The 57533-nt window shown below is 60.6% G+C and carries 48 protein-coding genes (1 of these 48 running past the window's edge); 17 read left to right on the plus strand and 31 right to left on the minus strand.

Annotated elements, in window-relative coordinates; translation table 11 throughout:
- The coding region (locus B2A78_RS26110) for a hypothetical protein (protein WP_168175445.1) at positions 1-249 on the plus strand (249 nt) is incomplete at its 5' end.
- A gap of 93 nt (positions 250-342) precedes the next feature.
- Here the strand turns inward: B2A78_RS26110 and B2A78_RS15425 are convergent.
- The 4 genes from B2A78_RS15425 to B2A78_RS15440 all read right to left on the minus strand — a co-directional run bounded on the left by B2A78_RS15425 (position 343) and on the right by B2A78_RS15440 (position 5713).
- Positions 343-978 (minus strand): NAD(P)H-dependent oxidoreductase, encoded by a 636-nt coding sequence (locus B2A78_RS15425; RefSeq protein WP_077730904.1) that lies wholly within the window; start codon positions 976-978, stop codon positions 343-345.
- A 46-nt stretch (positions 979-1024) separates the two neighbouring features.
- The gene (locus B2A78_RS15430) at positions 1025-2350 is read right to left on the minus strand and encodes an amidohydrolase family protein (protein ID WP_168175446.1); all 1326 of its coding nucleotides are present in this window, start codon (positions 2348-2350) and stop codon (positions 1025-1027) included.
- Between the two features lie 338 nt (positions 2351-2688).
- Positions 2689-3663 carry a nitrate- and nitrite sensing domain-containing protein gene (locus B2A78_RS15435; RefSeq protein WP_077730906.1) on the minus strand — a complete coding sequence of 325 codons (975 nt, stop codon included), beginning with the start codon at positions 3661-3663 and terminating at the stop codon, positions 2689-2691.
- Between the two features lie 25 nt (positions 3664-3688).
- On the minus strand, positions 3689-5713 hold the full coding sequence (locus B2A78_RS15440) for a methyl-accepting chemotaxis protein (protein ID WP_077730907.1): 2025 nt from the start codon (positions 5711-5713) through the stop codon (positions 3689-3691).
- A 521-nt stretch (positions 5714-6234) separates the two neighbouring features.
- Between B2A78_RS15440 and B2A78_RS15445 the strand changes: the two genes are divergently transcribed.
- On the plus strand, positions 6235-7416 hold the full coding sequence (locus B2A78_RS15445) for a hypothetical protein (RefSeq protein ID WP_077730908.1): 1182 nt from the start codon (positions 6235-6237) through the stop codon (positions 7414-7416).
- Between the two features lie 124 nt (positions 7417-7540).
- Here B2A78_RS15445 and B2A78_RS15450 read toward each other — a convergent pair whose 3' ends face one another.
- Positions 7541-7912 (minus strand): DUF393 domain-containing protein, encoded by a 372-nt coding sequence (locus B2A78_RS15450; RefSeq protein WP_077730909.1) that lies wholly within the window; start codon positions 7910-7912, stop codon positions 7541-7543.
- Positions 7913-8456: 544 nt separating this feature from the next.
- Here B2A78_RS15450 and B2A78_RS15455 point away from each other — a divergent pair.
- Positions 8457-9371, plus strand: coding sequence for a dihydrodipicolinate synthase family protein (locus B2A78_RS15455; protein WP_077730910.1), 915 nt, complete (start codon positions 8457-8459; stop codon positions 9369-9371).
- Positions 9372-9539: 168 nt separating this feature from the next.
- Here the strand turns inward: B2A78_RS15455 and B2A78_RS15460 are convergent, their stop codons facing one another.
- The 10 genes from B2A78_RS15460 to B2A78_RS15505 all read right to left on the minus strand — a co-directional run bounded on the left by B2A78_RS15460 (position 9540) and on the right by B2A78_RS15505 (position 19797).
- Positions 9540-11078: a cytochrome B6 gene (locus B2A78_RS15460; protein WP_077730911.1), complete on the minus strand. Its 1539-nt coding sequence runs from the start codon at positions 11076-11078 to the stop codon at positions 9540-9542.
- A gap of 305 nt (positions 11079-11383) precedes the next feature.
- Positions 11384-12751, minus strand: a complete 1368-nt coding sequence (locus B2A78_RS15465) for an NAD(P)/FAD-dependent oxidoreductase (RefSeq protein WP_077730912.1) — start codon at positions 12749-12751, stop codon at positions 11384-11386.
- The gene (gene kynU / locus B2A78_RS15470; RefSeq protein ID WP_077730913.1) at positions 12741-14012 is read right to left on the minus strand and encodes a kynureninase; all 1272 of its coding nucleotides are present in this window, start codon (positions 14010-14012) and stop codon (positions 12741-12743) included. The genes B2A78_RS15465 and kynU overlap by 11 nt, the downstream gene beginning before the upstream one ends.
- Positions 14009-14827, minus strand: a complete 819-nt coding sequence (locus tag B2A78_RS15475) for a cyclase family protein (RefSeq protein ID WP_168175447.1) — start codon at positions 14825-14827, stop codon at positions 14009-14011. Before B2A78_RS15475 ends, kynU begins: the two co-directional genes overlap by 4 nt.
- A complete protein-coding gene (locus tag B2A78_RS15480) occupies positions 14824-15834 on the minus strand; it encodes an amidohydrolase family protein (RefSeq protein ID WP_077730915.1) in 1011 nt (336 codons plus the stop codon). The genes B2A78_RS15475 and B2A78_RS15480 overlap by 4 nt, the downstream gene beginning before the upstream one ends.
- Positions 15835-15868: 34 nt before the next feature.
- Entirely contained in the window at positions 15869-16267 is a 399-nt protein-coding gene (locus tag B2A78_RS15485; RefSeq protein ID WP_077730916.1) for an endonuclease domain-containing protein, read from the minus strand.
- Between the two features lie 130 nt (positions 16268-16397).
- Positions 16398-16910, minus strand: a complete 513-nt coding sequence (locus B2A78_RS15490) for a 3-hydroxyanthranilate 3,4-dioxygenase (RefSeq protein ID WP_143735189.1) — start codon at positions 16908-16910, stop codon at positions 16398-16400.
- A gap of 15 nt (positions 16911-16925) precedes the next feature.
- Complete coding sequence (locus B2A78_RS15495; protein ID WP_077730918.1) at positions 16926-17345, minus strand: RidA family protein; 420 nt, start codon at positions 17343-17345, stop codon at positions 16926-16928.
- 5 nt (positions 17346-17350) lie between these two features.
- On the minus strand, positions 17351-18799 hold the full coding sequence (locus B2A78_RS15500; protein WP_077730919.1) for an aldehyde dehydrogenase: 1449 nt from the start codon (positions 18797-18799) through the stop codon (positions 17351-17353).
- Between the two features lie 2 nt (positions 18800-18801).
- Positions 18802-19797, minus strand: coding sequence for an SDR family oxidoreductase (locus B2A78_RS15505; protein ID WP_205780797.1), 996 nt, complete (start codon positions 19795-19797; stop codon positions 18802-18804).
- A gap of 123 nt (positions 19798-19920) precedes the next feature.
- On the opposite strand from B2A78_RS15505, the gene B2A78_RS15510 reads away from it, so the two are divergent.
- From B2A78_RS15510 to B2A78_RS15520, 3 genes are all read left to right on the plus strand, one after another.
- Entirely contained in the window at positions 19921-22830 is a 2910-nt protein-coding gene (locus B2A78_RS15510) for an FAD-binding and (Fe-S)-binding domain-containing protein (protein ID WP_077730920.1), read from the plus strand.
- A gap of 578 nt (positions 22831-23408) precedes the next feature.
- Positions 23409-24083: a carbonic anhydrase gene (locus B2A78_RS15515; protein WP_077730921.1), complete on the plus strand. Its 675-nt coding sequence runs from the start codon at positions 23409-23411 to the stop codon at positions 24081-24083.
- Between the two features lie 189 nt (positions 24084-24272).
- Complete coding sequence (locus tag B2A78_RS15520) at positions 24273-25973, plus strand: SulP family inorganic anion transporter (RefSeq protein ID WP_077730922.1); 1701 nt, start codon at positions 24273-24275, stop codon at positions 25971-25973.
- Positions 25974-26200: 227 nt separating this feature from the next.
- Here B2A78_RS15520 and B2A78_RS15525 read toward each other — a convergent pair whose 3' ends face one another.
- The gene (locus B2A78_RS15525) at positions 26201-27289 is read right to left on the minus strand and encodes a saccharopine dehydrogenase C-terminal domain-containing protein (protein ID WP_077730923.1); all 1089 of its coding nucleotides are present in this window, start codon (positions 27287-27289) and stop codon (positions 26201-26203) included.
- 15 nt (positions 27290-27304) lie between these two features.
- The gene (locus B2A78_RS15530; RefSeq protein ID WP_077730924.1) at positions 27305-28480 is read right to left on the minus strand and encodes a hypothetical protein; all 1176 of its coding nucleotides are present in this window, start codon (positions 28478-28480) and stop codon (positions 27305-27307) included.
- 341 nt (positions 28481-28821) lie between these two features.
- On the opposite strand from B2A78_RS15530, the gene B2A78_RS15535 reads away from it, so the two are divergent.
- Complete coding sequence (locus B2A78_RS15535) at positions 28822-30393, plus strand: aldehyde dehydrogenase family protein (RefSeq protein ID WP_077730925.1); 1572 nt, start codon at positions 28822-28824, stop codon at positions 30391-30393.
- 137 nt (positions 30394-30530) lie between these two features.
- Here B2A78_RS15535 and B2A78_RS15540 read toward each other — a convergent pair whose 3' ends face one another.
- The gene (locus B2A78_RS15540) at positions 30531-31352 is read right to left on the minus strand and encodes a cyclase family protein (protein WP_077730926.1); all 822 of its coding nucleotides are present in this window, start codon (positions 31350-31352) and stop codon (positions 30531-30533) included.
- Between the two features lie 354 nt (positions 31353-31706).
- Here B2A78_RS15540 and B2A78_RS15545 point away from each other — a divergent pair, with 354 nt between their 5' ends.
- Positions 31707-32942, plus strand: a complete 1236-nt coding sequence (locus B2A78_RS15545) for a GNAT family N-acetyltransferase (RefSeq protein WP_077730927.1) — start codon at positions 31707-31709, stop codon at positions 32940-32942.
- 505 nt (positions 32943-33447) lie between these two features.
- Here B2A78_RS15545 and B2A78_RS15550 read toward each other — a convergent pair.
- The 5 genes from B2A78_RS15550 to B2A78_RS15575 form a co-directional block, all read right to left on the minus strand.
- The gene (locus B2A78_RS15550) at positions 33448-33885 is read right to left on the minus strand and encodes a nucleoside deaminase (protein WP_077730981.1); all 438 of its coding nucleotides are present in this window, start codon (positions 33883-33885) and stop codon (positions 33448-33450) included.
- Between the two features lie 155 nt (positions 33886-34040).
- Positions 34041-34934, minus strand: a complete 894-nt coding sequence (locus B2A78_RS15555; RefSeq protein WP_240502553.1) for a methane monooxygenase/ammonia monooxygenase subunit C — start codon at positions 34932-34934, stop codon at positions 34041-34043.
- A gap of 68 nt (positions 34935-35002) precedes the next feature.
- The gene (locus tag B2A78_RS26680) at positions 35003-37414 is read right to left on the minus strand and encodes a PAS domain S-box protein (RefSeq protein ID WP_077730928.1); all 2412 of its coding nucleotides are present in this window, start codon (positions 37412-37414) and stop codon (positions 35003-35005) included.
- Positions 37415-37580: 166 nt separating this feature from the next.
- Complete coding sequence (locus B2A78_RS15565; protein WP_077730929.1) at positions 37581-37982, minus strand: ATP-binding protein; 402 nt, start codon at positions 37980-37982, stop codon at positions 37581-37583.
- Between the two features lie 394 nt (positions 37983-38376).
- Positions 38377-38778 (minus strand): hypothetical protein, encoded by a 402-nt coding sequence (locus B2A78_RS15575; protein WP_077730931.1) that lies wholly within the window; start codon positions 38776-38778, stop codon positions 38377-38379.
- Between the two features lie 760 nt (positions 38779-39538).
- Here B2A78_RS15575 and B2A78_RS15580 point away from each other — a divergent pair.
- Positions 39539-40168, plus strand: a complete 630-nt coding sequence (locus B2A78_RS15580; protein WP_168175448.1) for a ribonuclease H family protein — start codon at positions 39539-39541, stop codon at positions 40166-40168.
- Positions 40169-40215: 47 nt separating this feature from the next.
- Here B2A78_RS15580 and B2A78_RS15585 read toward each other — a convergent pair whose 3' ends face one another.
- Positions 40216-40911 carry an SDR family oxidoreductase gene (locus tag B2A78_RS15585; protein ID WP_077730933.1) on the minus strand — a complete coding sequence of 232 codons (696 nt, stop codon included), beginning with the start codon at positions 40909-40911 and terminating at the stop codon, positions 40216-40218.
- Between the two features lie 427 nt (positions 40912-41338).
- Between B2A78_RS15585 and B2A78_RS15590 the strand changes: the two genes are divergently transcribed.
- Entirely contained in the window at positions 41339-41569 is a 231-nt protein-coding gene (locus B2A78_RS15590; RefSeq protein ID WP_205780798.1) for a hypothetical protein, read from the plus strand.
- A 197-nt stretch (positions 41570-41766) separates the two neighbouring features.
- Here B2A78_RS15590 and B2A78_RS15595 read toward each other — a convergent pair whose 3' ends face one another.
- Genes B2A78_RS15595 through B2A78_RS15620 form a run of 6 tightly spaced genes read right to left on the minus strand, consistent with a single transcriptional unit; the run spans position 41767 to position 45668 of the window.
- On the minus strand, positions 41767-42750 hold the full coding sequence (locus B2A78_RS15595) for a ribose-phosphate pyrophosphokinase (protein WP_077730934.1): 984 nt from the start codon (positions 42748-42750) through the stop codon (positions 41767-41769).
- The gene (locus B2A78_RS26685; protein WP_077730935.1) at positions 42747-43412 is read right to left on the minus strand and encodes an alpha/beta family hydrolase; all 666 of its coding nucleotides are present in this window, start codon (positions 43410-43412) and stop codon (positions 42747-42749) included. The genes B2A78_RS15595 and B2A78_RS26685 overlap by 4 nt, the downstream gene beginning before the upstream one ends.
- A gap of 32 nt (positions 43413-43444) precedes the next feature.
- Complete coding sequence (locus B2A78_RS26690) at positions 43445-44101, minus strand: phosphoribosyltransferase (protein WP_077730936.1); 657 nt, start codon at positions 44099-44101, stop codon at positions 43445-43447.
- A gap of 55 nt (positions 44102-44156) precedes the next feature.
- The gene (locus B2A78_RS15610) at positions 44157-44354 is read right to left on the minus strand and encodes a hypothetical protein (protein WP_077730937.1); all 198 of its coding nucleotides are present in this window, start codon (positions 44352-44354) and stop codon (positions 44157-44159) included.
- 24 nt (positions 44355-44378) lie between these two features.
- Positions 44379-44894, minus strand: coding sequence for a type 1 glutamine amidotransferase domain-containing protein (locus tag B2A78_RS15615; RefSeq protein WP_077730938.1), 516 nt, complete (start codon positions 44892-44894; stop codon positions 44379-44381).
- Between the two features lie 15 nt (positions 44895-44909).
- Positions 44910-45668 carry a BON domain-containing protein gene (locus B2A78_RS15620; RefSeq protein ID WP_077730939.1) on the minus strand — a complete coding sequence of 253 codons (759 nt, stop codon included), beginning with the start codon at positions 45666-45668 and terminating at the stop codon, positions 44910-44912.
- A 249-nt stretch (positions 45669-45917) separates the two neighbouring features.
- Here B2A78_RS15620 and B2A78_RS15625 point away from each other — a divergent pair, with 249 nt between their 5' ends.
- From B2A78_RS15625 to B2A78_RS15635, 3 genes are all read left to right on the plus strand, one after another.
- Positions 45918-46550, plus strand: a complete 633-nt coding sequence (locus B2A78_RS15625; RefSeq protein WP_205780799.1) for a hypothetical protein — start codon at positions 45918-45920, stop codon at positions 46548-46550.
- Between the two features lie 27 nt (positions 46551-46577).
- Entirely contained in the window at positions 46578-47483 is a 906-nt protein-coding gene (locus B2A78_RS15630) for an alpha/beta hydrolase (protein ID WP_077730940.1), read from the plus strand.
- Positions 47484-47668: 185 nt separating this feature from the next.
- On the plus strand, positions 47669-50542 hold the full coding sequence (locus B2A78_RS15635; protein WP_077730941.1) for a discoidin domain-containing protein: 2874 nt from the start codon (positions 47669-47671) through the stop codon (positions 50540-50542).
- A 117-nt stretch (positions 50543-50659) separates the two neighbouring features.
- Here the strand turns inward: B2A78_RS15635 and B2A78_RS15640 are convergent, their stop codons facing one another.
- Positions 50660-52246, minus strand: coding sequence for a glucan biosynthesis protein D (locus B2A78_RS15640; RefSeq protein WP_077730942.1), 1587 nt, complete (start codon positions 52244-52246; stop codon positions 50660-50662).
- A 681-nt stretch (positions 52247-52927) separates the two neighbouring features.
- Between B2A78_RS15640 and B2A78_RS15645 the strand changes: the two genes are divergently transcribed.
- The 4 genes from B2A78_RS15645 to B2A78_RS15660 all read left to right on the plus strand — a co-directional run.
- Positions 52928-54427, plus strand: a complete 1500-nt coding sequence (locus B2A78_RS15645) for a DUF4118 domain-containing protein (RefSeq protein ID WP_240502554.1) — start codon at positions 52928-52930, stop codon at positions 54425-54427.
- Positions 54424-55128 (plus strand): response regulator, encoded by a 705-nt coding sequence (locus tag B2A78_RS15650; RefSeq protein ID WP_077730944.1) that lies wholly within the window; start codon positions 54424-54426, stop codon positions 55126-55128. Before B2A78_RS15645 ends, B2A78_RS15650 begins: the two co-directional genes overlap by 4 nt.
- Before the next feature lie 229 nt (positions 55129-55357).
- On the plus strand, positions 55358-56785 hold the full coding sequence (nhaD, locus tag B2A78_RS15655; protein WP_077730945.1) for a sodium:proton antiporter NhaD: 1428 nt from the start codon (positions 55358-55360) through the stop codon (positions 56783-56785).
- 274 nt (positions 56786-57059) lie between these two features.
- Positions 57060-57533: the 5' portion of a potassium transporter TrkG gene (locus B2A78_RS15660; RefSeq protein WP_077730946.1), read on the plus strand. The gene runs 984 nt beyond the window's last position; the window shows 474 of its 1458 coding nt (coding positions 1-474); the start codon lies at positions 57060-57062; its stop codon lies beyond the right edge, outside the window.

Consider the following 57533-nt stretch of genomic DNA (forward strand, 5'->3'; position numbering starts at 1 on the left):
CCCGCTGCGACGGCCTTCGGTTACTGGAAGGACTGGACCGCCTATGCGGCGGCGGGCACTTGGAGCGGCACGCTCGACTGCGCCGGCCGCCGGTTTGCCCTGGCGATCGCCGGCGCCGAGCTGCAGCGGGTGTTTGTGGGCACCGTCCCCGATTCCGCCGCGCCGTACACCCGCCGGGGCATCTACCTCGAAGCCATGGCAACGGAGACGCAGTTCTACCTGGTATTCCGCCCGCTCGATTCGCCGTAGGCGTATGCTGAAATACGGCGCGTAGCGGCATGAAGACAGCCAAGGCGTTGTTGTTCCACGACCGCTCGGCCTTTCTCGCTCTGTGGCCGAACCTTACCCGATTCGGCTCAGATCGTGCCGACGCTCCTCCGGCTCGGGCATTAGGGTCTGTCCATGCAATTTCGCCAAAGTGGCGGCGAGATTTGCCCCCAAGGCTTCGACGGCGGCGTGTTGTTTGGGATCGGTCAGCGTGCCCTCGGGCTGGAACGCTTCGTGAGCCTTGGCCACCGCCAATTGGTCGGGCAGGACGATGACACCGATGTTGCCCAGGATCGCCCGCAAGTGAACCAGGCCGCGGAGACCGCCGAAGCCTCCGGGCGAAGCCGACAGCAGGGTGGCGACCTTGTTCCGGAAAGGCGCCAGGCCATCCTCGCCGCCGACCGGCCGGGATATCCAGTCGATGGTGTTCTTGAGGAGCGGCGTAATCGAGCTGTTGTACTCGGGCGAAGCGATCAAAAGCCCCTGATGCGCCATCATCAGATGTCTGAATTTCAGGGCGTTGGCGGGAATGCCATCGCGGCTCTCCAAGTCACCGTCATAGATCGGCATCGGAAAATCGCGCAGGTCTGCCATCGTCACCTCGGCGCCGGCCCGACGGGCGCCTGCCGCGGCGATCCGCACCAGCATTTTGTTGTAGGAGCGTTCTCGCGCACTGCCGGCAAAAGCGAGAATTTTCGGTTTGGCTTCCATGGATATCTCCTAGAAATTCAACAGCGTACTTTGTTCGAAGTTCGTTTCAAAGTCGGGATCGCATCGACGGCTTTTGCTCGTCCCACGCTCGGGGATCGAAAACGGCCCCTCCCTTGACCACGCGGAAAATGCGGCGCAAATGAGTGACATCGGCCAGCGGATCGGCGTCGAGCAGCACGAAATCGGCGATTTTGCCCTGCTCCACGGTCCCCAATTCGGCGCTTCGCCCCATGACGCGAGCTCCGCCTCGCGTCGCGGCGGTCAGAATCTCCTCGGGCGACAAGCCGGCCTCGGCCATCAGCTCGAACTCCCGGTGCAGCGCCGGCCCGTGCAAGGTGCCGATATTGCCGGCATCGGTCCCGGCGGCGACGGTCACGCCGCTCTGCTGCAAACGCTTCAGATTCCAGAATGCGATATCCCGGCTGAACCAGTGGAAAGCCCAGGGCCTTTTCCAAACGGGCAGGCTAGCCAGCTCGTCGAACGTCGCGATCGCCTCGGGATCGCCGAGGCGGCGTTCGATGTCGGTCAGCCGAACCTTCCGTCCCAGCACCTCCTGATAACCCTCGTTGACGACGAGGGTGGTCACGTACACCACGTTCCGATCCTTCAGTAGCTTGATGAAGGCCTCGTCGACCCGGCGGTCCTCCACGCTGTGGGCGAGAATGTCCGCACCCGCCTGCACCGCCGCCCGTGCGGTCTCCAGTTCGGTCGCGTGCACCACGACCCGAGTGCCGGCGGCATGGCTCGCCTCGATCGCGGCCTGCACTATGGCGGTCTGAAACGCAAGACTCCGGCCCGGCAAGGGAATGAACCAGATTTTGATGAGGTCCGGCTTGCGCGCCAAAATCTCTCGCACCGTGGCGCGGCTTTCCTCGGCAGAATCGACCTTGATCAGCGCCGGATCCTCGGCCTTGAGTTCCTGCGGAAAATAAGTCGCGATCAAGGGTCCCGCCACCGCGACGCGCGGCGCCCGTTCGGTCCGCCTCGCGAGATCCCGCACCTCGAAGGTCCAGAACGGACCGCCGACGTCCACCACCGAGGTCACGCCGCTCGCCACGTATCGAGACAAGGTGTCGGGGATGCGCTGCCTGATCCCGGTGATCTCGTCCGCATAAGGGCGAACATCCCGCAGATCGATCACATCCGGACGGGTATAAAGACCGCCCGATTGAAAGAAGTGTATGTGCGCATCGATCAATCCGGGAACGATCCATTTCCCGCTCGCGTCGATTACCCGCGCTTCGGGAGGAATCGGTATCTCGCCCCGGTTTCCCACCGCCGCAATTCGCTCGCCCTCCACCACGATTACGGCATCGGCGCGTGGCGCGCCGCCGGTTCCATCGATCAGGGTACCGCCGACAAAAGCCTTCATATCCGCTCTACTCCCGCTGGCGAACACCAGGAGCGACAAAATGATTGCCAATAACCCGTGCATGCACGGCGATCCGTATCGCTTCATCTTCCGATTCACGGACACGCGAACTATTTCTTTCGACCGCGGTTCGGACCATTCATTGCAGCGCAGCGAACGGGATTCACGCGTCTTGTGCCTTCCGCACCGGGAAAAAGAGCCTGGGAGATTTTTCGGTTTGGTGTGGCTCCCTCCTGTTGTAGGTCGGGAATACTTTCCCGACACTAACGGGCCGGCAAGCAGGTTTGTCGGCAAAGGATTGCCGACCTACAACGATTCGGGAATCTCCCGATACGGACTTAAGGCAGCAGCCACGTCAGCGGGACAAGGGCAACCAGGATCGAAACGGCCGCGGCGAACAACGGCACATAGCGCTTCGGCCTTGCCAGTTCGTTGGCTCGCAAGGCAAATACGCCGTGGAGCGTATCCATGAGTTGATCGATCAGAGCGATATTGGCCTCGATTGCCCGGGTCGCCTCGGCAAAATAGGGCTTGAGCTTGAGCTCGATGCGGCTCGGCTGAATGATGCGTTCATTGAGGAGATTCACGAATTTTCGGGTCGATTCGCGGCTGGTTGCCAAACCCGCTTGCAGATCCCGCCCAGTCGGTGGAGAAAGGTCCCGCAGCGCCTCCTGAGTCTCGTTCAGGAGGCCGTCGATGCGATGGGCCAAAAAACCGAGTTTGATCCGGAACACCGGCGGGCATTTTCCGGACGCGATCACCCCCGCCCCGAGGCCGCGTCCCTGCCCGATCTGCTCGATCAGTTCGGGAAGCCGGCGTACCAGAATCGCCGCCATGCACCGATTGGACGGATCGGGATCGAACATTATCCCGGAGCCATCCGCCGCCTCCTCCATGAGGCACAGGACTTCCCTGATGATCCGCGTATGGGCGGCGAAACTCTCCGCGGGAGAGAGGTCGAAGAGCCCGCGTTTCAGTTCCTGCCAGGAATCGTGAATGGCTCGCCAGCGGGACAACTGCCCGGCATGCGCATCGGCACCTTCGTCGGCGAGAGGCATTGTCGCCCGCAACTGCTCTTCGATGTTCTTCTGAACGGACGGCAGACGCGCCCGGAAAGCCGTATCTCCGTTCAGACAGGAATTGGCCATGCCCCGGTGTTGCTGAAGACTGATCATCAATTCCGTGGTTCGGCGCAAATGGAGGATACCGGCCGCTTTACGGTCGAGCAGCGCTCTCTCGAATCGCTGCTCGACGGCAACGAGGAGCACCAGAAAAGCCAGTAACAGGGTCAGGCCGGTCAGAATCGGAAACATGAGAATCTCCTCTACGGATGCGGAATCAAATCTGGAAGTGGTGAACCATCGTCTTGAGGTTCGCTGCCAGTTGTTCGAGATGCCGGGCAATGGCGGACGTTTCCTGGGCAACCGTCGTGCTTTCGTCGGCCTTCCCGGCAATTTGCTCGACGTGCTGCGCGATATCCTGGCTGACGACGCTTTGCTCCTGAGTGGCAGCCGCAATGGTCGTGATGCTCTGCACGGTCTGCAACGCGCCTTCATGGATGGATGCGAGGGAGCTCGCCGCCTCGGTCGCCAGTGAAACCCCGGCCGAGACCTGTTCGCTGCCGGTCCGCATCGCGCTCACGGCCCGGTCGATGCTGTCCTGGATGGACACGATGGTTTGCCTGATTTCGTCCGTCGCATGGCGGGTACGGGCGGCGAGCTGCCGGACCTCGTCGGCGACGACGGCAAAACCGCGCCCCTGTTCGCCGGCGCGGGCCGCCTCGATAGCGGCATTGAGAGCGAGCAGATTGGTCTGATCCGCGATTTCGGCGATGACCTTGACGATCGCGCTGATTTCGTTGGAGCGCGCGCCGAGCGCCGTGATCATCCCGGAGGATTGATGGACCGAGTCGGCCAGTCTTTCCATTTCACCGGCGGTGCGGCGGACGACGATCTCGCCTTGCGCGGACAATTCCCTGGCCCGGTTGGAAATCCGCTCCGCTTCGCCGGCGTGGCGAGCGACCTCGCCGATGCTGACCGTCATCTCCTCCATGGCAGCCGCCGTACTTCCGGCTGCGTCGGACTGAAGATTCGCGCTGTAGGCGACCCGCTCGGTGGCGCCGGAGAGTTCGCTCGCGGCATTGCTCAATTCCTCGGCCGATGCGACTACGCCGGCAACAAAGCGGCTGAACTCGAGGGCGACGCCGTTGAAGCCGTCCGCCACCTGCACCAGCTCATCCCGCGAGTTTATGTGCGTTTTCGCGGTCAGATCACCGGCGGCCAGACGCCGGCCGCTGCTGACCAGAGTGTGGACCGTCTGCCGTACCGACAGATAAAAGGCGGCAAATAGATAGACGGACACCAAAGCCGTGGTGACGGCGATCACGATGACCAGACGGTTTTTGGCGTCAAAGGCGGCGATACGCTCCTCCAGCAAGCGATCCAGCGTGGGCAGAACCGCATCGTAGAGGGCGAACTGGGCGTCTATGGCGCGGGTTCCGGCGGCAAAATAGTCGGAAGGCGCCATCACGATGGAATTTTTGGAGATCAGCTCGTTCCACTGTAAATCCAGGAAAGTCTTGAGACGAACGAGACTCTGTTCGAGACCGGCAGCCAACGCGGGCTTGACCGACGAGTTGGTCTGGAAAACGACGTCCATGCCTCGCTCGATGGCGCGCTGATTTTCCAGGATAAGCGTGTTCAGCATGATCAGGCGGGATTTCTCGTCCGGGTCGTTCGCCTGGCGAGCGGCCATTCCGGTGCCCAAGCCCCGCGCCTGCCCCAGGTTCTCCATCAGGGCCGGAAGTTTGAGGATTGCGGCATCGGCGAGGTAGGCGCTATCGAGAACGGGATCCAGGACGAGATTGGAGGTCTCTCCGATGTGGCCGATCAGCCCCTGTAAGCCGGCGATCAGGGACGTGTGGGCGGCAAAATTTTCCTTCGCATCCGCGCCCGCGGATTGATTCGCAAGACGATTCCACGCTTGTTTCACGGCATTCCATCGGGTTGCGGTGTGCAACGTGGAATCCAGCCGACTGTCGATCTCGTTCACCGCGGCTTTAGCTTCCTCGATGCGGGCTCGCAAGTTCCGAATATCGTCGTCGAAAGACCGGTCGCCGTTGAGTGCGGCGTAAACCATCCCGCGGTGTTTCGGAAAATCCTGCAGCAAAGGCTGCAAAGCCCTCAGGTATTCCACGCCGGACCGCTCTTTGCGGGCGAATGCGCTGCCGGCGTTCATTTCGACGATCAGCAGGTACAGGTAAACGGCAAGCGGCAGGACGAAGATCAGACCGATGAACAGAAATTTATAAGGAAAGCGAAGATGGCTCAGCAAAACGATAGCTGGCCGAAGCACGTTGTACATGGATGTTCCCTTGCAATTAGGAGCTGTTTGCAGCCTGAGCGATCGTCGGGCAAAAAAAAGCGTCCAGCGGGGTCGTAATGACCGCCGATGGACGCCGTTGTCCGTTGATTCGTGCCCCGTTTAGCACTCCATGACGAGAATACATAATGCATGCCATGCGTAAGCGCAGAGAACCGGTCGACGCGATTACCCGGAATCGGGCCGATTGCGGGGAATATCTTGTATGCCAAGGACATACGGCAGCATATCGATCCGGCGCACAAAAATAGGGGAGCGCGCACCATAACGGGACACTCCCGAAAGCGATCGCTCTCTCGGCTGCGGAAACTCACTCTGCGCACACGGGTTTCGCATGTTCCTTTCGAAGTTGGTCATCGGGCCGTTTTTGAAGGATTGGCCTCGGCGTGCAACTCCTTTCCCAAAGACAAGTCTCATTAACCAAACAAGCGCAGCAAGGAGCGGATTCCGCGCATCGAAAAACCGCGGCCATCGCTCGATCGCAACAGCAGGGATGAAGTCACATGAACAGCGATTACAGGAAAAGGACCGGCCTGGCAGCGATTCTCATGGGTGCCATCTTGGTCCCGGCCTTACAGGCGCCTTCGGCGTCCGCAAGGGCTCTCGGCATGGTGGCGGACAACACCACGGCTTCGGTCACGATATTCGATGCCGATACCGACACCGTACTGGGATCGGTGACCATAGCGACCGCCGGCCTGGCGATCGGTGACGTTCTCATCACGCCGGATCAGACCCGGGGATTCGTGACGAATTTCAACAGCGAAGTCTTCGTCATCGACCTGACCGCGTCGCCTCCCCGCCTCGCCGAAGGCACGAATCCGATTCCCATCGCCAACAATGGCGAGGATCTCTCGATCAGCCCCGACGGGAAGTTCCTGCTGGTGTCCGATGGCCTCTTCACTCAGCCGATCTCGGTCATCGACATCGCCAAACAGGCCGAGATCAGCACCTTGTCCGTGGGTACCGATACCAATTCGGTCGAGGTTTGCAGCGACGGCTCGGTACTGGCCACCTCGTCCGCCGATGCAACGGTGCGCCGGCTCACGCTCAGCGACACCGGGACCTTGAGAGATACCGGCGAGATGCTGTCTCTCGGTTTCGCCGAACCCAATAATGTCTTCTGCGCTCCGGACGGCGGATCGGGCCTCGTCATCGCCCGTGGCGCTCCCGAAATAACGTCGTTTGCGATTCCGGGACTGGAACGGGTCGACATGCGCGCATTATCCGGCACGTCCTCCGGGATTTCCGGTTTGGTCGACTTTGCAGTAGACCGGGCCTTTGCCCGGAGTAACGGCGAATCCCCGGGAGATGCGGGTTTCCTGGACGTCTATCGTTATGACGCCAAGAACGCGACCTTCAGCAACGAACCGCTGTTTTCGGTTCCGATTTCCAACGCTCCCGAATTCTACGGAATGGATCAGATGGCGCTGCATCCGAAGAAAGCGAAATTGTACGTCTCGCAACCCGATGCCTTGAGGGTGTACGACGCGAACACCGGGACCCTGCTGACGTCCATCACCGATCCCGGCATCGTGCAACCGACCGGCGTGACCGTGGCTAAGGATTTCTGCGAAGATCCTCCGCCTGGCGGGATGACTACGGAAGCCGACGCTCCGCAATGCGCCATGAAAAGCACCGGCTCTGCCGATCACCCGATCGACGGCGGCGATCAGGTCAAATAGTATCCCTGTGCGGTCAATCGTGAGCGACAGGTTTGCTTCTCGGCATGGCTCGTCCGATGGTGGGCGGAAGGATTGAACGAAATAAAAAGCCCGATTCTTGGAGCGATAGTGCTCGGCGAGCCCGCTACAGCCGCCCGCTCTTTTTCAACCGGCGGATTACCATTTTGTGATAGAGACGAGCCAGCAGCGGGCGGATCGCCGGCAGTCCGATCAGCCAGGCCAAGGGTCTTAGAAACGCGACTCTCTCCAGCAATAGGATGTAAGCATCCAGCTCGGACGCGATCCGCCCGTTTTCGTCGCGGACATGCAGTTCGGTCAGGGCCTTGCGGGGATCGATGCCGATCTCGCGGAGTCTGTCCTCCCGTCCCGTGATATCGAACCAACAGACCTGCTCACCGCTTTTTCCCGCCAGCCGCTCGTAGCGGCGGCGCTCCCGGACACAGCGCGGGCAGGCGCCATCGTAATAGACGGTGATCTTTCCCTGATCTTCGTTCATGGATTCTGCCTCTTATTCCAATCGGTGAGTTACGCGGAGCCTGTCCTGAGCCTGTCGAAGGGCCTGTCCCGAGCGGAGCCGAGGGGCTAACCCACCATCGATGGGTTTCGCTTCGCTCTACCCATCCTACAATTAATGTTCACTCGGATGCCGAATGGAGTTAAAACCTGGTGGTCGACGGCAACGGGCGAGGCGACCCACAAGATCCGCCGGCACCCCCATCCCGTAGATTTCACCGTGGTTCCCCGGTAACCTTGCCTGAAAAGCGCGGCAGTCGGTGCGTACTTAAGGAAGCTCTGAACAAGTGGATTCCGTTCGTCCTGAGCCTGTCGAAGGACTTAATCAGAGCTTCCTTATTAACCCGGCCTATAAATATAGGCCGGGTTAATCCGGGGCAGGGATGCCCCGGCGCGGCGACAAGCCGCGTGAGCCCAGGCCGGGCGTGTACCGGCCTGGGCGGCGGCCCGAAATACCAGGAGGGTATTTACGGGCCTGATTAATAAGATAGGCGCATCCTCACCCGGATTCTGAGGAGGACTTCACCATGACGGAACCCGCTCCCATACGCGGACTTTGGTGTGCAACGCTGACGCCGCTCGGCCGGGACGGCGGCGTGGATCATGCGAGACTCGCCGCACTGGTGCGGGAACTGCTCGCGAAAGGCGTAGCCGGTATCGTGCCGTTTGGCACGACCGGCGAAGGTCCCTCCTTCTCGGTGGCCGAGCGCTGCGAGGGGCTTGACGCGCTGCTGGCTGCCGGCATCGCGCCGGACCGCCTGCTCGCCGCCACCGGATGCGCCGCACTCTCCGACACCGTGGCGCTGACCCGGCACGCGCTGAAAACCGGCTGCCCGCGGTGCCTGATCCTTCCGCCGTTCTTCTGGAAAAATTTGACCGATGAGGCTGTGTTCCGTTACTACTCGATGCTGATCGATACGGTGGGCGATACGCGTCTGCGCGTTTATCTGTATCACATTCCGCAACTCTCGGCCGTGCCGATCCGGCCGGAAGTCGTCGCCCGGCTGGCGGCCGCTTATCCCGGCATCATTGCAGGGGTGAAGGACAGCGGCGGCGATTTCGAACATACCGCCGGGCTGTTGAAACGCGTGCCTCAGCTTTCGATCCTGCTCGGCCACGAATCGCATCTGCCGCGTCTGATGCGCGCCGGCGGAGCCGGAACCATCTGCGGCATCGCGAACCTCTTTCCGGACCTTATCGCAGCACTGCTCAAGCCGGACGTGCCGCCGGACGACGAAACGCGAGTCCGTATGTTCCTGGACATCGTCCTGCGCTACCCTTTCGTTCCCGCATTCAAGGCGATTCGCGCCGCGCAGACGGGCGATCCCGCCTGGCTTGCGCCCCGGCCGCCGCTATTGCCGCTCGCCGCAGACGAACAGACAACACTGCTCGCCGCGCTTCACAGCGCCGGCTTCGGCATTGTGCCGGAGAGAAGCCAATGATGACCTAAGATTCGCTGGCTCCCAAGTTCCTACTTGGGAGCCATACCCGAGAAGCTCCCGCTTCTCGAAACCGCAGTCGAATCGAGAAGCGGGAACTTCTCGCTTTGGGTTCCCAAACGGGAGTTTGGGAACCAATCTAAACTTCAAGCGCTTGGAAAAAGGCGATTTTTACAGCGCCCGCATGAACGCCGCCAGGTCCGACTTTTCCTGCGTGTTCAATTTGAGCCCCAGCACCAGGTTGAAAAACTCCACCGTGTCCTCCAGGGTCAGGCAGCGCCCGTCGTGCATGTAGGGCGGGCTGTCCTTAATGCCGCGCAGGGTGAACGTTTTCATCGGTCCCGGAGGCGCCTCATTGACGAAGCGTTCGAGGCGAAGATCGTGCATGCGGTCATCGAGATAGACGGGCGGCACATGGCATTCGGCGCATTTGCCCTTGCCGAAAAACACTTCCTCGCCGCGGCGCTCGGCTTCGGTGGCCTTGGCGGGGTCGAGCCTGGCGGTGGCAACGTCGAGCTTGGGCGCCGGCGGGAAGTCGAACATGTTCTGCATCTGCGCCATGTGCGAAACCTGCACCCGATCGAACTGGGTAAAACCTTTCTTCATGGCGTGGATGGGATCGCCGTTGAAATAGGCGGTGCGGAATTCGAATTCGGTGAAATCCTCCACCGAACGGAGGCTCCGCTTGGAACCGTGGATCTGCTGATTGTACATGCCGCGGAGGCTTACCGTGTCGAGGCGGAGGCGCCGCTCTTGCGGCCGGTTGTCCGGATTGAGGTGGAATTGTCCGGTCGTATGGCCGTTGATATGGCAATCGAGGCAGGTGACGCCTAGGCTCGGCTGTTCGCTTTTCCGGTCGTCGGTGGGATTGAATTCTTCCTGGGGAAACGGCGTGAGCAGCAAGCGCAGGCCGTCGAGTTGCACGGGCGTCAATAGGTCCTTGAAAAGCGCATAGTAATTGTTGATCGAGACGACCTCGCCCCGGGATACGTCACCCAGTTCCGGCCGGTTTTGCAGGAACATGGCGGGCGGGAACTCCGGCAGAAAGGCGTCCGGCAGATCGAACTCCACATCGAAGCGCTCCAGCCGCGGAAACATCTCGATCTGCATTTTGGGGAAGACCTGGCCGCCGGTGGCTTGCTTCGGATGCGGCAGGGAGGGATAAGGGAAGAGTCCCTTTTCGCGAATCTCCTCGGGCGTCATCGCGGCCAGCGTGTCCCAGGTCATACCGTTGCGCAGCCGCGCGGTGGGACCTACCGGAATGGGTTTACCCCGCGACATTTTCGCCTCTCGATGGAGTCTTGGGGTCAGATCATAGCGGCTTTCCAGCAGTTTTCGCTGATCGGCGGTGATCTTGGGCTTGGCCGCCTTGTCCTCCTGCATGATCTCCTCGAAAGTCTGCATGGGCCTCTTGGCATTGAGGGGATCGCGGTAGAAATCGAAGCCCAGCACCTTGCCCTGATCGGGCTGGCCGCCAAAGGCGTTCGAGGAAGGCTGGGCATGGGGGGCGCGAAAAGCACCAGAGCGGTCATGCTCGGATTTCTGCGACTCCGGCCGGGAAGAGGGAGCGGCTCGCGGCGTTTGCGCCTCGGCAACGGCATCCAACGGCTTGCCGTTGGTCTGAGCGGCCGCTACGGCCACGGGAAAAACAAAGCCGCCGAGGAACCAACGGGCAGCGCTGCTTGAAATCGCCTTGTTCCGGAATCGCATAACACCTCCTTGCGAGCCATCTATCGGAGATAAATCGGATCGGGGTAGTTCTAGATTTGAATTGCCGATCAATCCATTGGTTCCGGATACCTACTGCTCTTTCGGCGGTTGACGGAAACCGGAATGTCGTAGGGCGGGTTAGGCGCACGCCGGCATCCGCTGGCCGCTGATCACCATGCTTTCCGTGCGCCGTAACCCGCCGGACCAATGCTCGATGGTCGTGCCGCTCGCGTCGGTGGGTTGCGCGCCAGCCTCGCTGGGTGATGTGCGGGTAGTGCGGGGCGCACCTGATGCCCCGCCCGCCATCAAGACCGCGATGGCATTGCGGCCAAGGGCTGCAAGCTTTCCGTGACGAGCCGGTCGGCCAGGTCGAGGTCTACGTCGTCTACCCGGTTTATGGATTCCGACAAACGCTCGATGATGCCGGCCTGGACGTCGCCGCGTTCTTTGGCGACGGCATAGGGAATGCGGTGAAACATGACCATGGCGTAGCGAGGGATGAATCTCGCCGGGTGGCGCTCTTCGAGCAACCATTCGATGTGCTTCCGCAAGTGAAACTTGGGGTCACGGACGGAATCGCGCATCTCGATATAGTTTTCCAGCGCCATGTCGGCGATGGCCTCGGCATTCGGCTTTCTCTGGGCCTCGAAGTTTCGGTAAAGGCTTTCGAAGTTATCGTGTTCATCGAGCAACCGGTCGAGAACGACGCAATCCTCGAAGGCGCAGTTCATCCCTTGCCCGTGAAAGGGAACCACCGCGTGGGCGGCATCGCCCAGAATCAGCGCCTGATCGCCGACATGCCAGGGAAAGCAGCGAATCGTGCCCAAGGTCCCGGTGGGATGGTTCAGAAAATCGTGAACCGGGTCGGACATCAGGGGAAGCACGTCGGGAAACTCGGTTTCCAGGAAATGCAGGATGGCGCCCTCGTCGCTGAGCGTCCGGAAACTCTCGAGGCCCGAATGGGGCAGGAACAAGGTGGCGGTAAAACTGCCGTCCCGATTGGGCAGGGCGATCAGCATGAAGCCGCCGCGCGGCCAGATATGCAGGGCGTTCTTTTCCAGCCTGAAAGCGCCTTCGGGTCCTGGCGGGATGGCCAGCTCCTTGTAGCCGTGCGGCAGGTGCTCGTCTCGGCAGTCGATGCCTTTCTGTACGATCATGGCCTGGCGCACCGCGGAACCCGCGCCGTCGGTGCCGATCAGCGTATCGAAAGGCAGAATGCGCTGGTTATCGTCGTCTTCACGCCGGAGCAGCAGATGCCGGTTTTCGAAATCCAGTCCTTCGCACTTTTCACCGAAAAAAAGCTCGGCCCCGGCGGCTTCGGCCCCATCGAGCAGGATCTTGTTGAGCGCGGCCCTTTCCACCGAATAATGAACGGCGGATTCGTCCCTGCCATAGGGCTGATAGAGCAGCTTTCCGTCCCTGTCGTGGATCATGCGGCCGGGCATGGCGACCAGATGTTTTTCGATATTCCGGTATAGACCGACTTCCTTCAGGGCATGGATGCCGCGGGTGGACAGCGAGAGGTTGATCGACCGCCCCGCCGGAATCCTGTGTTTACGCATGTCCGGCAAGCGCTCGAAAACCCGCACGGGAAACCGCCGCCGGGCCAGGAACATGGCGAGTAGGCATCCGGCGAGCCCTCCGCCGATCAGGGTGATAACTTTAGTCCGCATGTTCGATCACTCCCTTGAGCCGCTCCACGAAATCGAAGATTTCGATGTAGCGGTTGTAAAACGGGACCGGCGCCACGCGGATCACGTCAGGCTCCCGCCAGTCGCAAACGATCCCGGAAGCGCTCAGCTTTTCGAACACCCGCTTGCCGTCCTTCAATCTGAGCGAAAGCTGGCAACCCCGTTCGGCGGTGGCGGGCGGCGTGAGGATGGCGATCTCGTCGTCGAACCGTTCCTTGAGCAGGCGTTCCAGATAACCGGTCAATGATTCCGACTTGGTCCGCAGCGCCGTCATTCCGGCTCGATCGAACAGATCCAGGGACGCAAGCAGGGGCGCCAGGGAGAGAACGGGCGGATTGCTGAGCTGCCAGCCTTCGGCCCCGGGCAAGGGACTGAACCTCGGCGGCATGACGAACCGGGTGGATTTGTCATGCCCCCACCAGCCGGCGAAGCGGGGAAGATCGAAGCGTTCGGCATGCCGCTCGTGGACGAAACAGCCCGCGACGGCTCCGGGTCCCGCGTTCAAATATTTGTAGGAACACCAAACGGCGAAATCCGCGTTCCAGTCGTGCAGTTTCAAGACCAGATTGCCGACGGCGTGGGCCAGGTCGAACCCGACCACGCAGCCTTTCTCGTGCCCCGCTCCGGCGATTTCGTCCATGGCGAAGGCTTGGCCCGTGTAGAACTGCACGCCCGGCCACAGGATCAGCGCGATGCCGTCTCCTTCCCGTTCGATGAGCTCCAATATGTCCTCCGTGCGAAGAGTCACTTCGCCCGGACGGGACCTGGCTTCGATCAGCGACTCTTCCGGGTCGAAGCCGTGAAAGGCGATTTGGGAAGCCATGGTGTAGCGGTCCGACGGGAAAGCGTGTTCCTCGATCAGGATCTTATGGCGCTCCGGCGTCGGACGGTAAAAGCTCACCATCAGGAGATGAAGGTTGACCGTCAGGGAGTTCATCGCCGCCACTTCGACGGGCAGGGCTCCGACCAACCGGGACAGTTTCTCCGTCGCGAACTCGTGATAAGGCAGCCAGGGATGATCTCCCTCGAAGTGTCCCCGCACTCCCATCCGCGCCCACGCGGCCAGCACCTCCTCCACGTAGCGCCGCGCCGATTTCGGCTGAAGTCCCAGAGAATTGCCGCAAAAATAAATCTCTTCCGAGCCATCTTCCCGCTTCGGGATGTGAAAGTCGCTTCGGTACGAACCAAGAATATCCGCTCGGTCCAGCGCCTCGGCGAGAGATCGGTGCGCTTCGAACCTCATGGAACCTCCACGGGAAAGATCAGCGGCCGGCTGGGTGCCGCATCGCCGCGGAAAGGCGCGATTTGAAGATTGAGCAGGTAATAACCGTCCCGAATGTCGTCGGCCACGAAGATGAGTTCGGTAATCGTTCGAAAAGGCGCTTTGCAGCGATTCAAATCGTGGGCGTCGGGCGGCAGCTCCCAGAAAAGGCGGTGATTCGACAACTTGCCCTCGTCTTCCATGCGGTCGACGGACGGCATATCCACCAAAAGATCCTTGACGCCGCGTCGGACGATTTCCGCCATCGCCTCATTGGAAAAATAAGGCGTCGCCAAGTACTGCCGTGTTCTCTTGGACGGTGAATTGGGCAGCGAGCGGATGACGAGCACTTGGTGAAAATCTTCGTCATCCAGCGTTCTTAACTTTTCGACTAGCGCCCTCCGGGTAATGAGCGCATCGCCTTCCGCTTTGCCGGGGATATAACTTTCCGGGCAATCCATGCCTTTTTCCGGCTTCACGGAAATCAGGGTGGCAGGAATCCAGGCATCCTTCAGAAATGCCGTTACCGATACGTCCTGATCCACGATATGGCCCACGCATTCGGTATGGGTGCCGTGGCAATGGGGGATGAAACGGTATTCCCTCACATTGCAGCTGCCGCCGCGCCGGGTGTCGCCGACGAACCAGGCGTTTTCCACCGTTTGCACTCCGGCGGGCGGTACCCCGAAGGCGCTGAGTCCTTCGACGCCGCCGTCGATGTGAACGGAAAGATCGAAGTATTTCGCCGAGTCGATACGGAAGATCCGTCGTCCGATATGGACATCGACGGCGGTCATGCGAAGGATTCCGCTGTGAGGCCGAGCCATTCCAGAGCGGTCCCGTGAAACAACCGCGCCTTGGTCGACTGCGGCAGCTCCATCTCGGCTATCATCCTGCCGGGGCGGAGCTCGCCGAGCGGGAACGGATAGTCTGAGCCGAGGGCGATCGAGTTCGCGCCCAAAAGATCGATCAGGCAACTCAGGAGGCGTGGATCGTTAACGCATGAATCCACATAGAAGCGCCCCAGGTATTCGGCAGGCTCCACGGCATTGTCCACGGCGCAAAGATCGGGGCGCACCTCGAATCCGTGCTGAACACGGCCGAAAGTACCCGGGAACGCCCCGCCGCCGTGGGCAAACGCAACACGAAGCCGGGGAAATCGCTCGAAGACGCCGCCGAAAATCATCGAGCAGATGGCCAGGGCGGTTTCCGCGGGCATGCCGACCAGCCAGCTCAGCCAGTATTTCTTCATCCGCTCGGTGGCGAGAACGTCCCAAGGGTGCACGAAGAGGGCCGCTCCCAAATCTTCCGCTGCCTCGTAGACAGGGAAGAAAAGCGTCTCGTTCAGGTTGAAGCCGTTGACGTGGGTGCCGATTTCGACGCCCGCCAGCTTCAGATCGCGGACGCAACGCTCCAGCTCCCCGACCGCGAGTTTCGGCGCCTGCATGGGCAGAGTGCCCAGCCCGACAAAGCGCTTGGGGAACTCGGCGACGACGCCGGCGATGTGATCGTTCAGCAGTTTAGAGAGATCGAGTGTGTGCTCCGGTTTCGCCCAGTAAGAGAACATGACCGGCACGGTGGAAAGCACCTGAACCTGCACGCCGAATTCATCGTAGTCCTTGAGCCGGGTCCCGGCATCCCAGCAGTTGCTCCTGATTTCCCGGAAGCATTCGCCGTTCCTGAGCATGCGGGCGCAGCCCGGCCGGTGATGATCGAGCTGAATAAACCCGCCATAGCCATACCGCTCCCGAAGATCGGGCCAGTTCTTCGGCAGGATGTGGGTATGGATGTCGATTTTGAGCATGTTTGTTTTCCATGTGCCTAATAATGAGCCGTTCTCAAGCCCCTTCCTTTTTACGAAGTACCGGTCTTTCTCCCTCTCCCTCCGGGAGAGGGATGGGGTGAGGGGATCGAACAACTATGGCAATCCGAATTGCCTCTAACACTGCCTCAAGATCGCCGAGCACTTCATGATTCCAAAACCGCAACACCCGATAACCCAAAGCCTGTAAGTATCGGGTTCGCTGATTGTCCTGTTCCTGTTGCTCGGAATGCTGTCCACCATCGAGTTCAATGATCAGCTTCGGTTCTAGGCTGAGGAAATCTGCGATGTAGGGGCCAATGGGTTGTTGCCGACGGAACTTGCAACCTTCCAGCTGGCGGTTTCTCAACCAGCTCCACAATAATTTCTCCGCGTTGGTCTGTTGTTTTCGTAGCGTTCGGGCCAGTTGTTTCATCGGAAGAAAACCTAGTTTCGATCCCCTCACCCTAACCCTCTCCCGGAGGGAGAGGGAACTGAGGGCCGAAGTAATGGGCACAGACTACCACCGGCCTTTGCCCATCCTACCGTGTGCCGCGAGTGTGTATTCAAGGCGCCTCCATCACCGTCCCGCACTTCTTGCACGTCCGGTTTTCCTCGCTGGAATAGAACCGCTCGAAAACCGGCGGCAAGTCCTTCTCGATGTTTTCGAGGTGGAAATATTCCTCGTAGAGCAAATTCGAACAGTTGTCGCAGTACCATAGGAGACCGTCGTTTTCCGCCGGTCCTCGCTTTCGCTCTATGACCAGCCCCACCGTGTCGGCGAAGCGCTGAGGGGAATGGGGGATGCGCGGCGGAAGCAGAAAGATATCGCCTTCCCGGATGCGGATGTCCTTGGGGTTTCCGTCCTCCATGATCTTGAGAACCATGTCGCCCTCGACCTGGTAGAAGAACTCCTCGCCTTCGTCGTAGTGATAATCCTTGCGGCGGTTGGGGCCGCCCACCACCATGACGATGAATTCCGCGTCCTCGAACACCTGTTTGTTGCAGACCGGGGGCTTGAGCAGATGGCGGTGTTGGTCTATCCACTCGCGGAAGTTGAAAGGCTTGAGCTCTCTCACGGCGATTCTCCGTTCTCATTCGATGGTCGCGATGCACTTCAGCTCGATCGCGATGGGGGTCGGCAGCCGCGACACTTCGACGGTCGTCCGGCAGGGCTGATTGGTCCTGAAGTATTCCGCGTAGAGCCGGTTGTAGACCGGGAAATCCTTTTCCATATCGGTCAGGAAGACGGTGACGTCCACCAGCTTGTCCCAGTGGGAGCCCGCTTCCTCGAGGATCAGGCGGACGTTCTCGAAGACTGAGCGGCATTGCGCCTCGATTTCGTAGGCAACGATATTCCCGTCCTCGTCCAGCTCGACGCCCGGAATAATCTTGCTTCCGCGTCTTCTCGGCCCGACCCCTGACAGGAACAAGAGATTCCCCACCCGCCTGGCATGGGGATAGAGGCCCACGGGTTCCGGTGCTTTTTCCGAGTCGATGCGCTGACCCGCCATACGCGCTATCCTCCGAGATAAACGCAGACGTTCTTGGCTTCGGTGAAAAACTTGAGCGCCTCGAAGCCGCCTTCCCGGCCCACGCCCGATTGCTTCATGCCGCCGAAAGGCGTCCGGAGGTCGCGGAGCAGCCAGCAGTTGATCCAGATCACCCCGGAATGGATCCGGTTCGCCAGGCGATGGCAGCGCTTGAGGCTTTCGCTCCAGACTGTGGCGGAAAGCCCGTACATCGTGCTGTTGGCATACTCGACCGCTTGGTCTTCGCCATCGAAAGGCATCAGGGTGACCACGGGGCCGAAGATTTCCTCCTGATTGACCCGGCAGTTCGGGGAGAGACCTTCGATGATGGTCGGCTCGACGAAGAATCCGTTTTCGCAACGGCCCGGCAGGTGCACCTGCTTGCCGCCGGTCAGAATCCGTCCGCCCTCGGTCTGCGCCAAGTCGATGTAGGACAGCACCTTGCGGAGGTGGCTTTCCGAAATGAGCGCGCCGACGTCGCAGTCTCCGCTCAGTGGATCGGCCACGCGCAGCGCCTGGGTCCGTCGCAGGAATTCGTCCCTGAACGTTTCGTAGATCGGCCGTTCGACGAAGATCCGCGACCCCGACAGACAGATTTCGCCCTGATTGAAAAAGGACGAGCGGACCGTGGTGCTCACGGCGCGTTCGAAATCGCAATCGGCAAAGATGATGTTCGGATTCTTGCCGCCGAGTTCCAGGGAGAGCTTTTTGAACTTGGGAGCCGCGGTTTGGGCGATCCGGGCTCCGGTTTGGGTGCCGCCGGTGAAGGAGATGGCTTCGACGTTCGGATGCTCGACCAGGCGTTGCCCGGCCTTGGCGCCGGTGCCGTGGACGATGTTCAGAACCCCCGGCGGAAGCCCCGCTTCCCGGCAGATTTCCGAGAGATAAAACGCCGTCATCGGCGTCAGTTCCGAGGGCTTGGCGACGACCGTGTTTCCCGCCGCCAGCGCGGGCGCGACTTTCCAGGTAAAGAGATAAAGCGGGAGGTTCCACGGCGAAATACAGCCGACGACGCCGAGCGGCACGCGGAGCGTGTAATTCAGCGCTTGGCTTCCCATGGCATGGGATTCGGAGAAGAAATGCTGGATGGCTGAGCTGAAGAATTGGAAATTGGCGGCGGCTCTCGGGATGTCGACCTGGCGCGCCGCGCTCAGAGGCTTTCCGGCATCGACCGATTCGGCGCGGGCGAGCGCGTCCGCCTTGGCTTCGATGAGATCCGCGATCCGGCGCAGCAGCCTGGATCGCTCTTCCAGCGGAGCCTCGGCCCAGGCGGGAAACGCCGTCCTTGCGGCGGCTGCGGCGCGGTCGATATCGGCGGAATCGGAGTCCGGCACTTCCGAAAACAAACGGCCGGTGGCCGGTTCGATGTTTTCGAGATAGCGGCCGGAGACGGGCGGAACGAGTTCGCCGGCAATGTAATTCGCGATTCGTTGCATATTTACAAGCTCATCGTACGTCCCCCGTCGACGGGCAGGTTGATCCCGGTGATATACGAAGCCAAATCGGACGCGAGAAAGCCCGCCGCGTAGGCAATTTCTTCGGGCTTTCCGAAACGTCCCAGGGGAATCGAGCGTTTAGTCTGTTCGACCACGTCATCGATGGATTTGTTCGAGCTTCGGGCTTTGGCCTCCATGATAGCCCTGAGCCTCGCCGTCTCGGTCGCTCCCGGAAGGATGTTGTTCACGGTGATGCCGAAGGGCGCGAGTTCTCCGGCCAGAGTCTTGGCCCAGTTGGCCATGGCGCCGCGCACCGTGTTGGAGACGCCGAGTCCCGGAATCGGCTGCTTGACCGAGGTCGAAACGATATTGATGATCCGGCCGTAGCTCTCGCTCCTCATGCCGGGGAGCAGGGCCTGGACCAGGATATGGCTGCAGATGAGGTGGCGGGTGAAGGCCTCGGTGAATTCCTCAACCCCGGCTTCATATAGAACCCCGCCCGGCGGTCCGCCTGTGTTGTTGACCAGAATGTGAATGGGAAGAAGCGCCGGCAGGCGTTCTTTCAGGAGCTGCCTCAGGCGATCAGGATGGCCGAAATCGGCCACCAAGTAGCTGTGTTTTTGCCGATGCGCGGTACCGAGCTCACCGCAGACAAGCTTCAAGGCCGACTCGTTGCGGGCGAGAAGAATGACCTCGGCGCCTTGATCCGCGAAATGCATGGCGACGGCCCGGCCGATCCCTTGACTGCTGCCGCACACCAGCGCCCTTTTACCATCCAGTAATCCCATCGAGATCGCTCCCATCGGTTTTCTGCAAACCTTACAACGAATGATCAGCGTGTGCCATAAACCCGTTTCGCCGGGTTGATCCATGTCGTAGGGTGGGTTAGGTGCGCCTACATACCGCCTGTACGCGGCCCACCGAGTCAGGCGCGCACCGTAACCCACCACACCGCGCGTTGGTGGGTTACGGCGCACGCAAAGCACAGTGATTGACATCGGAGTATGCTGGAGTGCGCCTAACCCACCCTACGAAATCCCGGTTTTCCGTCAGACCTCGACATGGAAGGCTCTAACCCCCGATTCTATCCCCGGTCTAAGCAGTCAACGAGGCCATCCGTCATGACATCCGAACCGCTATCAAAACTCTCGGTTTTAAGCCGAGCGCTCGAAGGGGAGCTTTTGACCGACCGGCTCTCGCGCCTGCTTTACGCCACGGACGCCTCGCCCCACCAGAAGATGCCTCTGGCCGTGGCGCGGCCCAAGCACCGGGACGATTGCGTGACGCTGATGAGATTCGCCGCGCAGGAACGGCTGCCGCTGATTCCCCGCGCGGCCGGAACCAGCCTGGCGGGGCAGTGCATCGGCGACGGTCTGGTAATCGATTTCACCCGCCACATGAACCGGATCGTCTCGATCGACCCGGAGCGGAGGCGGGCACGGGTCCAGCCGGGCGTGATCCGCGACGATCTCAACGATGCGCTGAGCCCGTTCGGGCTGATGTTCGCCCCCGATCCCTCCACCTCCAACCGCTGCACGATAGGCGGCATGTTCGGCAACAACGCCTGGGGCAGCCATGCCTTGCGCTACGGCACGACCCGCGATCACAGTCTGTCCGCCGAGGCGGTCTTGAGCGACGGCAGCATCGCCCGGTTCGAATCACTTGGAGGCGAACAGCTTCGGGAAAAATTAGCGCTGGACAATCTGGAGGGGCGGATTTACCGCGCCGTGTATCAGGCGATCGACCGCCATCGGGCGCTGATTCTCGATCGCTTTCCCCGCCCCGACGGCATTCCCCGCAACGCGGGCTACCCCCTGGACGTGCTGGCGCGCGGGCAGCCTTGGGAATCTCGGGGGCCGCCTTTCAATCTGGCCCGATTGCTGTGCGGCAGCGAGGGAACCCTGGCTCTGGTCGGCGAAATCGAAGTCGGGCTCGTGCCGCTGCCTGCCCGGCACCGCTTGGTCTGCGTCCAGTTCGACAGCCTGCCGCAAGCGCTTTCGGCGGTGGCCGTGACGCTGAACCATAAGCCGTCGGCATTGGAATTGGTGGACCGGCATATCCTGGAGCTCACCAAGACCAATCTGGAGCAGCAGCGCAACCGGTTCTGGATCGAAGGCGATCCGGCCGCCGTGCTGCTGATCGATTTCGTGAACGAAACCGGCGGTGAAGTCGACGCCACGGTCTCAAATCTGACGGCCGAATTGCGTTCGCTGAACCTGGGTTATGCCCGGAAAGTGCTCGATTCGCCGCTCCGGGAGCGGGCGCTGGCCCTGCGCGCGGCGGGATTGGGTCTGCTCATGGGCATGCCAGGCCCGGTCAAGGCCGTCACCGGCATCGAAGACACGGCAGTGTCAGTCAAGGATCTGCCCGCTTATGCCGAGGCGGTTTTCTCGGTCATGGCCCGCCATGGTGTAGATTGCGTCGTCTTCGGTCCGGCCGGATGGGGCGTGTTGCATTTCCGCCCCTTGCTCGATCTGCGCAGCCGGGAAGGCCGGCGTCTTTACGAGCGCATCGTCGAAGAAGTGTTCGAACGGGCGATCCGTTTCGGCGGGACGATCAGCGCCAAGCATGGCGACGGCCGCCTGAGATCGCCTTATTTGGAAGGTCTTTTGGGTGGGGAACTTTATGGGCTCCTGCACGGGATCAAGGCCGCCTTCGATCCTCACGATCTTTTGAACCCGCACAAGATTTTCGATCCTCCGCCGTTGGTTTCGGATCTGAGAGCCCATGAGAACGGGAAACCGGTTGCCGCCTACTTCGACTGGAGCCGCGAAGCGGGCTTAAGAATCGCCGCTTCGAAGTGCAACGGCGCCGGGGTCTGCCTGAAAAGCGCCGGGCGCGGCACGATGTGCCCCTCCTATATGGCGACACGGGAGGAAAAACACGGCACCCGCGGCCGCGCCAACATCTTCCGGCAGGTCATGGACAGTTCCGAACCCTGGACGGCGATGAATCGCGAGCTGCTGCGGGATGTCCTCAACCTGTGCCTGGCCTGCAAGGGCTGCAAATCGGAATGCCCGGCCAACGTGGACTTGGCCCGCATGAAGGCGGAATTCCTGCAGCAGCACTACGACCGGGCCGGAGTGCCGTGGCGGGCGCGTATCGTGGGGAACTTCGACCGGCTCAGCCGGATCGCGAGCTTCGCGCCCACCCTGTCCAACGCCGTGCTGGCGCAGATCTGGGTCAAATCCCGGCTGGGCTTTCATCCGGAGCGTCCCTTGCCGCCTCTCGCGAGCGAGCCTTTCAGCCGATGGCTGAAGCGGCGGCGTCCGGCCGAACCGGCTGGCCAGAAGGGCGAGGTCCTGCTGTTCAACGATCCCTTCACCGAATTCTACGAACCCCAGTTGGCGATCGCGGCCTTCGAGGTCTTGGAGCGGTTCGGGTTTCGCATGGCGGCAACGCCCTGTCTCGAATCCGGGCGGATACAGATCAGCCAAGGTCTTTTGAGCGCCGCCCGGAAACGGCTGAGCCGGGCCGTCGAGCGGCTATACCCTTCCGCGGTGACCGGCCGCTGGATCATCGGGCTCGAACCTTCGGAAATCCTGACCTTCCGTGACGAAGCGGCGGATTTACTGGAGGGCGAGGAGCTCAGAAAAAAGGCGCGTATCGTGGCGGATCGCACCCTGACCTTCGAGGAATTCATCGTTCATGAGAGCGGTCGGCTCGGCAAAAATCCCTTCGGCGACGCGCTAGCGGGCAAGACACTGCTGGTGCACGGCCACTGTCATCAGAAGGCGCTAATCGGAATGCAGCCGCTTTTAAAGGCGCTGTCCCTGATTCCCGGCGTCGAAGTTCGACCCATTCCCTCCGGCTGCTGCGGCATGGCGGGCGTTTTCGGTTATGAGGAGGAGCACCACGCCGTGTCGCTGGACATTGCCGAACTGGTCCTGTTTCCCGCCATTCGCGAGGCTGGAACCGATGCGCTGATCGTGGCCCCCGGCACCAGCTGCCGCCGCCAAATCGCCGACGGGCTCGGGGTGCGGGCCTATCACCCTGTCGAGGTGATGCTTATGGCGATGGGATTACCATGAAAATACAAGCTTGTGGGAGGGGCTCTCTCGACTGAGCTCAGCTCGTAGGACGCGTCGTGCCTCCGCATATCCTGTGGACCTAATTCATAGTGCCGAAATTTACTTTGGCCGGAGCTTCCCTTATTTCAAATCGCTTTCAATCAGGCATTCATTTTCGTAGGGTGGGTTAGGCGCACATCAGCACTGACCGACCGTCGATCACTGCGCTTCGCGTGCGCCGTAACCCACCGAACGGCCTCTGTCCTGAGCCAAGTCGAAGGGTCGGCGGGTTACGCGGAGCCTGTCCTGAGCCTGTCGAAGGGCCTGTCCCGAGCTGAGACTAGGGGCCAACCCGCCATCGATGGGTTTCGCTTCGCTCTACCCATCCTACGATGAATGTTCACTCGAATGCCGAATGGAATTAGGAGTCGCAGCGGTTTTCCGGCACGGCTTCCAAAAGCGGTTGCTGAACCAAGAAGCCCGGTACGGTCAAAGAGATTAAACCACCGAATTTGTATCTGTGAGTCGGCGGGGCGGTATCACTCTGAGCTGAATAAGACGTCCCTGCGCGTGTGCCCATGGTGAGGAAGGTTAATCCCATGAAAGAACTGGTGGAAGGCTTTCACAGGTTTCAGCAGAGCCTCTCGAAGTCAGAGAGAGAGTCATTCAAAAAGCTGGCGGGCGGGCAGAATCCACTTGCCCTTTTCATTACCTGCTCAGATTCGCGTATCGACCCGAACTGGATCACGCAGTCGAAACCGGGCGACCTGTTCATCCTGCGGAATGCGGGGAATATCATTCCTCCTTATGGGGCTAGCGGCGGCGGGGAAGCGGCCACCATCGAGTACGCCGTCGCCAATCTGGGAGTGAAGGAAATCATCGTTTGCGGCCATACCTATTGCGGGGCCATGCAGGCGCTGCTGAGCGGCCCGGAAAGCGTGGCCGACCTCCCGGCCGCTCGCGCTTGGCTCGGCCATGCCGAGGCGACCCGCCGGATCACTCGGGAAAATTACGCTCATCTGGAAGGCAATTCCCTCTTGACGGCCGCCGTGCAAGAGAATGTTTTAGTTCAATTGGAAAACCTGCGTACGCACCCCGTGGTTGCCGCGGGACTCGTCCGAGGGACTATCAAGCTCTATGGCTGGGTTTACAAGATCGATAAGGCCGAAGTTTTCGCCTATGTCCCTGGACGCGGCCAGTTTCTCGCTCTGCCGGAGCACCCGTCCGTACCCATCCCCTCCGCCATGCAGCTTGCCGTCAAACGAATCATCTAATGCCTTGAAGCTCATATCGCTCTCCTGCATCAGGATCGCCCGCCGGGCTTGCGGCTCGAGGAATCCGTTCTCGGGTGCGCCATTTCGTCCGTCTATACCGGAGATGTACACTTGCCCACAGATAGGCTGCCGATAAGCAGTTGCCGCTAAGATTGTCGCCGCCTGAAATGTGGCAAGAGAGATCGAACCATGAAACCGCTGATCTACGGTCTTCACTTCAATAATCTTCGCGGCGACATCTACGGCGGCCTCGTTGCCACGGTCGTGGCCCTTCCTTTGGCGCTTGCCTTCGGCGTAACCTCCGGGGCAGGGGCCATCGCCGGACTCTATGGAGCCATCTTCGTGGGTTTTTTCGCCGCCTTGTTCGGCGGAACGCCCGCTCAGGTCTCCGGCCCCACGGGTCCGATGACCGTGGTCATGGCCGAAGTCCTCCTGCTCTATGTCCATCAACCCGCCCTCGCCTTCACTGTCGTGATGATGGGCGGCGTCATCCAGATTCTCATCGGCCTCCTCAAATGGGGGCGCTACATTCGGCTGGTCCCGTTTCCGGTGATTTCCGGCTTTATGAGCGGGATCGGCTGCATCATTCTCATTCTGCAAATTCCCGCCCTGCTGGGGCACTCCCCCAAACCGGAAGGGGTGCTGGCCACGCTACGGGCGATCCCGGAGTTCTGGGACAGCCTCAATCCCCAGGCGGTCGGACTCACCCTCCTCTCACTGGGGATCGTGTCGCTGACCCCCGTCCGTATTGGCCAGTGGGTTCCGCCGCCGGTCCTGGCCCTGGTAATCGGCACGCTCACCGCCTATTTCTGGCTACCGGCCGCGCCGGTCATCGGCGAGGTGCCGGAAGGCTTTCCCACCCTCATCATCCCGACTTTTCAGGCCGGTCTCTTGCTGGTGATGCTGGAATCGGCGGCGATCCTGGCCCTTTTGGGAACCATCGACAGCCTGCTAACCTCGCTGATTTGCGACAATCTCACCCGGACCCAGCACGATTCGAATCGGGAGTGTATCGGCCAGGGCATCGGCAATATAGTCGCCGGGTTCTTCGGCGGATTACCCGGAGCCGGGGCCACCATGCGCTCGGTGGTCAACGTTCGCACCGGTGGACGCACGCCCCTTTCGGGCATGCTCCACGCAGTGTTCCTCCTGGCCATCCTATTGGGGCTGGGCCCGTTAGCCGAAAAGATCCCGCTTGCCGTACTCGCCGGCATCCTGCTCAAGGTGGGCATCGATATCATCGACTGGTGGTTCGTGCGGCATGTCGTTCATGCGCCACGGGCCGACGTGCTGATCATGCTGGTGGTGCTGGGCCTGACGGTATTCGTGGATCTCATCCAGGCGGTGGGCGTTGGCGTGGTACTGGCGAACCTCCTGTTCGTAAAGCGCATGGGGGAATTCGAAGAATCGAGACTGCGCATCATCACCCACGAGGCTCCGGAACCGCCCCTGATCTCCGAGGAGGCGGCCATCCTGGCCCGCAACAACGGCCAGATCATACTTATCCATATCGATGGGCCCATGAGTTTCGGCTCGGCCAACAACATGGTCCGCCGCCTGGAGCGGGTACGGCAATTCAGCACCTTCAAGAGCGTGGTCCTTGACCTGTCCGATGTACCTTTCATCGATACGTCGGCAGCCAAGGCGGTGGAAGACATGATCCGCATGACTCGGGAGCACAAACAACACCTCTTCTTCGTGGGTATGCAGCCGCAACTGGTCAAGGTATTGAGGGGTCTGGACGTGTTGAGCTTGATTCATCGGGACCATCACTACGCCAAACGCCTGGACGCCCTGCGCCATGCGGCTCTCATGGCGGGCTACCGCCATCCGGAGGATAGACCGCTGTCACGTGGGGAAAAGGAAAACCTATCCTCCACTTCCTTATAACCGGATTACAGCGGTTTAGAGCCATGGGGTGCGTTGAGGGACGAAGCGCATCGTTCGCGTTGGGTAAAGCGGGTTAGCAATTGGCCGTATTCGAGTTTTCATTACTTTGTCGAACGGGGAATCTATCCAGCCACATGGGGAAATTCGACCTTGATGCGGGTGAATGACTCGAACGATGCGCTTCCGTCGTCAGCGCATCCTACACCCTCGCATCCAGGCGATTCACCTCATCGGTAATACCGCCCGAACCGGTTCTCCAAAAAATCCTCGAGCCGAAAGCTCTCCTGCGTCACGAAACCTTGGTAGAGTTCGGTCCGGTTCAACACCTGATCGACGACTGCGCACACGGCGGCGGCGGTGGTCACCTGGATGGCCGACCACAGCTTCCCGTAGATCGTCTGCGGATAAATTTTCTTCACGTAGTTCTCTTCGTACAGTTCGCCGCGCTGCTTGCCGCTGACCGAGACATAAACCAGCACCACGTCCTGCACGGTCTTGGGGATGGCGTTTTCGAGGATGCGTTTGAGGGTTTCCCGATCTTTGTTGAGCTTGAGGTCCCGCATCAGGAAGTGAATCTTCTCGCAGTGGCCGGGATAGCGCAGGGTTTTGTAGTTCAGCGTCTTGACCCTGCCGCTGTAGGTATCGGCCAGGGTGCCGAGGCCGCCCGAGGTGTTGAAGGCTTCGTAGAGCAGCCCGTCGATTTCGATGGTTTCATAGCCTTCCAGCGGCATCAGGACGACTTCGTGGCCGTCCTCGAGCCCATAGCAGAAATTGCCGTATTCATTGATCAATCCGTCGGTGGACCAGGTAAGAGAGTATTTCAGGACGTTGCTGGGATGCACCGGCAGCGCGCCGACCCGCAGCTTCACGGTGTCCAGTTCGTCGAAATGTCCCATCAGATCGTTCGCCACGATGTTGATGAAACCGGGCGCCAGGCCGCATTGCGGAACGAAAGCGGTCTCCGCGCCTTGACTGAGGTTCTGGACGTAACGGGTAACGGTCACGTCCTCGGTCAGATCGAAATAATGCAGGCCCGATTCGATGGCGTACTCGGCCACCAGCGGGTTGCAGTAGTACGGCAGCGCGGAGATGATTGCTCCGAAAGGAAAATCCGACAGGCAATGTCGGAGCCCGCTGCCGTGGATCGCATCCACGGCGAGGGTCGTCAGGTTTTGCCGATCGATGTCCTCGGCAGCCCGCTTCAGGGCGTTTTCATCGTGATCGACCAGATGAACGGTATAGTCGCCCGCTCGGGAAAGCAGGCCGGCAATCAGGGAACCGATGGTGCCGGCGCCCAGGACGCAGACGTTCCGCATGACATGGTCTCCTCGCTAGGCGGCGGTCTGGACCGAGGTACGAATGACATGGGCCGCCTGTTCCGGCAGGAAATAGTTGTAGATCGGGGCGGAATGAAGCGGATTGTCCCGCTCGTAAGGAATGTCGTACAGCGCGAAGAATCGCTCGGCCAGTTCCGGGCTCGTTTCCCGGCGCGACAGAAGTTCGAGGAGCTTGGCGTTTTCGATGACGGTTTCCAGCTCCGCACCGTGAGTCCTCAAGACCTCCCGAATCCGTTCCGGAACTTCCCGGTTCCGCTCGGGCCGGGTGAATACCTGTAGCAGCAGCCGATCGGTGTAGTCACCCGTCGGGGTCATGATGGCTATGCCTTCCGCCTCCATGGTATGCATCAGCTTCGACAAACCGACCGCGACGCGCCGGCCTTCCTCGAACCGCGTGGCCCGGATCGCCAGATGATGGGCGGTGTAGCCGTAAACGTGATTCCAATGCTGGATGATCTGGGTGGGATTATCGGCATCCGACTGATCGATGAACAGCCGCAGCACCTGGCCGTTTTCCAGGATTTTGTAGAGCAGGTAGGCGTTCCAGCCGTCCTCGAACTGATAGAAATCTTCGCCTTCGACTTGCGAGGGCACATAGCCGTGATGGCGGCGCAGGTTTTCCACGACCCGTTCGGCATCCCTGTGGGCCGACGAGCCGCAGCGGATCGCGAGATGATCGAAATGGACGGTCCAGCCCAGGCGCGGCGCGATCTTCAGCAAGGTCAGATCGGCCTGGCTGTACAGCAGCGATTCGATGGCCTTGACCGCCACGTAGACATCGAGCCGGCCGACCCAGTCGCCGATCAGCTTCGCCTCGGCATCGGTCAGAAAACTCCGGGCACGGGCCAGCACGCCGTCGAGAAACTCGCGGGCATAAGGGTCCACGTGTTCCAAGGCTTCCGGCAGATCCTCTTCGAACGGTTTCGACTGCCGAGCTTCCCGATAAGCCGTCAGCAGTTCATCTACGGATCTGATTCCGTGAAAATAATGGCCGGCGGTCATCGGCTGGGGTTCCGCTTCGAAAGGCGTGAGATCGATGCCGGCCATCCGGCCGTCGGGGCGCGGCACCAGCAGCTTGGCGGGACGATCGGGATGGGCGCGAAGGGTGGTCGGACCCGCGAGCACCTCGCGGACCAGGCTGTGGGCAAAGTCATCATGTGGGCTGGACATTGCAAGACCTCTCTGCCTCTGTGAAAAGCGTACGATAGGGCGGGATTAAGGCAAACCCTCGTCCCAAACCGTTCTCCCAAAAGGAAGGTCGCGACTTAGCGACTATTGGCGATTGGGAAAGAGTCCCCGATCTACTCGGGGCGATTGACAGATTTCGTAGGTCGGCAATCCCTTGCCGACGAACCCGCTTGCCGCCCCCGGTGTCGGCAAGGGATTGCCGACCTACGATAGATTAGACAGCCGAAGTCTCGGAAGGTTGATGATCTCGGCTATCCGAACCTCTCCCTGCCGCCCCGAATCTAACTGGCACAAGGCTCTATGCCTCAAACCGGAAAACGCCTATGCACATTCACGACAACGCCTTCAAGGATCGACTGTTCGAGACTTTGCATCTTCTGGACGTCAACGTCGGCAGCTATTCCGCCTACGAAGGATGGCTGGAGGCTCGCGATGCTCCGCGGCTAAGCTCCTGCAATCCGGCTACCGGCGAGATTATCGCCGAGGTCACGCTGTGCTCGGAAGCGCAGTACGAAACCGTGCTGGAAGAGGCCCGGAAAGCCTTCGAGGAATGGCGCCTGGTCCCGGCACCCGAACGCGGCGAGCTGGTCCGCCGGATCGGCGATGCCTTGCGCGAACACAAGGATGCCTTGGGCAGCCTGGTGGCGCTCGAAACGGGAAAGATCAAGGCGGAAGGGGATGGCGAGGTGCAGGAGATGATCGACATGGCCGACTATGCCGTCGGGCTGTCGCGCATGTTGTACGGGATCACGATGCCTTCCGAGCGCCCCGAACACCGGCTCTACGAGCAATGGCATCCCTTGGGGCCGATAGGCGTCATCACGGGCTTCAATTTCCCGGTGGCGGTTTGGTCCTGGAATGCGTTCGTCGCGGCGGTGTGCGGCGATACCGTGGTCTGGAAGCCATCCCCCAAGACGCCTCTTTGCGCCATGGCGGTACAGCACCTGTGCGACCGAGCCGTGGCGGAGATGGGGTATCCGGGTATCTTTTCCACCTTCTTGCCGGAAAATCCGGAATTGCTGGACCGTTTCGTCCGCGATGCGCGGCTGCCCTTGATCTCCTTCACCGGTTCCACGGCCGTGGGCCGCCAGGTGGCGGTGAAAGTCGCCGAACGCTTGGGGCGGAGCCTTCTGGAGCTGTCCGGCAACAATGCCGTCATCGTCGACGAGACCGCCGACCTGAACCTCGCGCTCCAGGCCATCGTGTTCGGTGCGGTGGGAACGGCCGGCCAGCGCTGCACCAGCATTCGGCGGCTGATCGTCCACGAGGACGTCCATGACGAACTGGTCGAGAGGCTGATCCGGGCTTACGGCCAAGTGCGGATCGGCGATCCCCTGGACCCTTCGACCCTCATGGGCCCCCTCATCGACCCGGCGGCCGTCGAGGCGTACCGTAACGCCGTGCATGCAGCACGGCGCCAGGGCGGCGAGGTGCTCTACGGCGGCCGGGTGCTCGATCGGCCCGGCTGCTTTGTCGAGCCGACCTTGATCCGGGCGGAAAACCACTGGGACATCGTGCAACGCGAAACCTTCGCGCCTATCGTCTACGTGATGACGTTCCGCCGTCTGGAAGAGGCGATCGCCCTGCAGAACAGCGCATCGCAAGGACTGTCCTCGTCGCTGTTCACGCTGAATCTCAGATCGGCCGAGCGGTTCCTGTCGGCTTCGGGCAGCGACTGCGGTATCGCCAATGTTAATGTCGGCACGTCGGGCGCCGAAATCGGCGGAGCCTTCGGCGGCGAGAAAGATACCGGAGGCGGTCGCGAAGCGGGTTCCGATGCCTGGAAGATGTACATGCGGCGGCAGACCAATACCATCAATTGGGGAGAGGCTCTTCCGCTGGCGCAGGGGATATCGTTTTTCGCAGCGGATGCCGGGCAGGACCGGAAGTCATGAACCGGGAAACGACAGGTCGTAGGTCGGCAACCCTTTGCCGACCAAGCCCGTTGTCGACCCGGTGCGTCGGCAAAGGATTGCCGACCTACTTCACTTTAGCCCGCTCCCACAAGCCGTAAATTAGTCCCGCAACCGCCTTATCGATTCTTTCCAGGCACCCACGCGATAATCCGGAGAGGCGCGCCGCTGCCGCCCTCGATCTTCATCGGCAGGGCCACCACCATGGCGCCCGTCGTGGGCAGTTCGCCGAGCCGGGCGACGTTTTCGAAAATCGGAATGCGCTTTTCCGAGAGAATTCTATGGGCCTCGAAATGCGATGACTGCCCATAGTCGATGCTCGCCGTATCCAATCCGACGGCTTTGATGCGGCGCCGTTCGGCCAACCAGCGCGCGGCTTCGGGGGCCAGGCCGGGAAAGTGGAGTTTCGCCACCGCCGCCTCGCCCCGCTCGGCGGTACCCAAATACTTGACCGGGTCCGGCCAAAACCGGCCATAGCCCGTATGCAGCAATACGATCGCCTCTTCGGGTATCGGTCCGTGGCTCTTTTCCCAAGCGGCAAAATCGTCTTGGCCCACCCTGTAATCGGGATTTTTCACGGCATTGGACGATACGTCGATCACGACGGCTGGACCGATCAGCCGGTCGAGCGGAATCCGGTCGACCGCGAGACCGTGAGCGGAAAAATGATTCGAGGCATCCAGATGAGTGCCGCCATGTTCCGCCGCTTGGAACTGATAGGCCTCGTAATGAAAGCCCTTTTCGGTCGTCCCGACAAACACCGGTTCCAGACGGAAGGGCGTCGCAGTGGGCCAGTACACGGTCTCGGCAGAAAAAGAATGGGTGAGGTCCACCCACCGGCCGGACGACCCCAAATCCGGCTGCGAAGCGCAACCCGCCAGCGCGGCCAGCAGAGCCGCCGGCACGCTCGGTTTAAATCGGGATCGAACGGTAACACGCATGGCTCGGCACCTCGATGATCGTTTCGGATCGCCTCTTGACGACATTTTGTCCAAATCCCATTATTTCACGATCAGGGACGCCAAGGCTTCTACACTGACGTTCTTTACGTTTTCTGCGAAGGGATTCCATGAACGAGTCATCACGCATTTCCGGCCCCGAGCCGATCCTGTCGAACCGAGAGCAAACAAGATTCCTCTCTCCTCCCGACGATGTGATCAGGTTTCCAATCGAGCCCGATAGGGTTCGAGAGCGCTCCACTCCTCCAAACATGAAAGGACTGCGCAAACCCTTGTCCCGCGCGGGACGCTCGGAGGCGGGTATTGAAACGGCACTCGACGGGCAGGAATGACTGGTTGAACCGAACTGCCCGAGCCGCGCGCGGCGTCTCTCGGCCGAGTATATTTCCGTTCGGGGATGCGCGCCTAGGTTCGGTCACCGTCATCGACACGATCGAAGGCGTCGAACACCATCGCGAGGCTCTCGAACACCTGGCGGAAAACGCGGCACATCCCAATCCTTTCTACGAATCGTGGTATCTTCTGCCGCTGCTCAAGGCCTCGAAAAGCAAGCAGCGCCTGCGTTTTCTGCTCGTTCACGGGACCGACGACAGCGGTTCGGAAGCGCCCGAAACGCTGATCGGCTTCTTCCCGTTCGAGCAGACACTGCTCCACCCGCTGTGCCCGGTTCGCTGTCTGCGTCCGTGGCAGGACGCGTATCGTTGGACGCTGCGCCGCACGCCGCTGCTCCGCTACGGGGCGGTCGGCAACAGCCTGGCGGCATTGGGCCGATGGCTGCTCGCCCGGCAGCACCCGCCGACTATCATCCTGTTCAAGGACCTGCCCGGCGACAGCGAGATCCTCCGCGCGGCCGAGTGCTGGCTTACCGAGGACCATCGATTGTGCCATGTACATGATGTCCGCGAATCGCACCTGTACCGCCGCCAAACGGATGCCGAGACCTATTTCGCACGCGTACTGTCGGGCAAACGGCGCCGACATCTCAGGCGCTTGCGCCGCCTGCTCGAGGATCTAGGACCGGTACGGGTCGCCGATCTCGACAGATCCGACGACGTCGACCGTCTTTTCGACGAATTCATCTCCCTGGAATTCAGCCAATGGAAGGGAAAGATCGGCACCTCCATGGCATCCATGCCCGATGGCGCTGCGATCGCCAAGGACATTCTCAAAGAGGCGCACCGCCGTAAGCGCCTCTCGCTGCTTACTTTGCGGGTCGGCGACAGGCTGGTCGCGGCGCGCAGCGCCTTCCTCGCGCCTCCGGGATGCTTCGGGTTCAAGATGGCCTACGACGAGAGTCCGCCCTATGCCCGATGCGGTCCGGGTTTTCTGCTGGATTTGGAGGGCATTCACCGCCTCCATGACGATGCGGACCTCCTAGGCACCGGAATCGAATGGCTGGACAGCTGCGCCGTCAAGACGGCCGCGCTGCCGCTGAGCATGAGGACGGAAGCCTTGCTGCTCCACCGCTACATGGTGACTGCGCGCGGCGGTATCGGCGAGATCGTGACGCGCCGGTTTCCCAAGGTCATGCAGGCGCTTCCATGGAGAATACGCCGGCTGTCCGCGTTTTAGAGCGTTTTCATCTCGCTCTACGGCAAAACAGGCCTGGCCGGAGTCGTTGGCGCCTTCGGCCAGGGTAGATCGACTCAAGCTTTCGTAGGTCGGCAATCCTTTGCCGACGAACCCGCTGGCCCAACTGCACCGTCGGGAAGGGCGGCTTCGGCGTCGGGAAGGAATTCCCGACCTACGCAGAATGCCCGTACAGTAGGTATAAAAATGCTCTAGCGGTTGTCGGCAAGGGAGTATCGACCTACAACCCGTAAGGGGCGGGGCTCCATCCTGACAGACACAGTTTGTCGGCAATGGATTGCCGACCTACGACTCACGAGGGGCGTTGCCCCGTAGCGCGATCACCCTATTAATCAGGCCCGTAAATACCCTCCTGGTATTTCGGGCCGCCGCCCAGGCCGGTACACGCCCGGCCTGGGCTCACGCGGCTTGTCGCCGCGCCGGGGCATCCTTGCCCCGGATTAACCCGGCCTATATTTATAGGCCGGGTTAATAGTTTGAGCTCGTTTTAGACACCGATATCTTCTCCCCACAGCTCGGGGTGAGTCTCGATGAAGCGCGACATGAGGCGAATACAGTCGGGGGCGTTGCGTACCTCGACGGAAATGCCGCGCGACCGCAGCAGTTCCTCTTCACCGAGGAATGTCCGGTTCTCGCCGATCACGACCCTGGGAATTTGGTACAGCAAAATCGCTCCCGTGCACATGGCGCAGGGCGATAGCGTCGTATAAAGCGTGCTCTCGCGATAAACCGATGCGGGCTGACGTCCGGCATTCGCCAAGGCGTCCATTTCCGCATGCAAAATGGGGCTCCCCTGCTGTACGCGCCGGTTGTGGCCGCGACCGATGATGCGATCCCGATGCACCAGCACCGATCCGATCGGTATTCCCCCGGTCTGCAATCCCTTCTCGGCTTCTTCGAACGCAGCCTGCATGAATGTATCCATGCCCTTTGCTCCATCGGTCGATGATAAAGAGTCGGTGCTAAAGCAATTCTTGCCACGGCCGGTCTTGAGCCGAGACCGGACGACGGCGATGTCGCAATGATTCTCGATGTCGGCCCCCAAGGCAACCACTTTCACGCCGCCGTGATCTAGCGCTTTTAGCCGTTCGGCGTTGGTCGCGAATCCGGCTCGGGCGACAGGTCTTTTTTGATCAGATACAAAATGCTGGCAAACACCTGCAGCAATACGCCGCCGATCGACAGCGCGAACCAGGCGAAAACGACGAAGCCGTAGTGCAGGGGCGCTACGAACACTTCTTCCATGAACCAGAAGGTGTGACCCCATTCGTTGTAACCGACGTTCGGCAAAAGCGTGAACGGGCCGACCACGGAAAACAGGTAGGGCACGGAAAATCCCTTGGCGAAGTATGGCAGGCGCGTCTTCGCGTACAGAAAGGCACCCCAGCCGGTAATGATGTAAACGGGGTAGCTCATGTAGAACACGATGATGTGATTGGGGGTAAAGTCGGTGTCGCGCACGACCGTTTGATGCCAGGTCGCATCCTGCTCCGTGAAGAAGCTGGTTCCCCAATAGAAAGCCCACGCATAAGCGGCCAGCCAGATCAGGTGGGTCATGTTCCGGCGCAGCTCCTCGCGCGGGGTCAATGTCACGACATCGCGATCACGCGTTTTCCATAACAGTTCGCGCAAGGCTTCGCCTTTCGCTCTGGACAGCGCTGTCTCGGTGTCGATGAAGTGCGCCCAGTACCTCTCCAAATTGCGATCCCGGCTCCGCCATAGCCAGCCCCAAAGAAGAGCGGCCACGATCGTTTCCACCAAGATTTCGGCGTAAAAGAGATTCATCCAGTAGGTCTCGAACTCCGGCGCAAAAGCGTCGAGCCCGGTCGACCACGCGTAAGTCCCCTCATACCAGCGAGCCGTCAGGTAGAGCGCCGCATAGCTCGCCAGTACCAGCACCAGACGCTTCAGACTGAACAAGGGCGGTTCTTTCGCGGCAATATCCGAAGCTCCGGTCCGAATCGGCGTGGACACAAGCCACCTCTTTGATAAGTCGAAAATCCAATCATTGGACCCCCGGCATTCGAAAAACGCTCCTCGGCTTAAAGTGCTTTCAGCACCACGAGAGAAATGTCGTCATCGAAGGACCGGCTTTGACAAAACACGCCGAGCTCGTCGACGATAATCTGGATCAGCTCTTGAGGGGATGCCTGAGCATGCGCGATAACGAGCTCGCAGAGACGGGATTCGCCGAAAAACTCCCCTTGTTTATTGCGCGCCTCGGTAATCCCATCGGTATAGAGAAGCACCATATCGCCCTCGTTCAAGGCGAGTGCTTTCTCTTCGAAGATCACTCCTTTCTTTACCCCCAAAATGAGCCCCTCGGCATCCAGTTCCGTGCAGTTCCGCTCGCCTTTACGCAGCAACAGCGGACGGTTGTGCCCCGCATTGGCGTAGCTGATCCGCCGGGTATCCGAACGGTAGCTCAGGTAGAACATGGAGATGAAAAAGCTGGCCTGGTTCAAATCCTCGAACAGGAGATCATTCAAGACCGACAGAGTCCTTTTTGCGCCGTTGCGGAGCCTCGCCTGTCCTTTCGCCATCCAGTCGGTTCCCATTTTCAGCGTGCTGCGGGTTTCGGCCATGATCAGAGCGGCGCCCACCGAGTGCCCGGACACGTCGGCGATCACGATATCGACCCCCTCTTCGGTGGCGAAATAGTCGAAATAATCGCCGCCGACATGGACCGCCGGCAGGCAATACCCTGCCACCTGAGCGCCTTCCATCCGCAACGGAACGCTCGGCAAGAGGGACAACTGGATCTGCCTTGCGATTTCCATTTCGTGACGCTCTTCCTCGATGCGCCGCAATGCCGTGACGTCGGTCTGGGTGCCGATAAAATGGGTCACCCGGCCGTTTTCGTCCCTCACCGGAGAAATGAACAGCTCGTTCCAAAACGGCGTGCCGTCCTTGCGGTAATTTTTCAGCGTCAGATGGCAATCACGCTCTTCCCATACGGCTTTCCGAATCTCCTCGATCGCCTTCGGATCGGTTTCCGGACCTTGCAGAAAGCGGGGATTCCACCCGACCACCTCGTCCCGGCTGCGGCCCGTCATCTGGATGAAGGCGGGATTGGCGTAGATGATGGGATTCCCCGGCTGATGGGGATCGGTGATGATGATACCCACGCTGGACGCGGCGATGGCCCGGTCCCTAAGCCTTAGGGCGTCCACGAAGCGTTTGCGTTCGGTAACGTCGTTATCCACCCCGCGCCACCTCAGCAAGTGGCCCCGGCTGTCGGAGAGCGGGATGCCGGTCGATTCGGTAAACACTTCGCGGCCGTCCTTATGCTGATACCGGTTGATCAGGCGAACAAAGGACTCTTCGCGAGCGATCAGTTCCGGTGCCAGCACCGCAGAGCGTTCTCTGTCTTCCGGGAAGAAGAGCTCGTAATAGGGTTTTCCGATGATTTCCTCGGCGTCATAACCGAGAATACTTTTAACCGCGGTGCTGGAATAGGTGTAGCGGCCTTCCGCATCCTGTTCCCAGATCCACTCGCAAGTCATATCGACGATCTGACGAAACCGGGCCTCGCTTTCCCGCAAAGACTCCTCGGCGACCTTGCTTTCGGTGATGTCCTCGACCATATCGATGGCGAATTGCAGTTCGCCCCTGAACCCGTAGGTTCCGGAAACGGTCTTGCGGACCCAGACCACCGTGCCGTTTTTCCGGATAAAGCGCTTTTCCAGGCTATAGTGCTTGTATTTCCCCTCGACCAAGCCCTTGAACCGCTGAATGCTGACTTCGAGATCGTCCGGGTAGCTCAGGTCGAAAATGACCCGGCCGTGCAGTTCCTCGGCACTAAAGCCCAGCATCTCCTGCAGGGCGAAATTGCATTCCCTGATCCTTCCGTTCTTGTCCAAGAGTGCGATGCCGATGCCGGCCCGCTCGAAAATCGCCCTGAACCGGGCTTCGCTTTCCCTGAGAGCGATTTCGGTGAGCTTGCGTTCGGCGATCTCCGCATGCAGGGTCGCTTTGGCCGTTGTAAGCTCCATGCTCTGCGTCTTCGCCTGCTTTTCCAGCTCGAGGTGACACATGCGCAAGGCTTCCTCGCTTTGGCTCAATTCGGCGATGGCTTGTTCCTTGTCGCGGTAGATCTCGGTCAGGCGCTTATTGGTCCTTTCCAAACTCTCGTTGAGCAGGCGCATTCGGGTCATGGCGTCATCATGGCTGCGCGACGTCCTTTCGAAAGGCGCGAGCGTCTCTCGAAAAAATACCTCCGCCTGCAATTCGACATCGACGCCTTCGGAAGGAGCGATGGCTCGAGCCGAAAGGCCCGCCAGCGCTTTATGATGAATCGCGGCCACCGCCGAGAGGCTCAAATTCTCCGCCACGGCCTGGCGTCCCAGCCGATAGGCCCGCAGTAAAGGATTTCCTTCCACGCCAGCCAAATAGTCGCGCAATGCCGCCGTGTATTGGGCCGCGAGTTCACTCTCGACCGTTTCGTCATTCATTGCATGTCTCCAAGACACGGCGGTACGGCATCTGGCCGGAAAAACGCTGCATTTTCACGGGGCAAAATAACGACTTGCTCGGCTATTGGACTCCCGGACCGCCGCTCAATTCAATCCGCCGGAAGTCGGCCTGCGGCGCTTCACCCATAGACCGCTGGACCGCAACCTACCGCACCCATTTCTTCATCGTCACGGTCGTCCCTTTCCCGACGTCGGACACGACCTCGAACTCGTCCATCAGCCGCTTGGCACCCGCCAGACCCAGCCCGGCTCCCCCGCTCGTCGAATATCCCTCCTGCATGGCCAATTCGACATCGGGAATACCCGGCCCATCGTCGCGGGCCACGACGACGATGCCCTGGCTGCCGTTCTTTTGAGCCTTGCTCAGAATGACTTCGCCTTTTCCGGCGTACTGAAGGATGTTGAGGGCCACCTCCGAGATGGCCATGGCGATAAAGCTTTGTTCGACCGACCAGAAGCCCAGCTCCGCCGCCAACAATCGGGCCTGCTGCCGAGCGATTAGAATTTGCGACTCCGAATCGATGGGTACGCGTATTCCGTCGATCATGAACGCGCCTCTCCGTTCGCTGCATCATTCATGTTTATGGCGTGAAGCGCTCCTACGGTTCTCTCTCCGATTCCGGCAAACGAATAACTTTTTGCCTGACGATCCGGATTATCGTCCGCTATTCCGCTCGGCCACGCCAGCACCGCCGGAGCCTCCAACAAAATGGCAATGGCCGTCGCCGAAAAAGGAAAGAGTACGATATCCGGGCGGTTCATTCGAATATCCGCCGCGGGCGCGGAATCTTGCACCCCGAAGCGGATTTCCGATGCGACACGGGCTCTTCCCGCAAAACCACGAATTGTCGTTCGCGCATCCGAACCGGGCCGGTCCGTTTCGGCGGGCCATGCGCCGGATAGAAAGACTCGTATCGACACGGATCCGGCAGACAGACGTACTATCCGCGGGCGATCAGAGCCGCCAATACGAGTCCCGCAATGACATTCCCGCCGATGCTCACGAACAGCTCCCGCGTGAAAAAGGCCTGCGGTTGCATCTTGCCGAGCTTGGGATTCTTGTGCTTGGCGGTAATCTCGATGGTTCCGGCGGAGATGTTCCGTGCAATGGCCCGGACCCGATCGATGACCTCCGCCTCGGTATGCAGGGCGGGGTGATATTTGATCAGAAAGGTCCCCGTAGTGATGTTCGGTTCGGCATGGTAGATCCCCCTCGCCTGAGCGTCCCCGAGCAGGCTTTGCTTGAGCAGCTCGGCCATAGTCCGCTTATTTCTGATCAGAGGCACCCGGATGCGGATTCGGGCCGGGACCTTATTGTGAACGATCACAATCGTTTCGGGCATTGCGTGCCTCTCGAGCCGGAGTGAAAAAGCCGATGGCTTTTTTCAAAGTGATTTGATCATTCAGACATGAAAATGCGTGAAGAATGCCGCAAAACGCTCTTCGGTCTTTCGGCAGGGTCACGCTTGTCTGATCAGAGGCGCCCGGATGCGGATTATGGATAATTTCTTGCGGGAGCGGGCCTTTCGACACAGCTCAAGACAGGCTTCAGCCCGCGATCGAAGGCGATTGGCGGGCATTCGTCATTCGAGCCGCCGGGTTCTTGTTCGACATAAAAAAGCCGGGGCTTCCAAACCCCGGCTTTTTATGCGCGTATGGCGCGAACGCTTGCTCATTGTTTGTCCTTATCGTCCATCCGGTCGTAATTCTTCAGGCAGAACCCGATGGACCCGCCGGTGGTGCCGAAAAATACCAATGCCAAGAATATTTCAACGCTCGTCATAGTGATTTCCCCTTGCTGATGTACATCCAGTTAGTATCAGTATCGTCACGATTGTTCCTTTTGTTTAATAACGATTTCTTATGGATTAGATCAGATAGTTTAATTAAACATCATAAAAGTCTTTTTATTTACGATAATGTTTCCATTTTTGAAATAATCCAGACATGAAAAACCAACGGCCGTTGGCTTTACCAAGGAGAGCAGGCACTAGACCGTTTCCGAAAACGCTAGGAAAAAATGCGAGTCGCGAAATCAGCGTCCGGCGGCGTCTGTGGGCGTGGGCAGGAAAACTTGCTCCCTCTTCCCGACTCCAACCGGTGATGAATACCAGTCGCAACGAATCCCGACATCTCAACCGGATGATCGATGGGCTGCTCGACGCGGACTCGGATACGGCCGAGCTGATCGCTGCGGCCAAGCAGGCAGGTCCGGCAGCGCTAGCCGAACGCATCCGGCAGCGCAGCGCGCGGCAGGTGCGCCTACAACCCGCGCGGGCGCAAACGATCCTGCAAATCCGCGATCGCCTGATTTGGCTGGTTTATGCGAGCCCGCTTCCCCCGGAAGGATTTTCAGCCTGGTGCGACGGCTCGAGCGTCCGCACGGCTTCGGGCGCAGCGAACGGAATCGGGGCGATCGTGACCGATGCTCATGGAGAAGTCGTGGCGAAGAGCGCCGGGCGGGTGCCGTCCGTTCTCCCACCCTTCGAAACCGAGATCGGGGCGTTGGAACGGGCTTTGGAGCTGGCATTGGAGTCCCGCGGGACCGTTCTCCGAGTACACACCGACTGCCCCGCTCTGGTTCAGCTCTGGCAGCGGCACCCGCACGATCATCGATTCGCCGCAATCCGCCGTTTGGCCCGTCGGTTCGAGCGGCTCGACCTGTGCGCAGTGCCGCGAGAGCACAATCAAGCTGCCCATCGCTTGGCGAAAGCCGCCGCGAGCGCTATATGACTCCGGTTCCGAGGAGCGGTCGGCATCGCACGAGCCGGGCGCATTTCTTACCAGGGGATCTCGGTGCCGTCATAGCGAAAGAAACGGCCGGTATCCGCCAGCGTGAACTTGTCGATGAGCTTTCGCATGCCGCGCACGCTTTCTTCCGGCGTCAAAGGCGCGCCGGTGCCGCCCATCCGAGTCCCCACCCAGCCGGGGTGAAATAGAAGCACGCCGATGTTCAACGGCTTGAGTTCTAGCGAGAGTCCCTTCATCACCGCGTTCAGCGCGGCCTTGCTGGATCGGTAGAAGTAACTGCCGGGGCTGTCGATCTCGGCAATGGAGCCCATATGACTGGTGATCGCCACCACCAACCGCTTTTCGCTGCGCGCCAGAGATTCGACGAATGCCTTGGTGATGCGGAGCGGACCCATGGTGTTGACCTGAAACGTGTATGCCCAGTCATCGTAATTGAGGGGCGCGTTCAAGGGCAGGTATTTCTCGGTATAAACCCCGGCATTGTTGAGCAGGAGATCGATGGGCGTTTCCCGCAGTTCCTCGGCTAAGGCAACGATCCGGCCGGCGTTCGTCACGTCCAGCTGGTGGATGCGCACGGCTCTGTAACGGTCCGCCAACCGCGCCAATTCATCCGCCTCGTCGGGGTATCGGCAGGTAGCGAAGACCTGCCATCCGGCCTGGGCGTATTGGCGGCACCATTCCAGCCCCAATCCGCGGTTGCTCCCCGTGATGAGAACGCTTGTCATGACGCTCGAAACTCCGGTTGCCGTAAGAATTCCACGATAGGACTTCCTCAACTGAGACCGCCGGATTCCCATGCGAGTTCGCGGCCGGCGCCGTCATAAAACTCACCGGCCAGACCAAACTCGTCGGCCCTGAGCCGGTCTAATTTTATCCGGCGTTCGAGTGAACATTCATCGTAGGATGGGTAGAGCGAAGCGAAACCCATCGATGGCGGGTTAGCCCTTCGACAGGCTCAGGACAGGCTCCGCGTAACCCACCGACCCTTCGACTTGGCTCAGGACAGGTCCGAGGCCGCTCGGCGGGTTACGGCCTGACGGCCTAACCCACCCTACAAACATGAATCCCTTCTCGAAAACGGTTTGGAATAAGTTCGACCGAGGTCGGCTTGTTCCCATTCGAACATCGGTCCGAACGGCAGAGGACAGGGCTATGGCCAGAGGAAGTAAAGAAAAGTACACCGAGAAGCAGAAACGGCAGGCTCGGCACATCGAGGAAGGTTACGAATCGCGCGGTGTCCCCGAAGAGGAGGCCGAGCGGCGCGCGTGGGCCACGGTGAACAAAATTCACGGCGGCGGGAAAAAGCGGGGCGGCAGCGGTCACGGAAAAGAGGAGGATCGCGAGCCGACGCGCAAAGGCGGACATAAAGGCGGCAAACATTAAACCGGGCTGGCGTTTATCGATCCAAGCTCAGGTTCGCAGGTCGGCAATCCTTGGTCGACGGACCCGTCCGTAGGATGTGCTGAACGAAGTTAGTAGGTCGGCAATCCTTTGCCGACAAGCCTGCGTGCCGACCCGTTAACGTCGGGAAAGGATTCCCGACTTACTTGTTGGGCGCTCAGCGGTTTCGGCCGGCTCTTTCAATCCCCCATCAACCCGCTGACGGAACCGCCGGCATGGATCTGCCGGACGGCTTCCGCGAACAGCGGCGCGATCGGGATGACCGTCAGCTTCCCCTGAGCCGTTTCCCGAGGAAGCCTGAAAAGCGGAACGCTGTCGGTAACGGCCAGGCTGTCCAGGACGGGACCGGCCACGACATTCGCGGCCTCGCCGACGAACAGCCCGTGGGTTGCGGCGACATGGACGGCTAAGGCGCCTTGTTCGCGGCAAACCTGGGCGGCACGCGCTACGGTGCCGCCGGTGCTGATCATGTCATCGACGATGAGAGCCGTTTTGCCGCGCACATTTCCCGCCAGAATCGCACCGCGTACCGTTTCATCGCTGCGGTACTTTTCCATGAGGGCGCTGCCGACCGTCGCTCCTAGCCGCCGGGCCAATTTGCGGCGGAAGCTCTCTGCCCGTTTGAGCCCACCTGCGTCGGGCGAGACCACGGCCACGTCTCCGTGGAGTTTCGCCGCGAAATGCTCGACCAGCAGCTTCCCGGCTTCCAAATGGTCGGTCCGGCAGCGGAAGGCATTCTGAAAACCCGCCAGATCGTGGACGTCGAGGGTGATGACCCGGTCCGCGCCCGCGGCCTCGAACAGCTGCGCCACATAACGCAGCGTGACCGGTTCGCGCGGCCGGGTTTTCCGGTCGGCCCGAGCATAGGCCAAATACGGCACGACCGCAGTCACCGAGGCGGCGGACGCATCCTTGAGCGCACCGACAAAAAACCACAGGCGGCACAGTTTGTCGTTGACGGTCTTGCCGGGCTCGTCGTACAGCGATTGCACCACGAATACGTCGGAGTCCCGCACGTTCTCGGCCGGATACGCCTTGTGCTCGCCGTCGTCGAAATCTTTTTCCTCGACTAAGGACAAGTCAGAACCCAATGCGCGGGCGATGTTTTCTCCCAATGTCCGGCTTTCGCTCAGCGCGAACAGGCGAAGCGGGCCGCGGTTCATCGACGCAGATACTTCAGGAACCAGTCGCGGGCGAGTTCTTCCACCTTTTCCAGCGTGCCGGGTTCCTCGAACAGATGGGTCGCGCCGGGGACTATCTCCAGCCGGTTCACGGCATTCATGCGCTCCGCCGCCAAGCGGTTGAGCTCGATGACCACATCGTCGTAACCGCCGACGATCAGGAGCGTGGGTGCCAGAACCTCGGGCAATCGCTCCTCCGCGAGATCCGGCCGTCCGCCCCGCGATACCACGGCCGCCACCGATTCCGGACGCTCGGCGGCGGCCCGGAGCGCCGCCGCCGCGCCGGTGCTGGCGCCGAACAATCCGAAGGAAAGGTCGGTGGTCAATTCGTATTGCGTGGCCCAGTCGATCGCGCCCACCAGGCGATCGGTCAAGAGGCCGATGTCGAAACGGAATTGACGGGTGTACTGGTCGACCTCGTGTTCCTCCGCGGTGAGAAGATCGAACAGCAGCGTAGCGAGGTCGGCGCGGTTGAGGAAATCGGCGACGGCGCGGTTGCGCGGGCTGAACCGGCTGCTGCCGCTGCCGTGGGCGAAGATCACGAGTCCTTGAGGCTGGTCCGGAATGAACAGCGAGCCGGACAGCGTCACGCCCGCCGGACCTACCGGAAATTCAATGGAATCCGAGGGTGCGGCTTGATTCATCTCTTCATCTCCCTGCCGAACAAAAAGCTTGTTTAATCCGATGTCTCGCCCCAGGCTCGGGTAAGAATCTCCCGAACCTCGTCATCGGTGGTCTGGGAAAAGTCCCGGTATCCTTGACCCACTGCAAAAAACGGCTCGGGAGTCATCAAGCAGACCACCTCGTCGACTTCGGCGCGCAAACGCTCCACCGTATCCACCGGCGCCAGCGGCACGGCGACCACGACGCAAGCCGGGTTTCGCTGGCGCAGGGCGGCGAGGCCGGCGCGCATGGTCGCTCCCGTGGCGATGCCGTCGTCCACCACGATGATGCAGCGGTTCTCGATATCGGGGTACGGACGATCGCCCCGGTAAAGCCGCTCGCGGCGCTCCAGTTCCTGGCGCTCTTTCGCGGCGGCGTTCTCGATAACTTCGTCGCTGATCCGGTAGATCGATACCACATCGCGGTTCAGGACGGAGGCGCCTCCGCTGGCGATCGCGCCCATGGCCAACTCCGGATTGCCGGGTGTTCCGAGCTTTCGCACGATCAAGAGGTCCAAGGGCGCTTTCAGGGCACGGGCAACTTCGTACGCCACCGGCACCCCTCCGCGGGGCAGGGCGAGCACGATCAGGTCGGAACGGCCGGCATAAGCGCCCAAAGCCTGCGCCAGCTGGCGTCCGGCATCCGTGCGGTTTTCGAAAAGTGTATCCATAGGATTTACGAGCACTGCTGAAGACACCGGGTTTCATCGCTAGCCCCGGTAGCGTTTAAGGTATTTCCAAGCGTCCGCCGTCGCGCCACTCGCTCAACTGTTCCGCGCCGATCCGCAGTTTTTCCCTTAGCGCCTCGATCCGCTCCTTTTGCTCGAGCCGGGTCGCTGGCCACGCTTCCAGCCGGTCGAGTTCGGCTTGCCATTCCTCCATTTGCATTTGGAGTTCCCGCAAGCGGGCTTGTTCGGTATTCATGGCTGTTCCGGTAATTCTTCCGTATCAACGAGAAGCCCTGTTTTTCAGGAGCTTCATGAATTCCCGCATGAACGCCGGGAGATCCGCGGGTTGTCTCGACGTTACCAGATTGCCGTCCACGACGACCTCCCGGTCTTCATAATGGGCTCCGGCTTGCCTCATTTCGTCCGCGACGGCCCGATAACAAGTGGCGTGCCGATTTTTCAGCACACCGGCCGAAATCAGGATCTGCGGCCCGTGGCAAACGGCCGCTACCGGCCGATCGTTCTGCATGAAAGCCTTGGCGATCGCCAAGGCCGAGGGTTCCTCCCGCAATGCGGCCGGCGCTTTGCCGCCGGGGAGCAGAAGAACGTCGTAATCTTGCGGAACGATTTCCGAAAGCTTCTTGTCGACCGCCACTTCGTAGCCGTGCTTGCCGATGATCGTCCCGGTTTTGTCGGAAGCGATCTCGACCGGAATTCCCTCCTCTTTCAGCCGGTAGTACGGCACGAGGAGTTCGGCATCCTCGAAATAGTCTGAACTGAGTATGAGGACTTTCATCCTTCGTCTCTCTTCTTAATGGAGCGCTTCCTCCCGTTCGGACGGGGGAGGCTGCTGGGTCGTCTCGGGTGCGGGGCGAGGCGATTGAATTGCCTCGGGACGGTAGCCCTCGGCGACGCTCGGTCCGCCCGTGAGCGGTTTGTTGGTCAGTGCCCGCAGGATCAGGGTGGAACCCGCCAAACCCAAAACGGCCGTGAGCGGACTCGCATGCCGCAGGGCATTGACCGCCAGGGTGGTTCCGGTTGCGCCGGCGATCAGCCGGGTGGCCGGCGCCCAGTTCTCCTGCAGGATGTCCGGGCGTATCCGGCGGCGCGGAACTCCGCCCTGAAGTTCGGGGATCTGCTCCGCGGTCTCATGTACTTCCAGCCGATCGTCCACACCCCTGACTCCGCGTACCGAGGCCACACACCGGTAGAGCGGCTTGTGCTCATGCGCCAGTACCGGACCGGAGAGCGTCACAAAACCGTCCTGCACCTTGACGTCGATGACTTTGGGATGGGAGACCACCCGTCCGATATTGGACCGTACCCTATCAACCAGCAAGTCGTCGGGGACAGGCCCCGCCGTCAGCCACCCGTTGAGCTCCGCGACCATGCCGACCGCGCGATTGCGAAGGTCGCGCAGGGCCACCTGAAACGCGTCATCGAATCGGTTCATGCTGCTCGTCGTCTTGTCGCGGAGAACGGCCCGGCGATATCGCCCGCGATCCGGGTCGAGCAAATACATCAACGCGGCCCCCACGGCCGCCCCGTATAGTGTTGAGTTCCGCTTCATGGCATTCTCCTCCGAGTGATCCGTACTGCTCTCGCCTGACTAATCAGACTCGTCTCCCGAAAGGGAGTTGCACGCGAGTGTTACCGAAATGAAAAAGGCGGCCGAACGGATTGCGGGTGATTCGGAAATTCCGTCGGCTATTCGCCGATCACCGTGCGAAGTGGCGCGATCGAGCACGCCGCGCGACCGACAGGAGCATACGGATGAGGCCGGCGTCTAAACAAAGAAGACGATCCGAAAGGAAGTGTGATGTCCGAACCGAAAGCCATTGCGGCAACGATCGAAACCGTGGTGCCCGGGGTGTGGCGCTGGTCCGTACAGGATGATCGTATCGGTTACGAGAGCGATGCGCACGCCATCGCGTCGGGTGACCGCATGGTCCTTATCGATCCCTTGAGGGTCGAGACAGCGGTCCTCGAACGCTTAGGGCCGGTGGAGGCGATTTGCCTCACCGCCGCCTGCCATCAGCGGGCCGCCTGGCATTACCGCCGTCGTTTGGGCGTGAAGGTGTATGCGCCCGACGGCACGCGGCCCATGGACGAGGAACCGGACCTGCGCTACCGGGCAGGCGATGTGCTGCCGGGGGGCCTTCGGGCGATCCACACGCCGGGACCGGAATCCGCGCATTACGCCTTCTTCTTGCCGAAGCGTCCCGGCATCCTGTTTTGCCCGGATCTTCTGTCGCACGGAGCCGGCGAGGCCTTGGCCTTTGTTCCGGCCGAGTATCACGAGAACCCGGCGCTAACTCGGCAGAGCGTGCGGAATTTGCTGGACCTGGACTTCGCGGTGCTCTGCTTCGACCATGGCCGCCCCCTCCTCGACGAGCCCAAGGCCGCGCTGCGGGCCCTGCTCGCCGAGAAGCCGGGGACCTCGCACAGCTGACTTCCGCGCAGCAGCTATCGATAAGGTATGGCACCCGGAGAGGCATCATCCCGGCACTGGAATCACCGCTACGCGGTAGTCAACGGAATACGCCTGCACTGGGTGGAAGCCGGAACCGGGCCTCTCGTCGTGTTGCTGCACGGATTTCCGGAATTCTGGTACTCATGGCGTCACCAAATCCCGGCACTGGCGGAAGCGGGCTTTCGCGTAGTCGCCCCGGATCTCCGCGGCTACAACGAGTCCGAAAAACCCGCTGGAATCAGGCGTTATCGCCTGGAAACCCTGGCGGACGACGTGCTCGCGATCATTCACGCGCTGGGCCAAGAGCGATGCGCGGTGGTCGGACATGATTGGGGCGGTGCCATCGCCTGGTTTCTGGCCATGCGCCATCCGCAGGCGGTAGAGAATTTGATCGTCCTGAATGCCCCGCATCCGGAACGTTTCTTTCAGGAACTCAGGACGCCGGCGCAGTTGCGGAAGTCCTGGTACGTATTCTTCTTCCAGCTCCCGTGGCTGCCCGAAAGGCTGATTCGAGCGGATGATTATGCCGGATTAGGCCGGATATTGCGGACCGATCCGGTGCGGCCCGATGCGTTCACCGAAGCCGACATTCAGTGCTACAAGCAAGCCCTGGCGCAGCCGGGCGCGCTGACTGCGGCGATTCATTATTACCGTGCCCTGTTCCGCCGCAACCTTCTCCGATTCCGGCGGCAGATCCGCCCCATTCATGCGCCGACACTTTTGATCTGGGGTGAGCAGGATCGCTATCTCGGTATCGGGCTGACCCAGGGTTTGGAACGATGGGTTCCGAATATCCGGGTCGAACGCATCCCCGAGGCGAGTCACTGGGTTCAGGCGGACGCGCCCGAGCGTGTCAACTCGTTGATCATTGGCTTTCTTCGAAAACAAGGGCATGGCATGGGGCGAAGTTGACGTCTTCACCGGTATTCCGTGCGCAGTGGATGTGCCGAGGATTCGGCTATCTCTTTCTGCACGAAATTGTGGCGCAAGAATACCTCGAGCCGCCTGCCGCGGAAGGGTGAAGCCAGCAGTCGGATCAGCGCTGCAATGGTGTTAATCTTCTGAGCCAACTCACTACACCCGACTGCGGAGTGCGCATGAATGTCCCCTACAAAGGCCGATGGACGGTGACTGCCAGCGGCGGCGATCCCCGAGCCGCCATCGACGACTCCTACTCGACGCGATGGGTCTCCGAACCGTCGGTGGCCCCCTGGCTCGAGATCGATTTCGGCCGGATCGCGATCCTCGGAGGACTCGAGGTTTACTGGGGCAGGCATGCGCCCAAGGTATATTCCTTCGTGTCCTCGCTCGACGGCGAAGCGTGGACGCCTCTTTGTGCCACCCGCCACGGCGAGGGCGGTCAAGACGTCTTCGCGTTTCCGCCGACGGAGGCTCGATTCGTGCGCTGGACTTGCGCCGATCCGGAGCCGGAGCGGGGCCTCGAAATCGTCGAAATCAACCTGTACGGTCCGGGCGAGGCCGCGTCGGTGCAAGAGCCGGGGCGAATCGCGGCGTTGGGCCGTGGGCCGGTCAAGATTCCTCCAGGCGAGAGCATTACCGTCGATTTCGGGTATACGCGATCGCCGCTCGGCGTGCTGGTCCAATGGGGAGAGACTTACGGAACCGACTTTTCGGTCGAGCTTTCCGACGACGGCGAGAACTTTCGGGAGGTCGGCCGCATCATCCTCGGCAACGGCGACTACGACAGCTTTTATTGGCGATCCACCACGAGCCGCTATCTGCGCTTCACGGTTCACGAGGCAAGCAGTCCGGAAGGGGCTGTCGTCGACGAACTCAAGCTCCGCATCCTGAACAAGGACAGAATGCCGATCGGCCAACTGGAGCGCGCGGCGCAAGTGGCGCGCAGCGATCTTTATCCGCAGGCTCTTCTGGAGCGGCAGGTCTATTGGACCGTGCTCGGGGAGATCGATCGGTCCGAGGATGCCCTTTTCGACGAATACGGCAATCTCGAGCCCCGCCCCGGTTCCGGCCAACTCATGCCGTTGTTTCGACTGGACGGAACGCTTCACGGCGCGCCCGGCGCTTCCGCGATCACTCAAACGCTGGCCGACGGCGCGCTGCCCATTCCTTCCGTCGCGTGGTCGGCGCGGGAGGTGGAACTTAGGGCGACCGCCCTCGCCGATGCAGGGCAAGCGATAGTCGAGTACCGCATCACGAACCGCGCCGGCGTGCCGCAGCAAGGGGCGCTCGTCCTCGCGCTGCGCCCCGCCCAAATCAACCCGTATTGGCAACACGGCGGACACGCGATCATCAACTCGATAGCCATCGACGGAAAGGAGGTTCGGGTCAACGATGGGTGGTATGCCGGTTTTTCGAGTGCCCCCGATGTCGCGACGATCGCCGAATTTCACGACGGAGACGTGGTGAAACTGATCGAGAACCAGCCGCAGCACACCGAACGCTGCTTGCATTCCGATTCCGGTCTCCTGAGTGCCGCATGCGAGTTCGACTTTTCCCTGGATCCGGGCGAGACCGCTTCCTTCGTCGTATCGGCTCCGCTCAGGGACGGTATCGCACCCGACACGGAGGTCGACTTCGCCAGCATTCGCGAGAAGGTCGCTCGAGTTTGGCGCGAGAAGATCGGCCCGCGCAGAATTACGGTGGGAGACCGCGAAGTCAGCGATACGGTCGAGGCACAGACGGGACTCATCCTGGTGAACGCCACCCGCTATGCCTTCAAGCCCGGTCCGCGCAATTACGACCGAACCTGGATACGCGACGGCTCCTCGCAAGCCCTCGCCCTGCTCTACGCCGGTTTGATCGAAGAGGCCGAGCGCTACGTGCTGTGGTACTCGAAACGCATCTACGACAACGGCATGGTCCCGCCTATCCTCAATCCCGACGGCAGCGTGAACCGCGGCTACGGCAGCGACATCGAATTCGACGCCCAGGGCCAGTTCGTGGCGATCGCAGCCGACACCTATCGCTTCAGCCGGGATCGCGCCTTTCTCGAAGCCATTTTCGAACCCGTCGTCCGGGCCACCCGATTCATCGAGGAACTCTGCGCGCGAACCAATGCGCTGCACGGGCCCGAAACGCGGTTCCATGGGCTTTTGGCGCCATCCATCAGCCACGAGGGTTACAACAAGCCGACCTACAGCTACTGGGACAACTTTTTCGCGTTGCGGGCGTGGCGCGACTGCGCCTATCTGGCCGCCGAGATCGGCGATGCGGAAATCGCGAACCTGGCCGAAACCAAGGAACAGGAGTTCGCCGCAAACCTGGCCCGCTCATTGCGAATGACGACCGAAGAGCTCGGTTCGGGGCTGGTCCATGCCTCCGCCGATCGCGAGGATGTCGATCCCACGTCGACCTCCATCGCTTTCGAACCCTGCCGTGTGGAGGATGTGCTTCCGGCGGAGTACATTCAGGCAACCTACGATCTGTATCTCGACCATCTCGAACTCATTCGCGCGCCCGACTTCCAAGGGGGCTTTACGCCGTACGAGATTCGCAATCTGAACGCGCTCGTGGCGCTGGGTCGAACCGAGGAAGCCTTCCGGCTCCTCGGGGATGCGCTCACCTGGCGCAGACCCGCCGGTTGGCGTCATTGGGCCGAGGTCGTCTGGGCCGACCCGCGCGTGCCGGACTATATCGGCGATATGCCTCACACCTGGATCGGCGCCGAATTCGCCACCGCGATCCGCCGCATGTTGATTAGGGAAAACGGCGGCACGCTCGAACTTTTTCGAGCCGTCCCCGATGCCTGGTGGGAAGGCGAAGGCATTACGCTGAACGAGCTGCCGACCTGCTTCGGAACGGTCAGTCTCAGAGCCCGCCGCGGCGAATCGCAAGTGACGGTCGATCTGAGCGTGACCGGAACCGCGCCGAAACGGATCGTCCTTCGCTATCCGGGCGCGCGGCAAGCCCACGCCGACGGCAAACCGTGCGAGATCGACGGCGATCTCATCAAGGCACCGAATCTGAACCGGCTCGTGATCGATCTGTAGACTTGTAGGGTGGGTTAGCGAAGCGTAACCCACCGATCCGAGATCGCTCGGTGGGTTACGGCCTCGCGGCCTAACCCACCCTACAAAAATTAATGCCTTATTGAAAGCGATTTGGAATTAGGCCGGGCCCGCGCGGAACTGGTAGAGCCAGGTTTCGGTCAGCGCATCGCCGTTGCCGCGGATGTAGAGCCGGAGCTCGACAGGATCGCTGCCGGTCGGGACGAGGTCGAAGATAGCCCTCCAGCGGCGCGTGCCCGGCACCGGCTCGATGAAGGCGCCGGAGACGGTTCCGCCGGACGCGGAGACGACCGGTTCGGCCTTGACCGAATCGCCCCACAGCGGATCCAGCGCCGAGCCCGCGAATTCGACGCAAATCTTGTACACGCCCTTCGGCCGGGGTTTTCCCGGCTGACCGCCACGCCCGATCCGGGTCGCCACGCAGCGGGCCACCTGCGCCGGGTGGGGCTCGTCCCCCAGCCAGTGCAGCCGATAGCGCAGCCGGTAGGAATTGCCGGCACGCGCCGGTCCGTCCGGCCGCCAGTAAGCCACGATGTTGTCGTGGATTTCGTCGTCCGTAGGCAGTTCCACCAATTGGACGGCGCCGGGGCCCCAGTCGTCCAGCGGCTCCACCCACAGGCTGGGCCGCCGTTCGTAGTTGACGCCGTCGAGATAGTTTTCGTACACCCGGTCGCGCTGCATCAGGCCGAAACCTTTCGGCCCCTTGTCGGCGAAGCTGGAGGTCACGGCGAAGGGCTGATTGATCAACGGACGCCAGAGCCGTTCGCCGTTGCCGTTCCAGATCGCGAGACCGTCGGAATCGTGGACTTCCGGGCGCCAGTCCTCGCGTTGGCGTTTCTCCTTTTCGCTGAACCAATACATGGAGGTCAATGGGGCCAGTCCCAACCGGGTGATGTCCTTGCGCAGGAAAAGAACCACCTCGACGTCCTGTATCACGCCCTCGGTACGCCGGATCGAAAAATGATAAGCACCGGTAAGGCTGGGGCTATTCAGCAGAGCGTAAACCGAGACCGGCTGGTCCTCTTTCCGAGCGCCCTCGATGAAAAATTCGGTGAAATCCGGAAATTCTTCAGGCGTGGGTTCGGCGGAGTCCACGATAACGCCGCGGGCGGACAGTCCGTACTGGCCCAAGGCGCCGATAGCCCGAAAATATGAGGCGCCGAGAAAGGCTATCCAGTCTTGGGTTCGCCAGTCCTTGCGCTTCCGAGATTCCTGCAGGCGAAAACCTGCAAAGCCCGTATCTTCAGGCAGCTTGCGGGCGATGCTGTCCTTGGGCATCGAAAAATACTTGGGTCTGTACAAGATTTCCCGCGCCACTCCGTGCTCCAGAACGTGCATCTTGACCGACTTCTGGAAGAACTGGCCCACGTGAAAAAAAGTAGCCGGATAGAGGGACGGCCCATTCGCGAACAAAGCATAATCGGGACGGTAACGGATATTCCCCCAAGCATCGTAATCGATCTGCTGAACGACTTTGGGCAGGGGTTTGGGTGGTGATTCATAGGGCGCCTTGGCCATGGCAGCAGCCCGCTCGATCAGCGCCTCAAAGGAAAAGAGCTGACCAGGGCCCAAACGAAGCCCTTCGGACGCAGGCGGGACAGCCCGAGCCACGTTGAAAAGCGTTCCCCCTAAGGCTACTAAGGAAGCGGATTTCAAGAATCCGCGCCGACTCAACTTCTGATTCATTGGATTGTAATTCTGTAACTGGTACTAATGACTTAGCGTTTCAATAACGAACGCCGATGAAATCGTATGAAACCGGCATTGTCTTGGCAATTCCGAGAAGTGCCCGGCTCTTGCCCCGAACGCGATTCCTAATTCCATTCGGCATTCGAGTGAACATGAAACGTAGGGTGGGTTAGCGGAGCGTAACCCACCGATTCGAGGTCGCTCGGCGGGTTACGGCCTTGGTTCCGAGGTAACGCCGCGGCCCTGATAGGCCAGAGTACGCTTGGAGGCAGCGCGGTAGGTCAATCGCCGGGGGAGCGGTTTGATATCGATCACGGTGGAGGGCGATGGCTGACATCTCGATTGCTTTCTGTTTTGAAATAAATATGCCACTCATTATTGACGCAAAATTTACACCATCTTTAGATCCGAAAGCCTAGAGTGAACGGCGCAGACCCGTCGGAACAGTACCTCGGCTACGCATGCTTCGAGAGAGCTTTAGCAAGGATATCGGCACACTAGGATTAGTCCAAAGACGCGATTGAGGCCGGCCGAAGTCACGAATACGGCGAGTTCGCCTCGGTCAATTCCGGCCTTTTAGAGCAGCCAAAGCGCATGGTATCCGCCACGAGCACCTCATCCCACGCCCCTACTTCCTTGCATAGGCCCTACCGCCGAGCGGTTGGATATTTCTGGGGGTTGGCGGCTCCCACGCTTTGCACGTTGATCAATTGGCCGCTGCGCGGTCAGATCAGCCCAGCGAACATCCTGATGATTTACTTGCTGGGCGTGTTTTTCGTGGCTATCCGGTTCGGACGCGGCCCCTCCATCCTGGCCTCTCTTCAGAGCGCCGGGACTTTCGCCTTTTTCGTTGCCCCTCCGATTTTTTCCTTCGCCGTCTCCGATACGGAGCATCTGATCGGCCTTGCCGTCATGCTGATCGTTGCGGTCGTGACCAGCAGCCTGATGGATGCGCTTCGATCGCAGGCCGCCGTGGCGGCGCAGGGGGAACAGCGCGCCTCGACGCTGTACCGGCTGAGCAAGGAGCTGGCCGGTACGCGCCAGGAGGCGGACGTGATCGCAGCCGGCATCAAACATATCTACTCCGAATTTGGGCTCCCGAACACCCTGCTCGTTCCGGACGGCCAAGCCCGGCTGCACTGTCCGGAAGGCGATCTTTGGCCGCCAGGCATGCCGGATCTGGATCTTGCCCTTGCACAACAGGCTTTTGACCAGGGGCAACCGCAGCCGCCCGGCGGCGGCACCGACACAAATTCTGTAGGGACCTCGCTCTACTGGCCGCTGGTCGGCTCCGAAGGCGTCCTCGGCGTATGGGTGATGGCGCTCCCGGCCCACCGAAGGCTTTCGCCGGAAGAACGGACGCTCCTGGATCTCTTTCTCCATCAAATCGTTCAATCTCTGGAGCGGGTTCGGGCTGCCGAACAAGCTCGCTGCACAGCCATCCGAATAGAGGCGGAAACCCTGAGGAATTCGCTGCTGAGCGCCATTTCCCACGATCTCCGCACCCCGCTTTCGACGATCGTCGGCGCGTCGGGAACGCTGGTCGAAGGCGACGAACACCTGGATGCCGAGCACCGCCAAAAGCTGATCCGAGCGATCCATGAGGACGCGAAGCGGATGTCCGATCTCACGCATAAGATCCTGGACATGGCCCGGCTCGAAGCCGGGAAGGTTGCGCTGAATCGACAGTGGTACGCCCTTGAGGAAATCATCGGCAGCGCCCTGCGCCGGATGCGAAAACAGCTTGAAAACCGGCCGGTCACGGTGGATCTGGATAACGGATTGACGCTGGTCCATGTCGACGCGGTCTTGATGCAGCAAGTCTTGGTCAATCTTCTCGAGAATGCCGTCAAATATACGCCGGAAGCGAGCCCCATCGAGATTACCGCAGAACTGTCGCCGAAGTTGCTGACCCTCTCTATTGCCGACCGGGGTCCGGGCATTCCGGAAAAATTCAGGCACCAGATCTTCGACAAGTTCTTCCGCGTTTACCCGGAAGCGCCTCAGGGCGGCGCCGGACTCGGCTTGGCCATCTGCCGGGCCATCATCAGCGCGCACGGCGGCGACATTCGCGTCGAGCCCCGGGCCGGCGGAGGATCCGTCTTCCGCTTGGAACTGCCGCTCACGGAAACGCCGCCGGACATCGAGCTGGAAAACGAGGCTTTGTCGCGGCCATGACGGAAACCCGCCCCGCCATATTGGTCATCGAGGACGATCCGCACTTGCGGATGTTCTTGAGCACCTGTCTGAGCGGCCAGGACGGTTGGTCGGTGATCACGGCCGAGACCGGGACCGAGGGTTTGGCTTCGGCGCGAAGCGCCAAACCGGCACTCGTGATCCTCGATCTTGGACTGCCGGACATGGATGGCGTGGAGGTGGTGGATCGGTTACGGAAACGCACTGGAGTCCCTCTGATCATCCTGTCGGCCCGAAATCACGAAAACGACATCACCCAGGCCCTCGACGCCGGCGCGGACGACTACCTGACCAAACCCTTCAGCACGGCGGAACTCGTGGCGCGTATCCGGGCATTGCTGCGGCGTGCCTCGCAGCGTTCGTGGGGACCGCCGCGCGATGTGTTTCAAGTCGGCGACCTAAAGGTCGAACTGACCCGGCGGAAAGTTTCTCTCGAAGACCGCGAGATCCATCTCACGCCGATCGAGTATCGCCTACTGACCGCCCTGATCAGTCATGCGGGAAGTGTCGTCACCCACAGACAGCTGCTGAACGAGGTCTGGGGTCCGGGCCATACCGAGCACAGCCATTACGTCCGGATTTACATGGGCCAGTTGCGACACAAGATCGAGGCCGATCCCGCCAGACCCCGCTATCTCCTGACGGAACCCGGTGTGGGATACCGTCTGTGCGACGACGAATGATCGAAGACCCACGAGCGCGTGCATTGATGCAGCCAAGCAATGACCGGCGGCGCTCGCCTTTGCATGATCAGGTCTGCATTGCCTTTTCGTTCAACATTAAACAGCGGAATGCCATCCATGCTTCACGTCTTAATAACGAGACAAGCGGGCAGCCGTCATCAGCGGCTGATCGGTCAAGAAACACGGCTACATCGTACTCACCAACAAGCCGATCAATCGCCGATCAATCATGAATAAGAAATGGCTGATGATCGTGCTTGCCGCCTTACCGGTCCCGGCCCTGAGCGCCGAGGGCAGCCTACCGCCGCCGCTGGATCTGACCCATCATGCCGTCGGCTATCTGGCCGTCGCGATCTTCCTCGGAGCTTATGCGCTGGCCATGATCGAGGAGGTCACGGAACTCAGGAAATCGAAGCCGATGGTTCTTGCCGCCAGCCTCATCTGGGTCTTGATTGCTGCCGTATACGTCCGGGACGGCCTTGGCGAGCAGGCCGAGCAAGCATTCCGCACTGGGTTGGAGGGGTACGCGGAGCTATTCCTGTTCATACTGGTTTCGATGACCTACCTCAACGCCATGGAAGATCGGGGGGTGTTCGAATCCCTGCGTATCTGGCTGCTGCGCAAGGGCTTCAGCTATCGGCAGCTGTTTTGGATCACCGGATGCCTGTCCTTCTTGCTGTCCTCGGTGTGCAACAATCTCACCACCGCCCTTTTGATGGGCACCGTGATCATGGCGATGGGGCGGGATAACCGCCGCTTCATCGGCGTGGCCTGCGTCAACGTGGTGGTTGCCACCAATGCCGGCGGCTCCTTCAGTCCGTTCGGCGATATCACGACCCTCCTGGTCTGGCAAAAAGGGGTCGTGCCGTTCATCGAGTTCTATTCGTTGCTGGTCCCCTCCATCGTCAATTTTGTCCTGCCGGCAGCCATCATGTACTTCTGGGTTCCCAAGGAAAAGCCGGCACCCGCTCTGGAGGCTTTCGCCCTGCGGCGCGGGGCGAAAACGATTATTCTGTTGTTTCTGTTGACCATCGTCACCGCCGTCTGTTTCGAGAACTTCCTGAGTCTCCCGCCGGCCGCCGGCATGTTGGCGGGGCTCACCTATCTGAAATTCTTCAGCTATTACCTGCAGAAGACTGCGGCGCCACGCGGCAATTCGGGCGAAGTCGCCGATACCGATGCCATGGAAATCCCCTACGACCTGGAGGAACGGCATCATTTCGACGTATTCCACAACGTCTCGCGATTGGAATGGGACACGCTGCTGTTCTTCTACGGCGTCATGGTCAGCGTCGGGGGGTTGAGCTTCATCGGCTATTTGAACTACGCCTCGCAGTTCCTTTATACCGATCTCGACCCCACCATCGCCAACGTGCTGGTGGGCATCATCTCCGCCTTCATCGATAACGGCACCATCATGTTCGCCGTGCTGACGATGATGCCCGATATCTCACAGGGGCAATGGTTATTGGTGACGCTGACGGCGGGTGTCGGGGGAAGCCTGCTCGCCATCGGCTCGGCGGCGGGTGTGGGACTTCTCGGTCAAGCCAAAGGCTTCTATACCTTCAGCACACACCTGAAATGGGTTCCGGCCATTGCGCTCGGGTATGCCGGCAGCATAGTCGCGCATTTCGTGATCAATGCCCGGTATTTTTAGCGCGCAGGGTAAGTTCTGGAATGGCTATCGTCTCAAAGAAAATGGGATAGTGATCGCTTACGGACGGAAATTCCGATGCCTTTTATTCTGCGCATACAGAAATCTTATTAATCAGGCCCGTAAATACCCTCCTGGTATTTCGGGCCGCCGCCCAGGCCGGTACACGCCCGGCCTGGGCTCACGCGGCTTGTCGCCGCGCCGGGGCATCCCTGCCCCGGATTAACCCGGCCTATATTTATAGGCCGGGTTAATAAGAACAAAAAAGCATTTCAGCATGATTCAATTTCTGTCACTGGCCCGGGTTTTCGGGCTGATGCTAATGGTCTTCAGCATGACCTACATCTTGCCTATTTTGACGTCGCTCATTTATCGGGATGGGACGGAACTGCTTTTCATCGAGGACATGCTGCTCACCTTGGGTGCGGGTTTGCTACTTTGGATACTGACCCGCCAATTCGATAGGGAGTTGAAGGCCAAACAGGGCTTTATGCTGGTGGTGCTCGCCTGGACGGGAATGGCCGCCTTTGCAACTTTTCCACTCATGTCGTATCTGAAGAACCTGTCGTTTACCGACGCCTACTTCGAAACGATGTCCGGACTTTCGACTACCGGCGCCACGACTCTGACCGGATTGGATCGGCTGCCGCCCGCCATCAATTTATGGCGGCATGAACTCAACTGGTTGGGCGGCATGGGAATCATCGTCTTGGCGGTGGCGATTCTCCCGGTGCTCGGTGTCGGTGGCCGC

This window comes from Methylocaldum sp. 14B (genome assembly GCF_002005105.1).
In the GTDB taxonomy this organism is placed as follows: Bacteria; Pseudomonadota; Gammaproteobacteria; order Methylococcales; family Methylococcaceae; genus Methylocaldum.

What these genes read in the sequence shown, in the direction of transcription:
- B2A78_RS15425 (WP_077730904.1), bottom strand. Translation starts at nt 978, where the DNA reads ATGGAAGCCAAACCGAAAATTCTCGCTTTTGCCGGCAGTGCGCGAGAA.
- B2A78_RS15430 (WP_168175446.1), bottom strand. Translation starts at nt 2,350, where the DNA reads ATGAAGGCTTTTGTCGGCGGTACCCTGATCGATGGAACCGGCGGCGCG.
- B2A78_RS15435 (WP_077730906.1), bottom strand. Translation starts at nt 3,663, where the DNA reads ATGTTTCCGATTCTGACCGGCCTGACCCTGTTACTGGCTTTTCTGGTG.
- B2A78_RS15440 (WP_077730907.1), bottom strand. Translation starts at nt 5,713, where the DNA reads ATGTACAACGTGCTTCGGCCAGCTATCGTTTTGCTGAGCCATCTTCGC.
- B2A78_RS15445 (WP_077730908.1), top strand. Translation starts at nt 6,235, where the DNA reads ATGAACAGCGATTACAGGAAAAGGACCGGCCTGGCAGCGATTCTCATG.
- B2A78_RS15450 (WP_077730909.1), bottom strand. Translation starts at nt 7,912, where the DNA reads ATGAACGAAGATCAGGGAAAGATCACCGTCTATTACGATGGCGCCTGC.
- B2A78_RS15455 (WP_077730910.1), top strand. Translation starts at nt 8,457, where the DNA reads ATGACGGAACCCGCTCCCATACGCGGACTTTGGTGTGCAACGCTGACG.
- B2A78_RS15460 (WP_077730911.1), bottom strand. Translation starts at nt 11,078, where the DNA reads ATGCGATTCCGGAACAAGGCGATTTCAAGCAGCGCTGCCCGTTGGTTC.
- B2A78_RS15465 (WP_077730912.1), bottom strand. Translation starts at nt 12,751, where the DNA reads ATGCGGACTAAAGTTATCACCCTGATCGGCGGAGGGCTCGCCGGATGC.
- kynU (WP_077730913.1), bottom strand. Translation starts at nt 14,012, where the DNA reads ATGAGGTTCGAAGCGCACCGATCTCTCGCCGAGGCGCTGGACCGAGCG.
- B2A78_RS15475 (WP_168175447.1), bottom strand. Translation starts at nt 14,827, where the DNA reads ATGACCGCCGTCGATGTCCATATCGGACGACGGATCTTCCGTATCGAC.
- B2A78_RS15480 (WP_077730915.1), bottom strand. Translation starts at nt 15,834, where the DNA reads ATGCTCAAAATCGACATCCATACCCACATCCTGCCGAAGAACTGGCCC.
- B2A78_RS15485 (WP_077730916.1), bottom strand. Translation starts at nt 16,267, where the DNA reads ATGAAACAACTGGCCCGAACGCTACGAAAACAACAGACCAACGCGGAG.
- B2A78_RS15495 (WP_077730918.1), bottom strand. Translation starts at nt 17,345, where the DNA reads ATGGCGGGTCAGCGCATCGACTCGGAAAAAGCACCGGAACCCGTGGGC.
- B2A78_RS15500 (WP_077730919.1), bottom strand. Translation starts at nt 18,799, where the DNA reads ATGCAACGAATCGCGAATTACATTGCCGGCGAACTCGTTCCGCCCGTC.
- B2A78_RS15505 (WP_205780797.1), bottom strand. Translation starts at nt 19,797, where the DNA reads ATGTCAATCACTGTGCTTTGCGTGCGCCGTAACCCACCAACGCGCGGT.
- B2A78_RS15510 (WP_077730920.1), top strand. Translation starts at nt 19,921, where the DNA reads ATGACATCCGAACCGCTATCAAAACTCTCGGTTTTAAGCCGAGCGCTC.
- B2A78_RS15515 (WP_077730921.1), top strand. Translation starts at nt 23,409, where the DNA reads ATGAAAGAACTGGTGGAAGGCTTTCACAGGTTTCAGCAGAGCCTCTCG.
- B2A78_RS15520 (WP_077730922.1), top strand. Translation starts at nt 24,273, where the DNA reads ATGAAACCGCTGATCTACGGTCTTCACTTCAATAATCTTCGCGGCGAC.
- B2A78_RS15525 (WP_077730923.1), bottom strand. Translation starts at nt 27,289, where the DNA reads ATGCGGAACGTCTGCGTCCTGGGCGCCGGCACCATCGGTTCCCTGATT.
- B2A78_RS15530 (WP_077730924.1), bottom strand. Translation starts at nt 28,480, where the DNA reads ATGTCCAGCCCACATGATGACTTTGCCCACAGCCTGGTCCGCGAGGTG.
- B2A78_RS15535 (WP_077730925.1), top strand. Translation starts at nt 28,822, where the DNA reads ATGCACATTCACGACAACGCCTTCAAGGATCGACTGTTCGAGACTTTG.
- B2A78_RS15540 (WP_077730926.1), bottom strand. Translation starts at nt 31,352, where the DNA reads ATGCGTGTTACCGTTCGATCCCGATTTAAACCGAGCGTGCCGGCGGCT.
- B2A78_RS15550 (WP_077730981.1), bottom strand. Translation starts at nt 33,885, where the DNA reads ATGGATACATTCATGCAGGCTGCGTTCGAAGAAGCCGAGAAGGGATTG.
- B2A78_RS26680 (WP_077730928.1), bottom strand. Translation starts at nt 37,414, where the DNA reads ATGAATGACGAAACGGTCGAGAGTGAACTCGCGGCCCAATACACGGCG.
- B2A78_RS15565 (WP_077730929.1), bottom strand. Translation starts at nt 37,982, where the DNA reads ATGATCGACGGAATACGCGTACCCATCGATTCGGAGTCGCAAATTCTA.
- B2A78_RS15575 (WP_077730931.1), bottom strand. Translation starts at nt 38,778, where the DNA reads ATGCCCGAAACGATTGTGATCGTTCACAATAAGGTCCCGGCCCGAATC.
- B2A78_RS15580 (WP_168175448.1), top strand. Translation starts at nt 39,539, where the DNA reads ATGAATACCAGTCGCAACGAATCCCGACATCTCAACCGGATGATCGAT.
- B2A78_RS15585 (WP_077730933.1), bottom strand. Translation starts at nt 40,911, where the DNA reads ATGACAAGCGTTCTCATCACGGGGAGCAACCGCGGATTGGGGCTGGAA.
- B2A78_RS15590 (WP_205780798.1), top strand. Translation starts at nt 41,339, where the DNA reads ATGGCCAGAGGAAGTAAAGAAAAGTACACCGAGAAGCAGAAACGGCAG.
- B2A78_RS15595 (WP_077730934.1), bottom strand. Translation starts at nt 42,750, where the DNA reads ATGAACCGCGGCCCGCTTCGCCTGTTCGCGCTGAGCGAAAGCCGGACA.
- B2A78_RS26685 (WP_077730935.1), bottom strand. Translation starts at nt 43,412, where the DNA reads ATGAATCAAGCCGCACCCTCGGATTCCATTGAATTTCCGGTAGGTCCG.
- B2A78_RS26690 (WP_077730936.1), bottom strand. Translation starts at nt 44,101, where the DNA reads ATGGATACACTTTTCGAAAACCGCACGGATGCCGGACGCCAGCTGGCG.
- B2A78_RS15610 (WP_077730937.1), bottom strand. Translation starts at nt 44,354, where the DNA reads ATGAATACCGAACAAGCCCGCTTGCGGGAACTCCAAATGCAAATGGAG.
- B2A78_RS15615 (WP_077730938.1), bottom strand. Translation starts at nt 44,894, where the DNA reads ATGAAAGTCCTCATACTCAGTTCAGACTATTTCGAGGATGCCGAACTC.
- B2A78_RS15620 (WP_077730939.1), bottom strand. Translation starts at nt 45,668, where the DNA reads ATGAAGCGGAACTCAACACTATACGGGGCGGCCGTGGGGGCCGCGTTG.
- B2A78_RS15625 (WP_205780799.1), top strand. Translation starts at nt 45,918, where the DNA reads ATGTCCGAACCGAAAGCCATTGCGGCAACGATCGAAACCGTGGTGCCC.
- B2A78_RS15630 (WP_077730940.1), top strand. Translation starts at nt 46,578, where the DNA reads ATGGCACCCGGAGAGGCATCATCCCGGCACTGGAATCACCGCTACGCG.
- B2A78_RS15635 (WP_077730941.1), top strand. Translation starts at nt 47,669, where the DNA reads ATGAATGTCCCCTACAAAGGCCGATGGACGGTGACTGCCAGCGGCGGC.
- B2A78_RS15640 (WP_077730942.1), bottom strand. Translation starts at nt 52,246, where the DNA reads ATGAATCAGAAGTTGAGTCGGCGCGGATTCTTGAAATCCGCTTCCTTA.
- B2A78_RS15650 (WP_077730944.1), top strand. Translation starts at nt 54,424, where the DNA reads ATGACGGAAACCCGCCCCGCCATATTGGTCATCGAGGACGATCCGCAC.
- nhaD (WP_077730945.1), top strand. Translation starts at nt 55,358, where the DNA reads ATGAATAAGAAATGGCTGATGATCGTGCTTGCCGCCTTACCGGTCCCG.